Origin of the sequence: Streptomyces stoeckheimensis (assembly GCF_045822005.1) — a bacterium.
GTDB lineage: Bacteria > Actinomycetota > Actinomycetes > Streptomycetales > Streptomycetaceae > Streptomyces > Streptomyces stoeckheimensis.
On record NZ_CP169550.1, the window covers coordinates 5,259,578 to 5,315,714 of the forward strand.

At 72.4% G+C, this 56,137-nt stretch carries 47 protein-coding genes and 2 pseudogenes; 32 read left to right on the top strand and 17 right to left on the bottom strand.

Features of this window, described 5'->3' with window-relative positions:
* Positions 1 to 85: 85 nt before the first annotated feature.
* The 3 genes from ACE1OC_RS24030 to ACE1OC_RS24040 form a co-directional block, all read right to left on the bottom strand.
* Positions 86 to 565 carry a RidA family protein gene (locus tag ACE1OC_RS24030; protein WP_250737675.1) on the bottom strand — a complete coding sequence of 160 codons (480 nt, stop codon included), beginning with the start codon at positions 563 to 565 and terminating at the stop codon, positions 86 to 88.
* Positions 562 to 1,479 (bottom strand): zinc-binding dehydrogenase, encoded by a 918-nt coding sequence (locus ACE1OC_RS24035; RefSeq protein WP_407838754.1) that lies wholly within the window; start codon positions 1,477 to 1,479, stop codon positions 562 to 564. Before ACE1OC_RS24035 ends, ACE1OC_RS24030 begins: the two co-directional genes overlap by 4 nt.
* Positions 1,480 to 1,729: 250 nt before the next feature.
* Positions 1,730 to 3,010 (bottom strand): M6 family metalloprotease domain-containing protein, encoded by a 1,281-nt coding sequence (locus ACE1OC_RS24040; protein ID WP_274547984.1) that lies wholly within the window; start codon positions 3,008 to 3,010, stop codon positions 1,730 to 1,732.
* Between the two features lie 448 nt (positions 3,011 to 3,458).
* On the opposite strand from ACE1OC_RS24040, the gene ACE1OC_RS24045 reads away from it, so the two are divergent.
* From ACE1OC_RS24045 to ACE1OC_RS24060, 4 genes are all read left to right on the top strand, one after another.
* On the top strand, positions 3,459 to 4,166 hold the full coding sequence (locus ACE1OC_RS24045; protein ID WP_407841660.1) for a TetR/AcrR family transcriptional regulator: 708 nt from the start codon (positions 3,459 to 3,461) through the stop codon (positions 4,164 to 4,166).
* A gap of 85 nt (positions 4,167 to 4,251) precedes the next feature.
* Positions 4,252 to 5,781: an MFS transporter gene (locus ACE1OC_RS24050; protein ID WP_407838755.1), complete on the top strand. Its 1,530-nt coding sequence runs from the start codon at positions 4,252 to 4,254 to the stop codon at positions 5,779 to 5,781.
* A gap of 135 nt (positions 5,782 to 5,916) precedes the next feature.
* Entirely contained in the window at positions 5,917 to 6,717 is an 801-nt protein-coding gene (locus tag ACE1OC_RS24055) for a dioxygenase (RefSeq protein WP_407838756.1), read from the top strand.
* A complete protein-coding gene (locus ACE1OC_RS24060) occupies positions 6,710 to 7,165 on the top strand; it encodes a hypothetical protein (protein WP_407838757.1) in 456 nt (151 codons plus the stop codon). The genes ACE1OC_RS24055 and ACE1OC_RS24060 overlap by 8 nt, the downstream gene beginning before the upstream one ends.
* Here ACE1OC_RS24060 and ACE1OC_RS24065 read toward each other — a convergent pair.
* Complete coding sequence (locus ACE1OC_RS24065; RefSeq protein ID WP_407838758.1) at positions 7,078 to 7,722, bottom strand: Uma2 family endonuclease; 645 nt, start codon at positions 7,720 to 7,722, stop codon at positions 7,078 to 7,080. The genes ACE1OC_RS24060 and ACE1OC_RS24065 overlap by 88 nt on opposite strands.
* A 525-nt stretch (positions 7,723 to 8,247) precedes the next feature.
* Here ACE1OC_RS24065 and ACE1OC_RS24070 point away from each other — a divergent pair.
* Entirely contained in the window at positions 8,248 to 9,225 is a 978-nt protein-coding gene (locus tag ACE1OC_RS24070; RefSeq protein WP_250737663.1) for a sigma-70 family RNA polymerase sigma factor, read from the top strand.
* Between the two features lie 205 nt (positions 9,226 to 9,430).
* Here ACE1OC_RS24070 and ACE1OC_RS24075 read toward each other — a convergent pair whose 3' ends face one another.
* Positions 9,431 to 10,411: a helix-turn-helix transcriptional regulator gene (locus tag ACE1OC_RS24075; protein ID WP_407838759.1), complete on the bottom strand. Its 981-nt coding sequence runs from the start codon at positions 10,409 to 10,411 to the stop codon at positions 9,431 to 9,433.
* A gap of 62 nt (positions 10,412 to 10,473) precedes the next feature.
* On the opposite strand from ACE1OC_RS24075, the gene ACE1OC_RS24080 reads away from it, so the two are divergent.
* The 4 genes from ACE1OC_RS24080 to ACE1OC_RS24095 all read left to right on the top strand — a co-directional run bounded on the left by ACE1OC_RS24080 (position 10,474) and on the right by ACE1OC_RS24095 (position 15,935).
* Complete coding sequence (locus ACE1OC_RS24080; RefSeq protein ID WP_407838760.1) at positions 10,474 to 12,060, top strand: MFS transporter; 1,587 nt, start codon at positions 10,474 to 10,476, stop codon at positions 12,058 to 12,060.
* Between the two features lie 136 nt (positions 12,061 to 12,196).
* Positions 12,197 to 12,958 carry a DeoR/GlpR family DNA-binding transcription regulator gene (locus ACE1OC_RS24085; protein WP_407838761.1) on the top strand — a complete coding sequence of 254 codons (762 nt, stop codon included), beginning with the start codon at positions 12,197 to 12,199 and terminating at the stop codon, positions 12,956 to 12,958.
* Entirely contained in the window at positions 12,955 to 13,908 is a 954-nt protein-coding gene (gene pfkB, locus ACE1OC_RS24090) for a 1-phosphofructokinase (protein WP_407838762.1), read from the top strand. The genes ACE1OC_RS24085 and pfkB overlap by 4 nt, the downstream gene beginning before the upstream one ends.
* Positions 13,909 to 13,916: 8 nt before the next feature.
* Entirely contained in the window at positions 13,917 to 15,935 is a 2,019-nt protein-coding gene (locus tag ACE1OC_RS24095; protein ID WP_407841661.1) for a PTS fructose transporter subunit IIABC, read from the top strand.
* A gap of 15 nt (positions 15,936 to 15,950) precedes the next feature.
* Here ACE1OC_RS24095 and ACE1OC_RS24100 read toward each other — a convergent pair whose 3' ends face one another.
* Positions 15,951 to 16,721 carry a DUF6227 family protein gene (locus ACE1OC_RS24100; RefSeq protein WP_407838763.1) on the bottom strand — a complete coding sequence of 257 codons (771 nt, stop codon included), beginning with the start codon at positions 16,719 to 16,721 and terminating at the stop codon, positions 15,951 to 15,953.
* 192 nt (positions 16,722 to 16,913) lie between these two features.
* Here ACE1OC_RS24100 and ACE1OC_RS24105 point away from each other — a divergent pair, with 192 nt between their 5' ends.
* A complete protein-coding gene (locus ACE1OC_RS24105) occupies positions 16,914 to 17,555 on the top strand; it encodes a vitamin K epoxide reductase family protein (RefSeq protein WP_407838764.1) in 642 nt (213 codons plus the stop codon).
* Positions 17,556 to 17,706: 151 nt separating this feature from the next.
* Here the strand turns inward: ACE1OC_RS24105 and ACE1OC_RS24110 are convergent, their stop codons facing one another.
* On the bottom strand, positions 17,707 to 18,117 hold the full coding sequence (locus ACE1OC_RS24110; RefSeq protein ID WP_407838765.1) for a rodlin: 411 nt from the start codon (positions 18,115 to 18,117) through the stop codon (positions 17,707 to 17,709).
* Positions 18,118 to 18,397: 280 nt separating this feature from the next.
* On the opposite strand from ACE1OC_RS24110, the gene ACE1OC_RS24115 reads away from it, so the two are divergent.
* Together ACE1OC_RS24115 and ACE1OC_RS24120 are read left to right on the top strand one after the other, a co-directional pair.
* Entirely contained in the window at positions 18,398 to 18,940 is a 543-nt protein-coding gene (locus tag ACE1OC_RS24115) for a hypothetical protein (RefSeq protein ID WP_407838766.1), read from the top strand.
* 178 nt (positions 18,941 to 19,118) lie between these two features.
* Complete coding sequence (locus ACE1OC_RS24120; RefSeq protein ID WP_250737633.1) at positions 19,119 to 19,358, top strand: chaplin; 240 nt, start codon at positions 19,119 to 19,121, stop codon at positions 19,356 to 19,358.
* A gap of 86 nt (positions 19,359 to 19,444) precedes the next feature.
* Here the strand turns inward: ACE1OC_RS24120 and ACE1OC_RS24125 are convergent, their stop codons facing one another.
* The 5 genes from ACE1OC_RS24125 to ACE1OC_RS24145 form a co-directional block, all read right to left on the bottom strand.
* Complete coding sequence (locus ACE1OC_RS24125; protein ID WP_407838767.1) at positions 19,445 to 19,795, bottom strand: hypothetical protein; 351 nt, start codon at positions 19,793 to 19,795, stop codon at positions 19,445 to 19,447.
* 166 nt (positions 19,796 to 19,961) lie between these two features.
* Entirely contained in the window at positions 19,962 to 21,182 is a 1,221-nt protein-coding gene (locus tag ACE1OC_RS24130) for a chaplin (protein WP_407838768.1), read from the bottom strand.
* A gap of 121 nt (positions 21,183 to 21,303) precedes the next feature.
* Positions 21,304 to 21,537 carry a chaplin gene (locus ACE1OC_RS24135; RefSeq protein WP_407838769.1) on the bottom strand — a complete coding sequence of 78 codons (234 nt, stop codon included), beginning with the start codon at positions 21,535 to 21,537 and terminating at the stop codon, positions 21,304 to 21,306.
* Positions 21,538 to 21,797: 260 nt separating this feature from the next.
* Entirely contained in the window at positions 21,798 to 22,208 is a 411-nt protein-coding gene (locus ACE1OC_RS24140; RefSeq protein ID WP_403719850.1) for a rodlin, read from the bottom strand.
* A gap of 117 nt (positions 22,209 to 22,325) precedes the next feature.
* The gene (locus ACE1OC_RS24145; protein WP_351380786.1) at positions 22,326 to 22,580 is read right to left on the bottom strand and encodes a chaplin; all 255 of its coding nucleotides are present in this window, start codon (positions 22,578 to 22,580) and stop codon (positions 22,326 to 22,328) included.
* Positions 22,581 to 22,754: 174 nt separating this feature from the next.
* Here ACE1OC_RS24145 and ACE1OC_RS24150 point away from each other — a divergent pair, with 174 nt between their 5' ends.
* The 9 genes and pseudogenes from ACE1OC_RS24150 (at position 22,755) to ACE1OC_RS24190 (ending at position 34,363) form a co-directional block, all read left to right on the top strand.
* Entirely contained in the window at positions 22,755 to 23,885 is a 1,131-nt protein-coding gene (locus tag ACE1OC_RS24150) for a DUF3344 domain-containing protein (protein ID WP_407838770.1), read from the top strand.
* Between the two features lie 66 nt (positions 23,886 to 23,951).
* Positions 23,952 to 25,118 (top strand): annotated as a pseudogene (locus ACE1OC_RS24155) (glycosyltransferase); the annotation flags it as partial.
* Positions 25,115 to 26,692, top strand: coding sequence for an exopolysaccharide biosynthesis polyprenyl glycosylphosphotransferase (locus tag ACE1OC_RS24160; protein WP_407838771.1), 1,578 nt, complete (start codon positions 25,115 to 25,117; stop codon positions 26,690 to 26,692). The pseudogene ACE1OC_RS24155 and the gene ACE1OC_RS24160, both read left to right, overlap by 4 nt.
* 3 nt (positions 26,693 to 26,695) lie before the next feature.
* Positions 26,696 to 28,150, top strand: coding sequence for an O-antigen ligase family protein (locus tag ACE1OC_RS24165; protein ID WP_407838772.1), 1,455 nt, complete (start codon positions 26,696 to 26,698; stop codon positions 28,148 to 28,150).
* 296 nt (positions 28,151 to 28,446) lie between these two features.
* Positions 28,447 to 30,240: a murein biosynthesis integral membrane protein MurJ gene (murJ, locus tag ACE1OC_RS24170; protein ID WP_407841662.1), complete on the top strand. Its 1,794-nt coding sequence runs from the start codon at positions 28,447 to 28,449 to the stop codon at positions 30,238 to 30,240.
* Entirely contained in the window at positions 30,230 to 31,006 is a 777-nt protein-coding gene (locus ACE1OC_RS24175; protein WP_407838773.1) for a polysaccharide deacetylase family protein, read from the top strand. The genes murJ and ACE1OC_RS24175 overlap by 11 nt, the downstream gene beginning before the upstream one ends.
* A pseudogene (locus tag ACE1OC_RS24180) lies at positions 31,003 to 32,145 on the top strand (glycosyltransferase); the annotation flags it as partial. The gene ACE1OC_RS24175 and the pseudogene ACE1OC_RS24180, both read left to right, overlap by 4 nt.
* Positions 32,146 to 32,498: 353 nt before the next feature.
* A complete protein-coding gene (locus ACE1OC_RS24185; protein WP_407838774.1) occupies positions 32,499 to 33,224 on the top strand; it encodes a lipopolysaccharide biosynthesis protein in 726 nt (241 codons plus the stop codon).
* On the top strand, positions 33,221 to 34,363 hold the full coding sequence (locus tag ACE1OC_RS24190; protein WP_407838775.1) for a GNAT family N-acetyltransferase: 1,143 nt from the start codon (positions 33,221 to 33,223) through the stop codon (positions 34,361 to 34,363). The genes ACE1OC_RS24185 and ACE1OC_RS24190 overlap by 4 nt, the downstream gene beginning before the upstream one ends.
* Positions 34,364 to 34,377: 14 nt before the next feature.
* Here ACE1OC_RS24190 and ACE1OC_RS24195 read toward each other — a convergent pair whose 3' ends face one another.
* Positions 34,378 to 36,030: a glycosyl hydrolase gene (locus tag ACE1OC_RS24195; protein WP_407838776.1), complete on the bottom strand. Its 1,653-nt coding sequence runs from the start codon at positions 36,028 to 36,030 to the stop codon at positions 34,378 to 34,380.
* A gap of 294 nt (positions 36,031 to 36,324) precedes the next feature.
* Between ACE1OC_RS24195 and ACE1OC_RS24200 the strand changes: the two genes are divergently transcribed.
* The 5 genes from ACE1OC_RS24200 to ACE1OC_RS24220 all read left to right on the top strand — a co-directional run bounded on the left by ACE1OC_RS24200 (position 36,325) and on the right by ACE1OC_RS24220 (position 41,813).
* The gene (locus tag ACE1OC_RS24200) at positions 36,325 to 37,608 is read left to right on the top strand and encodes an ATP-grasp domain-containing protein (protein WP_407838777.1); all 1,284 of its coding nucleotides are present in this window, start codon (positions 36,325 to 36,327) and stop codon (positions 37,606 to 37,608) included.
* A 127-nt stretch (positions 37,609 to 37,735) separates the two neighbouring features.
* Complete coding sequence (locus ACE1OC_RS24205; protein ID WP_407841663.1) at positions 37,736 to 39,001, top strand: NAD(P)-binding domain-containing protein; 1,266 nt, start codon at positions 37,736 to 37,738, stop codon at positions 38,999 to 39,001.
* Positions 39,002 to 39,032: 31 nt separating this feature from the next.
* Complete coding sequence (locus ACE1OC_RS24210) at positions 39,033 to 39,416, top strand: hypothetical protein (RefSeq protein ID WP_407838778.1); 384 nt, start codon at positions 39,033 to 39,035, stop codon at positions 39,414 to 39,416.
* A 14-nt stretch (positions 39,417 to 39,430) separates the two neighbouring features.
* Positions 39,431 to 41,551 carry a SpoIIE family protein phosphatase gene (locus ACE1OC_RS24215; protein WP_407841664.1) on the top strand — a complete coding sequence of 707 codons (2,121 nt, stop codon included), beginning with the start codon at positions 39,431 to 39,433 and terminating at the stop codon, positions 41,549 to 41,551.
* A 94-nt stretch (positions 41,552 to 41,645) separates the two neighbouring features.
* Positions 41,646 to 41,813, top strand: coding sequence for a hypothetical protein (locus ACE1OC_RS24220; RefSeq protein ID WP_250737611.1), 168 nt, complete (start codon positions 41,646 to 41,648; stop codon positions 41,811 to 41,813).
* A 164-nt stretch (positions 41,814 to 41,977) separates the two neighbouring features.
* Here ACE1OC_RS24220 and ACE1OC_RS24225 read toward each other — a convergent pair whose 3' ends face one another.
* Positions 41,978 to 42,439, bottom strand: coding sequence for a DUF6299 family protein (locus tag ACE1OC_RS24225; RefSeq protein ID WP_407838779.1), 462 nt, complete (start codon positions 42,437 to 42,439; stop codon positions 41,978 to 41,980).
* 174 nt (positions 42,440 to 42,613) lie between these two features.
* Between ACE1OC_RS24225 and ACE1OC_RS24230 the strand changes: the two genes are divergently transcribed.
* Entirely contained in the window at positions 42,614 to 43,219 is a 606-nt protein-coding gene (locus ACE1OC_RS24230) for a DUF4352 domain-containing protein (RefSeq protein ID WP_407838780.1), read from the top strand.
* Positions 43,220 to 43,276: 57 nt separating this feature from the next.
* Complete coding sequence (locus ACE1OC_RS24235) at positions 43,277 to 43,771, top strand: DUF5949 family protein (RefSeq protein WP_407838781.1); 495 nt, start codon at positions 43,277 to 43,279, stop codon at positions 43,769 to 43,771.
* A 150-nt stretch (positions 43,772 to 43,921) separates the two neighbouring features.
* Here ACE1OC_RS24235 and ACE1OC_RS24240 read toward each other — a convergent pair whose 3' ends face one another.
* The 3 genes from ACE1OC_RS24240 to ACE1OC_RS24250 form a co-directional block, all read right to left on the bottom strand.
* Positions 43,922 to 45,181, bottom strand: coding sequence for a cytochrome P450 (locus ACE1OC_RS24240; protein ID WP_407838782.1), 1,260 nt, complete (start codon positions 45,179 to 45,181; stop codon positions 43,922 to 43,924).
* Positions 45,182 to 45,294: 113 nt separating this feature from the next.
* Entirely contained in the window at positions 45,295 to 46,479 is a 1,185-nt protein-coding gene (locus ACE1OC_RS24245; RefSeq protein WP_407838783.1) for a low temperature requirement protein A, read from the bottom strand.
* 28 nt (positions 46,480 to 46,507) lie between these two features.
* The gene (locus ACE1OC_RS24250; RefSeq protein WP_407838784.1) at positions 46,508 to 47,230 is read right to left on the bottom strand and encodes a sirohydrochlorin chelatase; all 723 of its coding nucleotides are present in this window, start codon (positions 47,228 to 47,230) and stop codon (positions 46,508 to 46,510) included.
* 272 nt (positions 47,231 to 47,502) lie between these two features.
* Between ACE1OC_RS24250 and nirB the strand changes: the two genes are divergently transcribed.
* The 4 genes from nirB (at position 47,503) to pflB (ending at position 56,061) form a co-directional block, all read left to right on the top strand.
* The gene (nirB, locus tag ACE1OC_RS24255; RefSeq protein ID WP_407838785.1) at positions 47,503 to 50,289 is read left to right on the top strand and encodes a nitrite reductase large subunit NirB; all 2,787 of its coding nucleotides are present in this window, start codon (positions 47,503 to 47,505) and stop codon (positions 50,287 to 50,289) included.
* A gap of 339 nt (positions 50,290 to 50,628) precedes the next feature.
* Positions 50,629 to 52,050, top strand: a complete 1,422-nt coding sequence (locus ACE1OC_RS24260; RefSeq protein WP_407838786.1) for a NarK family nitrate/nitrite MFS transporter — start codon at positions 50,629 to 50,631, stop codon at positions 52,048 to 52,050.
* 196 nt (positions 52,051 to 52,246) lie between these two features.
* Positions 52,247 to 53,551 carry an anaerobic C4-dicarboxylate transporter family protein gene (locus ACE1OC_RS24265; RefSeq protein WP_407838787.1) on the top strand — a complete coding sequence of 435 codons (1,305 nt, stop codon included), beginning with the start codon at positions 52,247 to 52,249 and terminating at the stop codon, positions 53,549 to 53,551.
* Between the two features lie 239 nt (positions 53,552 to 53,790).
* Positions 53,791 to 56,061, top strand: a complete 2,271-nt coding sequence (gene pflB, locus ACE1OC_RS24270) for a formate C-acetyltransferase (RefSeq protein ID WP_407838788.1) — start codon at positions 53,791 to 53,793, stop codon at positions 56,059 to 56,061.
* Positions 56,062 to 56,137 lie beyond the last annotated feature (76 nt).

The following is a 56,137-nucleotide window of genomic DNA, read 5'->3' on the forward strand; positions in this document are numbered from 1 at the left end:
GCCTTTACGTTGGGGTAATTCGACGGAAATCGGGGTGAGTTCGCGAGCCCCGGTTCGTGGGATCCGTGCCCGCGGACGACAGGCCCTAGAGGCCCATCGGGGCGTGCAGTTCGACGAGGAGTTCCACCTCGACGGGTGCGTCCAGCGGCAGCACGCTCACGCCGACCGCGCTGCGCGCGTGGATGCCCGCGTCGCCGAAGGCGGTGCCCAGCAGCTCGCTCGCGCCGTTGAGCACGCCGGGCTGTCCCGTGAAGTGCGGGTCGCTGGCCACGAAGCCGACCACCTTGACCACGCGCTTCACCGCCGAGAGGTCCCCGGCGACGGAGGCGACGGCGGCCAGCGCGTTCAGCGCGCACTGCTGCGCCAGCTCCTTGGCCTGCTCCGGGGTGACCTCGGCGCCGACCTTCCCGGTGAGGGGGAGCGCGCCGTCGACCATCGGGAGCTGCCCGGAGGTGTACACGTAGTGCCCGCTCTGTACGGCGGGCACGTAGACGGCGACCGGCGAGGGCGTCGGCGGGAGCTTCAGGCCGGCGGCGGCGAGGCGCTCTTCGGGGGTGCTGGTCATGCGCGGATCTCCTTGTGGTCGCCGGCAGGGGAGGGGCTCGGGCGCGGGAAGAGGATGACCGGCTTGATCATGCCCGGCTCCTTCGCGGCGAGCCGCCCGAAGGCCTCGCCGACCCGGTCGAACGGGAATTCGTGCGTGGTGATCACCGTCGGGTCCACCAGCCCGTCCCCGATCAGGTGCAGGGCGCGCGCGAGCCGCGCCCCGCTGCTCTGTGGCGGCCGGCAGCGGGCGTACGTGATCTTCCCGCTCTCCGAGAGCCCCCCGCGGGCGGCCCTCGCGGCGGCGGGCTCCGCCGTCGCCATGATCGCGCGGTCGGCGCCCGCGCCGCCGGTCAGCTCCATGATCCGCTCGGCGGTGTCCTCGTAGGCCGGGTCGATCACCACGTCGGCCCCGAACCGCAGGGCGAGGCGCTGGCGCTTCATCTCCGGCTCCACGGCGATGACGCGGGCCCCGCGCAGCCGGCCGGCCGCGATGGTCGCGCCGAGCCCGACCGCGCCCTGGCCGAAGACGACGACGCTGCCGCCCGGCGGAGGCCCGGACTCCTCGGCGGCGGCGAAGCCGGTGGGGAGCGCGCCCGCCGCGTAGAGGGCCTGGTGGTCGGAGATGGTGTCGGGGAGCGCGATCAGCCCGGCCCCGGCCGACGGGGCGCGGAAGAACTCGGCGAGCCGCCCGTGGCCCTCGACGCCGACGCGCCGGCCGACGTAGGACGGGCAGACCCCGGGGCCGACTTCCTCGACGACGCCGACGGCCTCGTGGCCGAGCCCGCCGGGCGCCGCGTTGGCGATGTGCCCGTCCCAGGCGCAGATGAGCGCGGCCGTGGTGCGTACGAGGACCTCGCCCGGCCCGGGTTCGGGGACGGGCCGGTCCAGTACGGCGGGCGGCTCGCCGGCACGGCGCAGCGCGAAGGCCTTCACGAGTCTCCTCACTACGTCGTTACACGGTCCGGTTTCCAACCATGCGGGTACGGATCCGGCCCGGCGGGGGGCCGTAGGTCGGGACCTGGCGGGCCTACGGTCGGCACTTCGAGTCGCTGCTCGTCCCGTCCCGGGCCCCGTACCGCCCCGTTGGGCCGTCGCGGAGGCCGGGCGCCGGGCGCCGCCCGCACCGCCGCATCCCCGTCCCGCCCGCGCCGCCGCATCCCCGTTCCACCCGGGGAGCGCACGCTCACGGCCGGGTGACCCGGACCTGGTAGCTGCCGTTGCGCAGCTCGCCGACGACCGAGACGCTGATGCCCGACTTCTCGTCGGTGAAGGTCTCGCCCGGGCGGAACGGCGCGTCCGAGAGCTCCGCGTGCACGTTGGAGCGCCGGGTGCAGCCCCCGCTCGCGCCGGAGCTGTCGGAGACGGTGACGGGCCCGCGGCCGGTGTCCACCTCGGAGTCCACCTTGTAGATGAGCACGCCGGGCTTGCAGACGGCCTCGTCGTTCCCGGCACGGGTGCGCACCTCCACGGCGTACCCGGCGCTCTCCGAGACGGGGATGAAGGCCAGCTTCGTGCCACCCTCCACGGCCAGCGGGCTCAGCACGTGGTCGCTGACCCCGGACTTCCCGGCGCAGCTGATCTGGTTGCTGTCGAGCCAGCCCAGCTTCCACTTGTGCCAGCCCAGCAGGTCGTTGTTGGCGCCCCAGTCCTCGCTCATGATGTCCCAGTGCCCCACCGTGCCGCCGCCGTCGGCGGTGTAGAGGTCGGGCAGGCCGAAGACGTGCCCGTTCTCGTGGGGGAGCACGCGGTAGCCGGTCTCCCGGTAGGTGCCGGAGCCGTCGTCCTGGCGGCTGTAGACGAAGGACGTGTTGGCGAGCGGGACGCCGTCCGCCATCGGGGCCTCGCCGTTGCCCGAGAAGGTGACGGAGAGGACGGTGTCGAGGGCGGAGGGGCCGGCGTTCGGGGTGACGAGGATGTTTATCAGGTCATACCGGGAGAAATCGACCTCGGCGTCGGAGGTCTTGATGATGTGCTCGACGAGCTGGCGGTAGCCGGGCTCGTACGCGGAACCCCGCTCGATCCCGTACGCCGCGAACGGCATCGGCATCCGCAGCCAGTTCTTTATCGGCGCCTCGGCCCGGTAGGTCAGCCGCCCGTAGGAGCTGGTGCGGAACCAGTCGGACGTCTGCGGGAAGAACTCCGCCAGCCGGTCGGCCGCCGTGCCCTCGCCCTTGGCGTCGGGGAAGTCGATCATCAGGTTCAGCGCCCGGACCTCGCCGGTCGAGCGGGAGTACCCCGGCGCCGTCGGCAGTCCCTCGGACATCTGCACGCCCATCGCGCCGGAGATCCGGCAGGGTGCGAGCAGTGCCTCGGCGCTGGTGGCGCCCACCGGCCCGGCCGCCGAATGGCTGCGGCCGGATATGCCCGCGCTCGCCGTCGCCGTGATGCCGAGTGCCAGCGCGGTGATGCCGATGAAGACGCTGGTGCGGCTTGGCTTGCGTATCCGGTGGCGCGTCTGCGACATGGAGATCGGCCTTCGGGTCCGCGGCAGCCGGCCGGGTCCGGACTGCGCTCTGTGGGCCCACCCTCCGACGGCTGGAGTGGGCCCGCGCGCCGGAAGAGGCCAAATGGGATCAAAAGGCCCGGAGTGGTGTGACCCAGGTCACACGGAAGAGTGAAATAAGCGGGGACCCTCTCCCCGTTTGAACCAGAGTCCCCATGAACCGGGGAGCTGCTCCCCGTTTCGAGGAGCGAGCAACCCGCCCGGAAGTACGCGTGACCCTGCCAGGGAGTCGTCCATGAAGAGCCCCGCCACCACCGATCCGGCGGCCCTGCCCGTACCGGGCCCGGAGGCCGACCTCGACCTCACGGCTCCGGCCGCGGGTGTCGCGGCCGGAGCCGCAGGTGCGGGCACGGGCACGGGCACGGGCACGAGCGCAGGTGCGGGCACCGGCGCGGGCGCCTGCGCGGCCGTGGGAGCGGCTGCGGGCAAGGTCAAGGCGGCGGTCAGGGCGGCGGGCAAGGTCGCGGGCAAGCGTGCCCGTACCGGCACGGACGCGGTCCCGCGCCCGCGCGCCGACGCCGTCCGCAACCGGGAGCGCATCCTGGCCGCCGCCCGCGACGTGCTCGTGGAGTTCGGCCCCGCCGCCCCCCTCGACGAGATCGCCCGCCGGGCCGGCGTGGGCAACGCCACGCTCTACCGGCACTTCCCCGACCGCCCGGCCCTGATCCACCACGTCGTGCTCTTCGGTCTGGACCGGGTGACCGCTCTGGCCGTCGACTCGCTCGCCGAGGAGCCGGACGCCTTCGCCGCACTGTGCCGGTTCACGCACGCGGCGGCGGACGAGCGGATCGGCGCCCTGTGCCCCGTGCTCGCCAGCGACTTCGACCACGACCACCCCGAACTGGTCGCCTCCCGCGAGGTCTTGGAGGAGACGATCGAGGCCCTGCTGACCGCCGGCCGCACCTCCGGGCTGGTGCGCGCGGACATCGGCGTCGGCGACCTGATGATCGCGCTGTCCCAGCTCAGCCGCCCCCTCCCGGGCACCGGCTGCTTCGATGCGAACGTGTTCGTCCACCGTCATCTGCAGCTGTTCCTCGACGGGTTGAGGGCGCCGGCGCGCTCCGAACTGCCCGGCTCGGCGACCACGCTGGCGGACTTGAGGCGGAAACCCATGTGACGCCCCCGGGTCGCGCCCTTTAGCGTCGCAGGACCGCCCTAATCGTCACTTTTCAGTCATCTCGCACCATGAAGTGGGTACCCCCATGTCAAAAACAGCCGCGAACCCGCAGCTGACCGGCGCCGACCCCAGTCGCTGGAAGGCCTTGGTCTTCATCGCGCTGGCGCAGCTGATGGTCGTCCTCGACGCCACCATCGTGAACATCGCCCTCCCGTCCGCCCAGACCGACCTCGGCATATCGGACGGCAACCGCCAGTGGGTCATCACCGCGTACGCGCTGGCCTTCGGCGGACTGCTCCTCTTCGGCGGCCGCATCGCCGACAAGTGGGGCCGCAAGAACGCCTTCATCGTCGGCCTCATCGGCTTCGCCCTGGCCTCCGCGCTGGGCGGCGCCGCACAGGGTGAGGCCATGATGCTGGGCGCCCGCGCCCTCCAGGGCGCCTTCGGCGCACTGCTCGCGCCCGCCGCGCTCTCGCTGCTGGCCGTCATGTTCACCGACGCCAAGGAGCGCGCCAAGGCCTTCGGCATCTACGGTGCGATCGCCGGTGGCGGTGGCGCCGTGGGCCTGATCCTCGGCGGCGTCCTCACCGAGTACCTGAACTGGCGCTGGACCTTCTTCGTCAACATCCCGTTCGCGATCGTCGCCGCCGTCGGCGCCTGGATGATCATCCGCGAGCCGGCCGGCGGCCGTAACCGCGCGCCGCTCGACATCCCCGGCGTCGTGCTGTCCACGACCGGTCTCGTCGCCCTCGTCTACGGGTTCACCCGCGCCGAGTCGGCCGGCTGGGCCGACGGCCTCACCGTGGGCATGTTCATCGCCTCCGCCGTGCTGCTCGCCGCGTTCGTCTACGTCGAGTCCCGTACGGCCCACCCGCTGCTCCCGCTGCGCGTCCTGCTGGAGCGCAACCGCGGCGGCGTCTACCTCTCGCTGGGCCTCGCCGTCATCTCGATGTTCGGCCTGTTCCTCTTCCTCACCTACTACCTGCAGGTCGTCAAGGGCTTCTCGCCCGTCACGACCGGCTTCGCCTTCCTCCCGATGATCGTGGGCATGATCACCGGTTCCACGCAGATCGGCGCCCGCCTCATGACGCGGGTCCCGCCGCGCCTGCTGATGGGCCCCGGCTTCATGGTCGCCGCCAGCGGCATGCTGCTGCTGACGCAGCTCGAGGTCGGCTCCTCCTACCCGGCGCTGATCCTGCCGGCGCAGCTGCTGCTGGGCCTCGGCATGGGTACGGCGTTCATGCCCGCCATGTCCCTGGCCACGTACGGGGTGAACCCGGCCGACGCCGGTGTCGCCTCCGCGATGGTCAACACCTCGCAGCAGGTGGGCGGCGCGATCGGCACCGCCCTGCTGAACACGATCGCCGCCTCCGCGACGACCGCGTACCTGACCGACCACGCGGCCGAGGCCGCGTCGGGCGGCCCGGCGGCGAAGCTGATCCAGGCCCAGGCCATGGTGGAGGGCTACTCCTCCGCGATCTGGTGGGCGGTCGGCATCCTGGTCGCCAGCTCGCTCATCGCCCTGACCCTCATCACCACCGGCAAGCCGGGCGCGGGCGACCCGGTCGCCGAGGGCGAGGACGCCGACATGAAGATCCCGGTGATCGCCCACTGACCCGAGGCTCACCAGAGGGGGGCGGACCCCGCTCCGGAGTACGGGAATGACTGATGACCCCGCGTTGTTCAAATTTGAACGACGCGGGGTTAGTCTGTGTGTGGCGGCCCGCCGTGACGATTCCTGGAGCCCCTGATGCCGACGCCCGAAGCCCTGACCCCCCACCGGACCCGGATGCCGGCGCTCTACCTGAGCCACGGAGCCCCGCCGCTCGCGGACGACCCGGTCTGGCCCGGCGAACTGGCCGCCTGGTCCGCTGACCTGCCCCACCCCCGCGCGATCCTGATGGTCTCCGCCCACTGGGAAGAGGCCCCGCTCGCCCTCGGGGCCACCGAGCCGGTCCCGCTCGTCTACGACTTCTGGGGCTTCCCCGAGCACTACTACCAGGTCCGCTACGACGCCCCGGGCGCACCCGAGCTGGCCGCGTCGGTCCGCAAACTCCTCAAGGCTCCCGGCACCCCCGTCCAGGACATCCCCGACCGCGGCCTGGACCACGGCGCGTACGTCCCGCTGGTGGAGATGTTCCCGGAGGCCGACATACCGGTGCTCCAGATATCCATGCCGACCCTCGACCCGCGCCGCCTGATGGAGATCGGCCGCAAGCTGGCCCCCCTGCGCGACGAGGGCGTCCTCATCGTCGGCAGCGGCTTCTTCACCCACAACCTGGCCGCCCTGCGCCACACCGGCCCCGGCGTCCCGTCGTGGTCCGCCGAGTTCGACGCGTGGGGCCACGAGGCCCTGGCCGCCTCCGACATCGACGCCCTGCTCGACTTCGAAGCCAAGTCCCCGGCCGGCCGCCTGGCCCACCCCCGTACGGAACACTTCGCCCCGCTGTTCGTCACCCTGGGCGCCGCCGAGGCGGACCTCGCCACCGCCTCCACCCCGGTCTCGGGCTTCTGGATGGGCCTCTCGAAGCGGTCCCTGCAATTTGGCTGACCGCGAGCGGCTCTGGTGCCCCAGCGGCTCGGCGTACGCGCCGGAGTCGCTCGTCCTCGCGGTCCGCGACGGCCTCGACGGCCCGCCGGTCTACCTCCCCGCACCCCGCCCGGCGGCCGAAGCCCTGGCCGAGCTCGCCGACGGGGTGGAACCGCGCCGCCTGCTCCGCCTGGCCTCCCACTGCGTTCCGCACTGCCTCAACCGCGAGGCCGACACCTGCACCCTGGCCACCCGCCTGACGGCGACCGCGAGCCCCCCGTCCCCCCTCCCGCCCTGCCACCTCCGCCCGGCCTGCAAGTGGTGGACCCAGTCGGGCCCACCGGCCTGCCGTGCCTGCCCCGAGGTTTCCACCCGTCCTGGTCAGGGCACGCGGGGCGGCCCCGTGATGTCCTCGCCGATGCTGAACCCCTTGGCGGGCCCGCTCGGGATGATGGCCGTGGAGCCGTAGCCCGCCCGGACCTCGTCGCCGTAGATGGCCTGGTCGGGATCGGGGGCGGTCAGCACGGTCACGATGCCGTGCTCGTCGTGGTCGTCGATGAGGACGTAGACGGGGATGCCCGCCCGCGCGTACTCGCGCCGCTTGCGGGTGCGGTCGCGCGTGACGCTGTCGCTGCCGGGGGAGACGACTTCCACGATCAATTGGACGGCGGAGGCTTTGATGCCGATCCCGTCCTCGCTGCCGTGCTCTTCGGTGTCCTCGGGCGCCACCAGGACGTCGGGGATCCAGGCTTTCCGCCCCTCGATGACATTGGTGTCCTGGAGCGCCGCGAACTCGCTCCGGTCCAGGAACCTGTCCAAGGCACGGCGAAGACGGTTGGCGATCTGGCTGTGCGACAAGCGACCCGTGGGTGACACCTCGATGAGCCCCTCGATGATCTCGGCGTGGTAGCCCTCGGGGAGTTCGATTGCTTTCCATGCCTGCCACAGGGCGTCGTCAAGGTCCGACGGGGGAGTCGCGACCTTCGGCATTACGGCCTCCAGCGTCTCGTGGGCGAGAGCGGTCATGTGCAGCACCTCCTCTGAGTGTGGGCGTCCTGGGCTGGACGGCACAAGCGACTCTCCGATGCTCGGAGAGCGGCCGGTCATGCCGCAGGAATATGCCGGACGTTCGCTCGGACGGGGAGGTCGTCGCCGGACGAGGCAACCAGAAGCCGCCGGGGCTCGTCTCCTGGGGTGGGAGTGCAGCCGGGGGTGGCGCTGCGGCAGGGGCGAAGGCGGCCGTGTCAAGTGTGACGGTGGTCTCATCGCCACCTCCCCCGGGTGGCCCGCCAGGCCTCTGGGGCCGGCCGCGATCCCCGCCCTGACCTGCGGATCTTCAGGCCCGGCGGCGTCGCCGATCCACTCGGATCGGGGGATGGCGGGGCAGGATACTGCAAGATCTCGAAAAACAGGGAGCGACGTGGGAATTCTGTCCCGATTCCAGTCGTTGTTTCCTTCGGAAGCGGGCACTCGGGAGAGTGTCCGGGCAGCCGCACCAGTGCAGCCGAACCACCGCACCACCGCGACCGAACTCATCGCAAGGGAGCACGCATGGCAACCCGCGCCGTCGCCCGTCGTCAGTCCACGAGCAGCGCTCGCGCTGTGGGCGGGGAGATCGCAGACCGCGACCTGGTCGGCATGTACCTGGACGAGATCGCACGCACCCCGCTGCTCGACGCGGCCAAGGAAGTCGAGCTCTCGCAGATCATCGAGGCGGGCGTGTACGCCCAGCAGATCCTCGACGGCGCGATAGAGCGCAAGGGCAAGAAGCCCTCCCAGGAGGAGCTCGAACTCCTGGCCGCCGAGGGCGAGCGCGCCAAGGAAGTCTTCATCCGCTCCAACCTGCGCCTGGTCGTCGCCGTGGCCCGCCGCTACCCGCGCAGCGGGCTGCCCCTCCTCGACCTCATCCAGGAGGGCAACGCCGGCCTGGTCCGCGCCGTGGAGAAGTTCGACTACGCCAAGGGCTTCAAGTTCTCCACGTACGCCACGTGGTGGATCCGCCAGGCGATCACCCGTTCCATCGCCGACCAGTCGCGCACCATCCGCCTGCCCGTCCACCTGGTGGAGGAGCTCGGCCGGATCCGCCGGGTCCAGCGCGAGTTCAACCGCGAGAACGGCCGCGACCCGGAGCACGCGGAGATCGCCGCCGAGCTGGACACGACGGAGAAGCGCGTCGGCGACGTCCTGGACTGGGCGCGCGACCCGGTCAGCCTGAACATGGGCGTGGACGAGGACGGCGACACGCAGTTCGGCGACCTGCTCGAAGACACCTCGGCCATCTCCCCGGAGCAGTCCGTCCTCTCCCTCCTCCGCAGCGAGGAGCTGGAGGACCTGCTGGGCAAGCTGGACCAGCGAACCGCGTCGATCATCAAGATGCGTTACGGCATCGACGACGGTCGAGAGCGTACGCTGACGGAAGTGGGCAAGCAGCACGGCCTGACTCGCGAGCGGATCCGCCAGATCGAGAAGCACGCGCTGCTCGAACTGAAGAAGATGGCCCGCGACACCGGCTTCGACGCGGTGGCCTGACCGGCCCCGAGAAGAAGCCCCCCGTACGAGCCCCCGGTGCCTATCCCCCCCAGGCGCCGGGGGCTCCCCTTTGCCCGCGCCCATTCCAGCCCCTCCGGCGTTTGAGGAGCGGGGTCTGGGGCGGAGCCCCAGCCCTTTACGGGTCCGGGCGCAGCCCGGGGAACGGTGGAAGGGCGGGTAGGGGACAAGCCCCGCAGGGCCCCGGCTACGGCTGCGCCCCCGCCGCCTCCACCAGCCGCGCCCCCAACGCCCGAGCCGCCTCCACCAGAGCCTCCGGCCCGTGCACGGCGAACGGCACCCCCACCAGCCCCAACCGCGCCACCAACCACTCGGGCGAGTCCGCGGACTCGAACCGCACCCGAACCCCACCCGATTCCGCCACCCCGGAACCCGGCTCCAGAACCACCCGCTCCCGCAACCACCCCGGCAGGGCATCCGCCCGCCCGCCCTCACCCGTGAAGGTGACATCCACCAGGTAGGTCCCCCCACCCCGCAGCCCCCGCCGCACGAACTCCACCGCATCCATCGGCAGCTCCCGCTTCACGAACCGGACCCCCGTCGCGTACGGCTCGCTCACCCGGTCGACGCGGAAGGTCCGCCAGTCCCCGCGCTCCATGTCGTAGGCCACGAGGTACCACCGGCTCCCGGTGCTGACCAGCCGGTACGGCTCCACCAGCCGCCGCGAGGCCACCCCGTCCCCGGCCAGGTACGCGAACCGCAGCCGCTCCGGACCCGCCACCGCCGAGGCGATCGCCGTCAGCGTCCGCGGATCCACGCGCGCCCCGTCGCCCCGCGCCACCGCGACCGTCGCCGACTGCAGCGCGCCCACCCGTCGCCGCAGCCGCCCCGGCAGGACCTGCTCCAGCTTCGCGAGGGCTCGTACGGAGGCCTCCTCCACGCCCTCGATCGCGTGCCCGGCCCCCGCCCGCAGCCCCACCGCGATCGCGACGGCCTCCTCGTCGTCCAGGACGAGCGGCGGCATCGCCGCCCCCGCCACCAGCCGGTAGCCGCCCTCCGCGCCCAGCGTGGCCTCCACCGGGTACCCGAGCTCCCGCAGCCGGTCGACATCGCGCCGGATCGTGCGGGCACTCACCCGCAGTCGCTCGGCCAGCTCGCTCCCGGGCCACTCGCGCGGGGTCTGGAGCAGGGAGAGCAGGGAGAGGAGGCGGGCCGGGGTATCCGTCATGGTTCAAAGGTGCCAGCCAATTAGGACACCAACTGACCTACATGCCGTCTAGGTTTCTCTTCATGAGCACCGAGACGACCCAGTCATCGCCCGAAGGAAAGAACGGGCCCGTACAAGAAGAGCGGACCGACCCTCCCGCAGAGACCACCTCGATCAGCAAGGCCGGCGACGGCGCCGCCATCAGCGAGCCCGGCGAGCCCGATGCCCCCGCCGACCGCCGCCGCTGGATCGCGCTCGCCATCGTGATGACCGCCGCCTTCATGGACCTGGTCGACGTCACGATCGTCAACATCGCGATACCCCGGATGCGCTCGGACCTCGGCGCCTCCACGAGCGCCATCCAGTGGATCACCGCCGGATACGCACTCGCCTTCGCCGCCGGTCTGATCACCGGCGGCCGTCTCGGTGACATCTACGGCCGCAAGCGCCTCTTCCTCATCGGCATATCCGGCTTCACCGCGGCTTCGCTGCTCTGCGGTCTCGCTCCGAACCCCGACGTGCTCGTCGCCGCCCGCATCCTCCAGGGCGGCATGGCGGCCATGATGGTCCCGCAGGTGCTCGCGATCATCCACGTCACCTTCCCGCCGCACGAGCGCGGCAAGGTCTTCGGCCTGTTCGGCGCGATCATCGGCCTCGGCGCCGTCTCGGGCCCGATGCTCGGCGCGCTGCTCACCGAGTGGAACATCGCCGGTCTCGAATGGCGCCCGATCTTCCTGATCAACCTGCCGGTCGGCATCGCCGGCGTGATCCTGGGCCGCAAGTTCATCTCCGAGTCCAAGGCCCCCAAGGCGCTGCGCCTGGACCTGGTGGGCGTGGTGCTCGCCACCCTCGCCCTGGTCATGCTGATCTTCCCGCTCACCCACGGCCGCGAGAACGACTGGCCCGTCTGGGGCTTCGTCTGCATGATCGCCTCGCCCGCGGTCTTCGGCGTCTTCATCGCCTACGAGAAGTACAAGATCCAGAAGGACGGCTCCCCGCTCGTCGAGCTGTCCCTCTTCAAGGTCAAGAGCTTCGCGGGCGGCATCGCCGTCCAGCTGACCTTCGGCATCGCGACCGGCATCTTCTTCCTGGTCTGGACGCTCTACATGCAGATGGGCCTCGGCTGGAGCGCCCTGAAGGCCGGCTCCACCGGCATCCCGTTCTCGATCGCCGTCTCGGCCGCCGCGGGCATGTCCGTACAGAAGCTCGTACCGCGCTTCGGCCGCAAGGTGCTCCAGGCCGGCGCGCTGGTCATGGCCGCGGGCGTGCTCCTCTACATCTGGGAGTCGGACCGCTACGGCATGACCATCACCTCCTGGCAGATGGCCGCCCCGCTGATCGTCATGGGCATCGGCATGGGCCTGATCATCGCGCCGCTGACCGACACCGTGCTCTCCGAAGTGCCGCGCGAGCACGCCGGCTCGGCGTCCGGGCTGATCAACACCACCGGCCAGATGGGCAACGCACTGGGCCTGGGCCTGACCTCCGTCGTCTACTTCGGCTTCATCGAGGACGACCGGGTCTTCGGACCGCCCTACGTCGACGCGTTCCACAACGCCATGTGGTGGGTCGTGGCCGTCCTGGTCGTGATCTTCTCCGTGATGTTCATGCTGCCGCGCAAGGCCGTCCCCATGGCCGAGCGCGAGGGCGGCACGGAGTTCGCCGGCTAGTACCGAGGCCTCGCCTCACTCACGGGCATGTCCGCATCTGTTGGCGGACATGCCCGTTTCTTTTGTTTTCGGGCGCAAGCGGGCGTACTCTACGAGAGAACCCACAGAGTCGGGCATCGAACGGATCTGAAACCACATGTACGCACCGGAGCGCCAGCAGGAGATCCTCCGCCTCGCCCGCGAGGCGGGCCGGGTCGACGTCCTGTCCCTGGCCGACCAGTTCCAGGTCACGGCCGAGACCGTGCGCCGCGACCTCAAGGCCCTGGACCGGGCCGGGCTCGTGCGTCGGGTGCACGGCGGTGCCATACCGGCCGGCCGCCTCGACTTCGAGCCGGACCTCACCGAGCGCGAGGCCACCGCGGCCGACGAGAAGGACCGCATCGCGGCCGCCGCCCTCGCCGAACTCCCCGACGGCGGAAGCATCGTGCTCGACGCGGGCAGTACGGTGGCCCGCCTCGCGGCGGCCATTCCCGTCGACACCGCGCTCACCGTGGTCACCCACGCGCTGCCCGTCGCCGCCCGGCTCGCCGACCACACCGGCATCGACCTCCACCTCGTCGGAGGCCGGGTCCGCCACCGCACCCGCGCCGCGGTCGACGCGTGGGCCCTGAGGGCGTACGCCGAGATCCGCGCGGACGTCCTCTTCCTCGCGACGAACGGCTTCACGGCCGAGGGCGGCCTGACCACCCCCGATCTCGCCGAGGCCGCCGTCAAGCGGGCCGCGATGGCGGCAGCCCGCCGCGTCGTCCTCCTCGCCGACTCCGCGAAGGCGGGCCAGGAGCACTTCGCGTGCTTCGGCACCTTCGCCGACGTCGACCTCCTCATCACGGACCAGGGGCTCAGCCCCGCCCACAAGGCGGCGATCGAGGCCGCCGGTACGGAAGTTGTGCTCGTATGATCCTCACCGTCACCCCCAACCCCTCCCTCGACCGGACCTACGAAGTCCCCTCGCTGGACCGCGGTGAGGTACTGCGCGCCACCACCGACCGGGTCGACCCCGGAGGCAAGGGCGTGAACGTCTCCCGCGCGGTGGCCGCCGCGGGCGTCCGTACGACGGCGGTCCTGCCGCTCGGCGGCGCACCGGGCACGATGATCGCCGAACTCCTCGGCGCCCAGGGCGTGGACGTCACGGCGGTCTCCATCGCCGGACAGACCCGCTCCAACATCTCCCTCGCCGAACCGGACGGCACGCTCACCAAGATCAACGCCACCGGCCCGGCGCTGACCGCCGAGGAATCGGCGCTCCTCCTGGAAACGGTCCGCACCTGCTCGGGCGGCGCCGCCTGGATCGCCTGCTGCGGCAGCCTCCCGCGCGGCCTGAGCCCCGAGTGGTACGCCGACATCGTGACCCGGGCCCACGCCGCGGGCGCCCGCATCGCGCTGGACACCTCCGGCCCGGCGCTGCTCGCGGCGCTGCCGGCCCGCCCCGACGTGATCAAGCCGAACGCCTCGGAGCTCGCGGAGGCGGTCGGGCGGCCCCTGGCCACCCTCGGCGACGTGCTCAAGGCCGCGGACGAGCTGCGCTCGCTGGGCGCGGGCGCGGTCCTGGCCTCCCTCGGCGCGGACGGCCAGCTCCTGGTCTCCGAGGAGGGCACCTACTACGGCACGGCGGCCGTCTCCTCGGTCCGCAGCAACGTCGGCGCGGGCGACGCGTCCCTCGCCGGCTTCCTGATCGCGGGGGGTACGGGCCCTGCGGCCCTGGCCTCCGCCCTGGCCCACGGCGCTGCCGCGGTCCAGCTTCCGGGCAGCGCCATGCCGGCCCCGTCCGACCTGCGCCCCGACGCGGTCCACATCACCCAGGACCTGCCCCTGGACCTCCCTCTGTCCGAAATGAGCGACGAGCGATGAGCGAGATGATGCAGAGCCTCCTGCGGGCCGAACTGGTCGACCTCGACCTGTCCGCCGAGTCCAAGGAGGGGGCGGCACGTGCCCTCGCCGAACGGATGGAGGCGCTCGGCCGGGTCGCCGACCTGGACGGCTTCCTGGCCGACGTGGCGGCGCGCGAGGCCCAGATGCCGACCGGCCTGGAGGGCGGCATAGGCATCCCCCACTGCCGGTCCGCCCACGTCACGACCCCCACCCTGGCCTTCGGCCGCTCCACCTCCGGCATCGACTTCGGCGCCCCGGACGGCCCCGCGGACCTGATCTTCCTGATAGCCGCCCCGGCCGGCGCCGACGACGCCCACCTGTCGATCCTCTCCACCCTGGCCCGCCGCCTGATGCGCCCGGACTTCGTCGCAGCCCTCCGCGCGGCGCGGACCCCGGCGGAAGCGGCGGCCCTGGTGGCGGGCGAGCCCAATCCAGCCCCTCCGGCGTTTGAGGAGCGGGGGTCCGGGGGCGGAGCCCCCGGTCTCGGGAAGGGGCGGGGTGGGGAAAGCCCCGCAGGGCAGCCGTTCCGAGTGGTGGCCGTCACCTCCTGCCCCACGGGCATCGCCCACACCTACATGGCGGCGGAGTCCCTCCAACAGGCCGCCGCCGAGGCCGGCATCGAGCTCACGGTCGAAACCCAGGGCTCGGCCGGCTTCACCAAGCTCACCCCCGAAACCATCGCCGCCGCCGACGCGGCCGTCTTCGCCCACGACGTCCCGGTCAGGGAAAGGGCCCGCTTCGCCGGCAAGCCCACCGTCGACGTGGGCGTCAAGGCCGGCATCAACCGCCCGGCCGAACTCCTCCAGGAGGCCCGCGACAAGGCCGCCCGAGGCGAGGTCTCCACCACCCCGACCCCGGTCGAAGAGGCCGGCGAGCCCCAGGACGGCTACGGGGCGAAGCTCCGCACCTGGCTGATGTCCGGCGTCAGTTACATGGTCCCCTTCGTCGCCGCAGGCGGCCTCCTCATCGCCCTCGCCTTCGCCATCGGCGGGTACGAGATCAACACCGCCCCCTCGGTGGCCGAGCACTTCGTCTGGACCGAGGCCGCCAGCTGGGCCGCGCTCCTCTTCCAGACCGGCGGCCTCGCCTTCGGCTTCCTGGTCCCGGTCCTCGCCGGTTACATCGCCTACGGCATGGCCGACCGCCCCGGCCTCGTCCCCGGTTTCGTCGGCGGCGCCGTGGCCCTGACCATCAACGCCGGTTTCCTCGGCGGCCTGATCGCCGGCCTCATCGCGGGCGGCACCGTCCTCGCCGTCCAGCGGCTGAAGATCCCCACCGCCCTGCGCGGGATCATGCCGGTGGTGGTCCTGCCGCTCATCGGCTCCGCCATCACCGCGTTCCTGATGTTCCTGGTCGTCGGCAAGCCCGTGGCCTCGCTCCAGCAGGCCCTCACCGACTGGCTGTCGGGCCTCTCCGGCGCCAACGCGATCATCCTCGGCGTCATCCTCGGCCTGATGATGTGCTTCGACCTCGGCGGCCCGCTCAACAAGGTGGCCTACGCCTTCGCCATCGGCGGCCTCGCCACCCCCAACGAGGGCAGCCTCAAGGTCATGGCCGCCGTGATGGCCGCCGGCATGGTGCCGCCGCTGGCGATGGCGCTGGCCACCACGGTCCGCGGCCGGCTCTTCTCCAAGACCGAGCGCGAGAACGGCAAGGCCGCCTGGTTCCTCGGCGCCTCCTTCATCAGCGAGGGCGCCATCCCGTTCGCCGCGGCCGACCCGCTGCGCGTGATCCCGGCCTCCATGGTGGGCGGCGCGGTCACCGGGGCGCTCTCGATGGCCTTCGAGTGCACCCTGCGGGCCCCGCACGGCGGCATCTTCGTGATCCCGCTGATCGGCAACCCGCTGCTCTACCTGGTCGCCATCGCCGCGGGTACGGCCACCAGCGCCGGCCTGGTCATCCTCCTCAAGGGGATGCGCAAGCAGGACGAGACCCCGCGGCAGCAGGCGGGGGCCGCCGAAGCGGCGCCCCTGCCGGAGCCGGCGCAGGTCACCGTCGCCGCCTGACCCGACCCGCCCCCGTCACCTCACCCGCGCGCGGAGCTCCATGGCTCCGCGCGCGGCCGTTTCGGTCTCGTAGACCTCGCACATGTGCCGCCCGTCCGGCGTCACCGTGTGCTCGACCTCCCACAGGCTGAACTCGCTGCCGTCCAGCAGGACGAAGGAGTGCTCGTACAGGCTGAAGCCGGCGTCCCGCCCGTCCGCCAGGCACTGCCGGGTGCCGAACACCTGGGTGATCTGGTGCGCGTAGGCCGAGCGCAGGAGCAGGGCCACCCGCTCGCCCGGCCGGTCCGGGTTCTCCGCACGGCGCAGCACCCGGCGGGCGTGGTCCGCGGACTCCTCCAGCGCGTACTCGCGGTGCCGCTGGGCCGGGGTCGGGTTGGTGAACAGCGAGCTCAGCACGGCGATGTCGCTCTCCGGCTCCTGCTCGACCGTCACCTCCACGAGCTCCCGCGCCACCTGCGAGGGGACCTCGCCGAAGAGCCGGGCAGCCGCGAGGCAGGTCTCCGCCTTGCTCGCGAAGACCTCGTACCGTATCGAGAGGTCGGCGTCCTGACGGTGCGCCAGCTCCCACAGGACCACGGAGTCGCCGTCGGACAGCAGGTAGGCGTGCCGGTGTATCTCCCGCCACGGTCCCGCCGCCGGGCTGCGCCGGGTGGTGTGGAGCGAGGACCTGTGGGCGAGCGCGGTGCCCAGCCGCTCGACCAATTCGTCAGGCAGGTCGAAGGAGTTGAGGGCGCGGCCCAGGAGTCGCTCGAGGTGCGCCTCGGTTGTCTCGTGCGGATCGCTCAAGGTGGGTCTCCAGGCCGTCGCAGCTTGTCACTTCACGGAAGCTCAACGTAGCCCCTGGGTCTGACATCACGTCCGGGGTTCGGTAAAACGTCCGGGAAGCGTCAGGGGTTCCAGCCACCCCTTCAGGTCAACCTCCATGTCGATGAGCATGGTTGGGCCGGATTGCGGACACAAGGGCGGGAGCATGACCGTATGGCAACAAATACCGTGGGCGTCCCCCGCCAGCAGGGCCGCCCCCAGAACCACAAGGACGCAGAACCGATCGCAGCTCCCCGCGCGCTGGCCTGGGTACTGCTGATCACCGGGGCCGCCGGAGTGCTGGCCGCCTGGGTCATCACCCTGGACAAGTTCCTGCTGCTGGAGAACCCGAACTTCAAGCCCGCCTGCAGTCTCAATCCGGTGGTCTCCTGCGGCAGCGTGATGAAGAGCGAGCAGGCGGCGGCCTTCGGCTTCCCGAACCCGATGCTGGGACTGGTCGCCTACGGGGCGGTCGTGTGCGTGGGCGCCGGCCTGCTGGCCGGGGCCCGCCACCGCGGCTGGTTCTGGCTCGGCCTCAACGCCGGAATGCTCTTCGGCGTCGGATTCTGCTCCTGGCTCATGGTCCAGTCGCTCTACGAGATCAACGCGCTCTGCCTGTGGTGCTGCCTGACCTGGGCGGCCACCCTGGTGATGTTCTGGGCGGTCACCGCACACACCGTCCGGACGGGGATCCTCCCCGCGCCCGCGCCCGTACGGAACTTCTTCGCCGACTTCGGCTGGGCCCCGCCCGTGCTGCACACCGGCGTGATCGGGATGCTGATCCTGACCCGGTGGTGGGACTTCTGGACCGGCTGAGGCCGCCGGACGACATGAGAGGGCCCCGGCAGCTGGACGCTGCCGGGGCCCTCGTCACTTCACGACTTCACACCGCAACTTCGAACGCGTCGCTCCACGGGCACCGAGTCTGTGGACCAGGAGGGCCCGGACCGTAGGTCGGGAGCGGAGATCAGCTGTTGGCGGAGAGGTTGCCCGAGAGGACCGGGATGTTGCTGAGGATGTGCGAGAGCGGCTCGTCGCCCTTGGCCTGGGTGGAGTTCTCGGTGCACTGCTGGTTCTGCGGGTTGGACAGGACGTTGATGTCCTGGACGCCGACGTTCACCAGGGCCACCAGCGACTGCGCGTTGATCTTGGCCGGCAGACCGATGCAGGGCTTGTTCAGGGTGCCCTGGACGACTCCGAGCTGCGGGCTCATGTCACCGTGGGTCTTCTGGTTGCCGTACGCCTGCACGGCGCCGTTCCCGTTGACGGTGTTGATCCCGTTGTCGTTGCCGATCGCCATGGCGGGGGCGGCAGCAGCAGCGCCCGCGCCGACGGCGGCGGCGGTGACCGCGGCAGCAGTCATGATCTTCTTGAGCATCTTGATCCTTTTGTCGCACGAGTGCCCGCTAGTGGAGCGCCCTGATCAACTGCCCCGCGCGAGGGTTGGTTCTGCTGCTTCACTCAAACGGCCTGTCTGCGTGCAGGTTTTCCCCGGGTGGGGTGAGCCGCCCCCGGACGCGTGCGCGAAGCCCGTACGCACCCCGCAGCGGCGTAAGGGACCCCGTGCTCGTGTTGCGCTCCGTGGAACCCCTTCGCACGGTGGGTAAGGAAGCGGATCGCTCGGGTCCGTTTCTGAGCGACCACCAGAAGGAACACCCATGCACCGCACCAAGGCCTCCCGCATCCGCGTCCTCGTCCCGTCGGCCCTGGCGGTCGTCATACTCACCGGCGCGGCAGCTCCCGCGGGCGCCGCGGAAGGTGCCGGGGCCGCCGCGAACCGAGTGGCGGCAGCCCAGGAGGAGATCAACGAGAGGGTGGCGGCGGCGGGTCCCGTCGAAGACGCCCTCGCCGCGGTCTCCAAGATCCTGGCGGACCTGACCAAGAGCTTGGGCACGCTGCTGCCGGGGATCAAGATCCCCGAGATCAAACTGCCCGCGCTCCCGTCCCTGCCGGCGATCCCCGCGCTCCCTGCCCTGCCGGAGATCCCTGCGATCCCGGGGCTCCCCGACCTGCAGCTCCCTGCAATTCCGGAGATCCCCGACGTCCCGATCCCCGAAGTCCCGATCCCCGACGTCCCGGCGCTCCCGGTCTCCGATCCCGCGGCCCCGCCCGCGAGTTCGGTGCCCGCCGCGCCTGCGGTGCCCGGGACGCCGACGGGCCTCGTCCCGCAGATCCCGTCGTTCGCCCAGTTCCTTCCCTAGGAACCGGGACGGGGCCGGAACGAGACCCGGATCCGTACACGGACCCGCACGCGGTTACGACTATTGGGCTGAACAGGTCTGATCGCGTGCGGAACCGTGTCGTCTGGGATGGTGGACCGTTTCGCTCGATGTGAGCCCCGGAATCGGGGCAGAACATCGAAGAGAAGGTGCACTTCCCATGAACACTGCCAAGAAGGCCGCCCTGGTCCTGGCCACCGCTGGTCTCGCTGCGGCCGGTGCCGCCGGCTCCGCAATGGCCGACTCCAAGGCCGAGGGCGCGGCCGTGGGTTCCCCCGGTGTCCTCTCGGGCAACCTGGGACAGGTCCCGGTCCACGTCCCGGTCAACGTCTGCGGCAACTCCGTGAACGTGATCGGCGCGCTGAACCCGGCGTTCGGCAACGTCTGCGTCAACGACTGACGTTCGACGCAACACGTGACTGTGGGCGCCACCGGCGAGGCCGGGGGCGCCCACAGTCATGTCGGCGGCAGAACGGGCCGGGCCCGTCAGTGCTTGGAGCCGCCACCGTTGAGCTTCACTCCGCCGAGCAGCGGGGAGGCCTGGGTGGCCCCGTTGGCGAGGCTCATGACCTCGGCCGGAGCATCGTTGCGGACTTCGTTGACCTTCTGGACGGTGGTCACGACCTTCTGGACGCTCTCGCCCTGCTCGGCCAGTCCGTTGCCCACGGTCTGGGGCAGCGCCGCCGATACCGGGTTGACCGAGTCGGTGACGGCCGTCAGCCCGCTCGTCAGGCTCATGGGGACGGCCGGCGCCTCGGTGACGGCGAAGGCGGGGGAGGCGGCGCCGAGGGCGGCGACGGAGCCGGCGACGACTGCGGCGACCTTCGAGAGCTTCATTGTCTGAATCCTTTTCTAGGGGTGCCCAGTGGCGACCGTCGCGCCACTTTCGACCTGGTTAACGATTACCCGGCGCCGCGGAAACGCGGAACCGAACACGGCAACGGCCGGAGAATCCGACAAGGGATTCTCCGGCCGATATTTCTTCCGATTACCGTTATTGCCGTCAGGCGGCGTTACGGGACCTGCGGTACAGAATCGCGCCGCCCAGGATCAGGGCCGAGGCCAGCGCCGCCGCGGCGCCGGGCTGGCCGGCACCGGTCGCGGCCAGTTCCTGCCGCGTGGGGCCCGCGGGGGCCGCCGCGACGGGAACGGCCTCGGGCGCGGGGGCCGGGGCCGGCGCGGGAACCGGGGCCGGGGCGGGAGCCGGGGCGGGCAGCGGTGCCGGGGGGAGCGGGACGGGCAGGTCACCGGCGGGGGCCGCCGGCGGCTGGTCGGCCGGGGGCACTACCGGAGCCGGGTGCTCGACGACCTGGCTGCCGTGCGGGGGCATCGGCGCGGGAGCCTCCTGCACGACGGGCGCCGGAGCGGGGAGCGTGTGCGGAGCCTCCTCCACTACGGGAGCGGGCCCGGGGGCCGGCGCCGGAAGCGGCTGCGGGGCCTCCTCGACCGGGGCGGGTGCCGGTGCCGGCACGGGTGCCGGTACGGGCTCGGGCTGCGGCGCGGGCGCCTGCTCTACGGGAGTGGGGTGCTCCGCCTCGGGCGCGGGCAGCGGCTTCGGCGCGGGGGGCGCGTGCTGCGGGGCCGGGGGGTGCTCGGCGTGCTGCTCCGGCGGGTGCTGCGGCCGCGGCTCGGGCTTCTCCGGGGCGGGGTGGTCGTCGCACTCCTCCTCGCCGGAGGTGCCGGAGCCACCGGAGTCTCCGTAGCCGCCCTGCGGCCCGGGTCCGTGATCCTCGTGGCCGCCCGGCTGCTGGGGCCCGTGATCCTCGTGGCCGCCCTGCTGCTCCGGTCCGTCGTCACCGTAGCCGCCCTGCTGCTCGGGTCCGCGGTCGCCGTAGCCGCCCTGCTCGTGCCGGTCCTCGCGGTCCTCGCGCCGGTCGTCCCGGTCGTGCTGGTCTACGTACCGGCGGACCTGCTCCGCCTGCTGCGGGCTGAGGTAGCGCTCGTAGTCGTGTCCGCCGTCGGAGCCGGTCGTGGTGGCGCAGTTGTTGCCCATGGCGGGGTTGAGGCCCGCTCCGGCGTCCACGGTGTTGCCGCACGCGTTCGGCGAGAAGGTGATCGGTACCGAGACGCTGTTGCCGGCCAGCACGCCCGGTGAATGGGAGGCCTCGGCCATCGCCCCGGGTTGTGCGTAGGCCGCGCCGGTCGCGATCGACAGCAGACTGGACGCGGCGGCCGCGGTGAGCACCCCCTTGCCCAGTACCTGTCGGCTCAGTACCTGTCGCATGGGTCCTTCCCTGTCTACCGGCCCTGCGGCCGGTGCTGAATCGAAGGTGGCCTCGGAGTGCACCGCCGTGCACTCCGAGGCCACCCCGAGGAGGTCTGCCCTTGCGGGCACAGGCGCTTCGTCAGGCGTTGACGCAGGTGTTGCCGAACGAGGGGTTCAGCAGCGCGATCACGTTGACGGTGTTGCCGCAGACGTTGACCGGGATGTGCACCGGGACCTGGAGCACGTTGCCGGACAGGACGCCGGGGGAGCCGACGGCCTTGCCGTCCGCCGCCGCGTCGGCCATGGCGGGGGAGGCGGCACCGGCGGCCATGAGAACGCCGGCGGCCAGCACCACTGCCTTCTTGTACGTCATTTGTTTTCGTTTCCTTCCCGCAGAGGTCTATCCGCTGCAGAAATAACAACGAGTGGGTCCGGGAAAAGAAACCGGGAATTTCGGCGCGCCTCCGGCCAATTCACTCACATGCCTGTGCGCCCTGAATTGTGGCCTGATTGTTCGGTTGCCTCGGTTCGCTTCGGGGTCCTTATTCGGGTCCCGACATGCGGCGGGGCCGCCGCGACCCGAAGGTGCGACGGCCCCACTGGTGCGGTGCTGTGTCAGCTGGCGCGGCGCGGTCAGCTGCCGGCGGAGGCGTTGCCGGACAGGATCGGGATGTTGCTGAGGATGTGCGAGAGAGCCTCGTCGCCCTTGGCCTGGGTGGAGTTCTCGGTGCACTGCTGGTTCTGCGGGCTGGACAGGACGGGGATGTCCTGGACGCCGACGTTGACCAGAGCCAGGACGGACTGCACGTTGGCCTTGGCGGGCAGGGCGATGCAGGGCTTGTTGAACGAGCCCTGGATGAGCGCCATCTGCGGGCTCATGTTGCCGTACGTGGCCTGGTTGCCGTAGATCTGCGAGGCCCCGTTGCCGTTCACGGTGTTGATGCCGTGGTCGTTGCCGATGGCCATGGCCTGCGGGGCCATGGCGGCACCCAGACCGACGAACGAGGCGGCAACCGCTGCGCCGGCCGCAAACTTCTTGATCATGATGGTCCCTTTTTTGCAGGATTGCCCGGTACTCAAGCACTCGGATCAACGGCGCTACCGCGGTTTGGGTTGCGTCTCTTCACTCGGATGCCGAAGTTTCGGACTGCACGGTTGACGTCAGGCGTTGACGCAGGTGGTGCCGAACGCGGGGTTCAGCAGGGCGATCACGTTCACGGTGTTGCCGCAGACGTTGACCGGGACGTCGACCGGGACCTGGAGCAGGTTGCCGCTCAGGACGCCGGGGGACTCGCCGGTGAAGCCGTTCGCCGTCGCGCCGTCGCCGCCGTGCGCGGAGGCGAGGCCCGCGCCGCCCATCAGCAGCGCCGCGCTCGCGACCGCCAGGGTGGTGCCGCGCACCAGCCTCTTCTTCATCTCCGTTTTTCCTTTCGGTTCGAACAACGATGCAAGCCATAACGACGCGCCCGTCTCCAGGGTGCGTGCTATCGCCCAAAAGGCCGTATGAGCGAGTCCGGCGTGATTTCCCTCCTGATTTCTGACAAAGTTCACTCCTGTTTTGTCCCCTTGATCGAAAATGGAGACAGGGTCATGGGTTCCTCCCGCAGAATCCTCGGCACGCTCGGTCTGCTGTCCTGCCTCACACTTTCGGTGAACGTGCCCTTTGCCGGTGCGGCTGCCGGGGCCGCCGCCCCGCCGGGTGCGCGGAGTCCGCTCGCTCCGCTGGTCAAGGAAGCTCCCCGGGTCCCGTTCACCCAGCGTTATCAAGCCGTGCAGCACGGCGGCCTGGTCCGGGCCTCGAACTCGTCCATCGGGTGCCGCAAGGAGGAGTCCGAGCAGGCCGAGCCGTGTGCCGCGGTCAACAAGGGTGCGGCCGGGACCAACGGCGACTACGAGATGTTCTACGACGAGGTCGACAAGGACCCGGACACCTACAACTCCACCCGGGCCGAGCTCAAGGTCCCGGCGGGCGCGAAGGTCTCGTACGCCCGGCTGTACTGGGGCGGGAACCTGCGGGTCGGCGAGCAGAAGCCGCCGGAGGACAACGGCCGGGTGCTCGTCGCCGAGCCGGGCGGCGCGTACAAGGAAGTGCTGGCCGACACGGTGATCGGGCACCGCAGCGACGCGGCCGGCGATGCCTACCAGGCCTCCGCCGACGTGACCCCGCTGGTCCGCAAGGGCGGCGCCGGGATGTGGACGGTGGCCCAGCTGAACGTCGCCATGGGGCACTCGGACATGGGCGCCTGGGGCGGCTGGACGCTGGTGGTGGCCTACGAGCACCCGCAGGAGCCGGTGCGCAGGGTCTCGGTCTGGGACGGCTTCGAAGGGCTGGCCGCGGGGGCCGGTGACGGGACGGTGGACCTCACGGGTCTGGACGCAGCGCCCGGCGCGCAGGGGCGGGTCGGGGTGGTCGCGTACGACGGGGACCGCGGAACGCTCGGGGATTCACTCACGGTGACCGCCGACAGCGGGCGCCGGATCAGTCTCAGTGACGGAGAAAATCCTTTTAATGATGTTATGAATTCCACGATCACGGAATTTGGAGATCACTCGTTCGCGCGACAGCCCGAACATATGAATAACCTCGGATATGACGCGGACGTGTTCGATCTGAGCCCCGCCCTGTCCGGTGGCGCCCGCAGCCTGACCTTCGGGTTCACGGGCGAAAAGCAGGGTCATTTCCTCGGTGTGCTCTTCGTTCAGACAGACGCGCGCCGCTGAACGCAGGAGACCACTCCACGTGCCGACGCAGCCTTCTTCACCCTCTCCTTCCCCTCCCCCTCTCCTGACCGGCCTCCGGTCGTCCTCCACCTCGTCCAGCCGGTCGAGGGAGGGGTCGCCCGCGTCGTCGTCGACCTCGTACGCGCCCAGTCCGCGGCCGGCCTGCGGACCTACGTCGGCTGCCCGCGCGGCGGACAGCTCGCGGACGCCGCCCGCGAGGCCGGGGCCGAGGTGCTCACCTGGCGTGCCGGGCGGGCTCCCGGGCCGGGCCTGGCCGCCGAAGTGCTCGGCGCGCGCCGCCTGATCGGACGCGTCCGGCCCGACCTCCTGCACGCCCACAGCGCCAAGGCCGGACTCGCCGGGCGGCTCGCCGTGCGCGGGGCCGTCCCGACCGTCTTCCAGCCGCACGCCTGGTCCTTCGACGCCGTGGGCGGGGCCACCGCCGCGCTCGCGCTGCGCTGGGAGCGCTTCGGGGCCCGTTGGGCCGACCGGGTGCTCTGCGTCAGCGAGGCCGAGCGCCGCTCCGGCGAATCCGAGGGGATCGCCGCCCGCTGGTCGGTGATCCGCAACGGCGTCGACCTCGCCCACTTCCGCCCCGGCGCCCCGGACCCCGTCCAGGACAAGGCCCGGGCCCGCGCCGAACTTCCGCTGCCCGCCGCCTTCCTGGGGGAGGGGCCGCTCGCCGTCTGCGTCGGCCGGCTCTGCCAGCAGAAGGGGCAGGACGTCCTGCTGCGTGCCTGGCCGGAGCTGCTCGGAGCCGTTCCCGGGGCCCGTCTCGTGCTCGTCGGGGACGGCCCCGACATGGAACGGCTGCGCCGCGGGGCGCCGCCCTCGGTCCACTTCGCGGGGGCCGCCTTCGACATCCGGCCGTGGCTTCGGGCCGCCGATCTCGTTGTACTGCCGTCGCGGTGGGAAGGCATGGCGCTCGCCCCGCTCGAAGCCATGGCCTGTGGCCGCCCGGTCCTGGTCTCCGACGTCAGCGGTGCCAGGGAGAGCCTCCCGCCCGGCCAGGGACGGCTGTGCCTGGTGGAACCGGAGGACCCGACGGCGCTGGCCAAGGCCCTGGGCGGGCTGCTCGCCGAGCCGCGGCTGCTCGCCGAACTCGGGGAGCAGGCGGAGCGGCACGCGCGGATGGAATTCGACGTGCGGCGCACCACGGACGCGGTCACCGGTCTGTATCACGAACTGCTGGGCAGGCCCCGGCCCTTGAACCAGGAGCGCATCAGCCGATGACGATGGACAGCGCACCCGCCCGGCACACCGGGCAGGACGGCACGGGGCCCGCCGGCGGCATCACCGGCATCACCGGTACGACCAGGACCACGCACACCAGCACGAGCGCGAGCACGACCACGAGCGCCGCCGGCGCCGCCGCCGTGCGCCGTTCCGTGACCGCCATCCACCCACCGCGCGGGCCCAAGGCCGACCGCGCCCGGGCCGCCGTACGGCCCGAGCGTGTGCGCCGCCGGGACGGGATCGTCCCGCTGCTGGCCGCCGACGCGTTCGCCGCAACGGCGACGGTGGCGGCGCTTCCCGGAGCGGAGCTGCCCCTCGGGGCGGCCGCTCCCCTCGCCCTGGCTCTGGTCGCCCTGCACGCACAGGCCGGGCTGTACCGGCCCCGGCTCGCCCCCTCCGCGCTCCTCGAACTGCCCGCGCTCGCCGGGCGGGCCGCCGCGCTGTGGTGCGGGGCCGCCGCCGTGCTGGCCGCCACCGCCCCTGGCGACGCCCTGGGCTGGAGCGCGCTGCTCGGCGCGGTCTGCGTCCAGGTCGTCATGGCGTGCGCCGGGCGCGGAGCCGTCAACCAGCTCCGCCGCCGCATCCGTGCCCGCCGCCCCGCCTCCGCCCTGGTCGTCGGACCCGGCGCCGGGGCGAGCGCGGTGGCCGCAGCCCTGCACGGGCGCCCCGAGTACGGCCTGCGCCCCGTCGGTCTCGCGGACACCGGGCCCGCCGAGGAGGCGGCGGCGGGAGTGCCCGTACTCGCCACCCACGAGGACATCCGGCGGGCCGTCATCCAGAACTCCGTCCGGCACGCCGTCTTCACCCGCCCGCCCGAGGCCGACGAACGCACCGCCTCACTGGTCCGGCTCTTCCACGACCACGGGTGCCGGCTCTGGCTCGCCGACCCGGCGGGCACCGCCAAGGTCACCGGGATGCGCGTGGCGCAGCCCGCCGACCAGCTGTGGGGGTACGCCGTCCAGCCGCTGCTGCCGCGTCCGGCCCGGCCGGTCGAGCGGTACGCGAAGCGGGTCATCGACTCCTCGCTCGCCGCGATCGCCCTGCTCGCCGCCGCCCCCGTGATGGGCGCCTGCGCGCTCGCCGTACGGATCTCCGACGGGCCGGGGGTGATCTTCCGGCAGGAGCGGGTCGGCCTCTACGGACGCCCCTTCACCCTGCTGAAGTTCCGCACCCTGCGCGCCGACGCCCACGAGTCCGCCACCCGCTGGACGGTGGCCGGCGACTGCCGGATGAGCCCGATCGGCTCCTTCCTGCGCAAGTCCTCGCTGGACGAGCTGCCGCAGCTGTGGAACGTGGTCCGGGGTGACATGAGCCTGGTGGGTCCGCGTCCCGAACGGCCCTTCTTCGTGGCCAAGTTCAGCAGCGTGCACCCGGGGTACGAGGCCCGGCACCGGATGCCCGTCGGCATCACCGGCCTCGCCCAGATCAACGGGCTGCGCGGGGACACCTCCATCGAGGACCGGGCCCGCTTCGACAACCACTACATCGACACCTGGTCGCTGTGGCAGGACCTGTGGATCCTGGCCCGCACCGCGGCCTCCTTCTTCCGCTTCCGGCTGGGGGGCAGCTAAAGCATGAGCCTTGCCGCACCGACGTCACCGACGTCGTGGTCCTGCCCGGACCCCGCCGACCTGCTGCGCCGGCACTGGCCGCTGCTGCCGCTCGCCGCGACCGTACTGGCCCTCCTGATCCCCGTCCCGGCCGGTGACGCGACCGCCTCGGGGAAGGTCGGTCCGGGCGACGCCGCCTCGCTGCTGCTCGTGTTCGTCTGCGGGATCCAGGCCCTGCGGGGCCGGGTCCGGCCGCTGAGCCCGCTGGGGGTGCTCGTCCTCGGCCTGCCGGCCGTCGGGCTCGCCGTCTCGACGGTGACCGCGGGGGACCCGTACGCGGCCCTGCCCGGCTTCGTGCGCTACCTCCAGGTGTTCGTGCTGGTCCCGGCGGCGATCGTGCTGCTGGTGCGGGACGCCTCGGAGTTCCGGCTGGCCGCGGGGTGCTTCGTGGTGCTGGCGCTGGTTCAGGGAGCGGTGGGCGTGGTGCAGTTCGCCACCCACACCGGAGCCTCGTACCAGGGCGAGGACATCCGCGCCGTGGGCACCTTCGGCCCCGGGGACGTCATGGGCATGGCCACGGTCGTGGCCTACGGCCTGGTGGTCGCGACGGCCGGTGCGCTGGCGCCGGGGCTGCCGGCGCGGGTCCGGCGGGCCTCGGGCGCGGCGGCGCTGGTCCTGGTGCTCCCGCTGGTGCTGTCCTTCAGCCGGGGCGCGTGGATCGCGACCTTCGCCGCGGCCGGGCTGGTGATGGCCATGGCCGGGATCCGGCGGGCCCTGAAGGTGCTCCTGGCGCTGGCCGCCGCCGGGGTGGTGCTCGTCGGCGGGTTCGGCGTCGGCTCCGCGATGGTCGCGGAGCGGCTGACCTCGATCACGCAGGTGTCCGACGCCCCCGACCAGTCGGTCACCGACCGCTACACGATGTGGGCCGCGGCCGGGTCGATGTGGCGCGAGCGGCCCGTGGTGGGGGTGGGGCTGAAGGGGTTCCCGGCCAACCGGGACTCGCACTCCGGGCTGGCGCTGTCCTCCGGCAGCGACACCGCGGGCGCGGGCCAGGGGTACATCCGCCAGCCGCTGCTGTCCCCGCACAACATGTACCTGCTGGTGCTGAGCGAGCAGGGGCTGACCGGCCTCATCGCCCTGGCGGGCGGCTGGCTGGCCCTGCTGGTGGCGGGCCTGCGGCGGTGTCTGGCGGGACCCTCCGCGGTGCGGGACTGCGGACTGGTCGCGGTCGGCCTGCTCGTGTGGCAGCTCACCGACTTCCTCTACGCGGACATCGGGGGCCCGTCGACCGTCCTGACCGGAGTGATCATCGGCCTGGCGGCCTGGTGGGCGCTTCCCTCCGGCGGAGGGACGGGCGAGCTCGACTCCGGCGACGCCCGTCGACGGCGCGGACGGGGGCGAGCCGCTGCGGCCGCCTCCGGTCGTGGGCCGGGCGCGCCCGCCCGGGCCGCGACCCCTGAGGGTGCGGCCGGCCGGTGACGGATACGACGCCCTGGCGGCGGCCCGCAGCCGCGGCGACCGAGGTCGCCGCGGCTGCGGGCCGTCCGCCGCACCCGCCCGTCCCGCCCCCGGCCCCCGGCTCCGCCGGCGCGCCGTCCACGGGCCCGGCCGAGGCCGCGGGCCGGGTGGCCGCCTCGGGCGGCCCGCTGTCCGCCGGGCGCGGAGCCGCGCACGTGGGCATCCCCGTCCGCTCCGGCGACGCCGGAGCGGGCCGCGTGGTGGCCACCGGCCGGTCCGGGCCGGGCCTCGACCGGGGCGCGGCCGCGCCGGGGCTGGTGCCCGCGGGGTCCGGGGCCGTCGGGCCCGGGGCCTTCGCGACCGGGCTCCCGGGGAGCGCGGCCCTGGACGTGGAACCGCTCACCACCGGAGCCGTGCGCGGGGCGGTCGGCAGCGGGCGCCGGAGCGGAGGCGGGAAGGCCCCGGGCGACGGGGCCCGGTCGGGGAGCGGCGGGGCGCTCGCCAAGGCGGCCGCCGTGACCGCCGGGCTGACCGCCGCCGGGGCGGTGTTCGGGCTGGTCCGCGACCAGACCATCGCGCACCTCTTCGGAGCCGGGCACGACAGCGACGCCTTCCTCATCGCGTGGACCGTCCCCGAGATGGCCTCGACGCTGCTCATCGAGGACGCCATGGCCCTGCTCATGGTGCCCGCCTTCAGCCACGCCCTGGCCCGTCGGGCCGCCAGCAGGGCCGGGCTCACCCGCCAGGAGGCCCGCGCGCAGGACCCCGTACGGCTGCTCGTGGGGGCCACGCTGCCCCGGCTGCTGGTGCTCCTGGCCGCCGTGGCCTCCGTGCTCATCGTCGCCGCCCCGCTCGTCGTGGGCGTGCTCGCGCCGGGGCTGCCCGACCCCGGGCTCGCCGTCGAATGCACCCGGTTGACCGCCCTGACCGTGCTGTCCTTCGGGCTCGCCGGCTACTTCAGCGCCGCCCTCAGGGCGCACCGCTCCTTCGTGCCGCCCGCCGCCATCTACGTGTCGTACAACGTCGGCATCATCGGGACCATGGTCGCCCTGCACGCCCTGTGGGGGGTGCGCGCCGCCGCCGCCGGGGTCGCCGTCGGCGGAGTTCTGATGGCCCTGGTCCAACTGCCCGCCTTCATCCGCAACGTGGGCTTCGGGCCGCCCCGCGCCAAGGGCGCCCCGCGCAGCCAGCGCGACCGGGACCGGCCGACGCTGATCGCCTTCGGGGTGATCGCCCCGGTGATCTTCTTCGCCGTGTTCCGGCAGTCCCAGGTCCTCGTCGAGCGGTTCCTCGCCGCCTCGCTTCCGCCCGGCGCCATCTCGCACCTCAACTACGCCCAAAAAGTCGCGCAGATGCCGATGGTGCTCTCCCTGATGATCTGCACCGTCACCTTCCCCGTCGTCGCCCAGGCCATGGCCGGCGGGGAGCGGGAGAAGGCCCGCAGGCGGGTCGAACAGGACCTCGCGCTCGCCTCGCTCGCCGTCCTCATGGGCACCGCACTCGTCATCGGGTACGCCCCCCAGATCATCCAAGTCCTCTTCGAACGCGGAGCGTTCACCCACGCCGACACGGAGGCCACCGCCTCCGTGATGCGGGTCTACGGCCTCGGTCTGCTCGGCCACTGCCTCGTCGGGGCGCTCTCGCGGCCCTTCTTCTCCACCTCCCGGCCCACCTGGTTCCCGGCCCTCGCCATGGGTTCCGGACTCCTCGTCAACATCGTCGCCGGAGCCTTCGCCGTCGGCTGGTGGGGGATCTACGGGATCGCCGCCGCCAACGCCGCCGGCATCTCCACCACCGCCGCACTGCTGCTCACCGGCCTCGGCTCGCGGATCATCGCCATCCAGGTCCGCCGGGTCGCCATCAGCATCGGCCGGCTCTCCGTCGCGGCCCTCGCCGCCTGCGCCACCGGCTGGATCGCCGGGCCGATGATCCCCGACCCGCTGGTCAGCGCCGCCCTCGGCTGCCTGCTGGTCCCGGCCATGTTCGGGGCCACCGGCATGGCCATACGGGCCCTGGAGGTCACCGCCCTGCCGGGCCAGCTCGCCCAGCTCACCGCTCACCTCACCGACCGGCTCACCCAGCTCACCCAGAGGTTCCGCAATGTCCGCTGACACCGAAACGGCGCGCCCCGCCGCGGCGGCCCCCGCCCGCCGCACCGGCTCGCCGTGGGTCCTGATGTACCACTCCGTCGCCGATTTCACCGATCCCGCCGAGGACCCGTACGGCATCACCGTCACCCCGTACGCGCTGGAGGCCCAGTTGCTGTGGCTGCGCTCCCGGGGACTGCGCGGGGTCTCCGTCGGCGAACTGCTGCGCGCCCGCGCAGCCGGGCACGGCGCCGGGCTGGTCGGGCTGACCTTCGACGACGGCTACACCGACTTCCTGACCCGCGCCCTGCCGCTGCTGCGCCGCTACGACTGCACCGCCACCCTCTTCGTGCTGCCCGGGCGGCTCGGCGTGGACAACGTCTGGGACCCGCTGGGCCCCCGCAAGCCCCTCCTCACCGCCGAGGGCATCCGCGAAGTCGCCGCCGCCGGACAGGAGATCGGCTCGCACGGGCTGCTCCACCAGGACCTCACCGCGGCCCCCGACGACGTACTGCAGCAGGAGCTGCGCGGCAGCCGCGAGCTGATCCGGGAGCTGACCGGGACGCTGCCCGCCGGATTCTGCTACCCGTACGGGCACCTCGACGCCCGGGTCGTCGCCGCGACCCGGGACGCCGGGTACGGCTACGCCTGCGCCATCGACCCCGGCCGCCTCGCCGGACCCCACGCGATGCCCCGTACGCACATCAGCCAGGCCGACGGCGGCCCGCGGCTGCGGATCAAGCAGGTGCGCCACCAGGTGCGGGAGCTGCGCAGGGTGGTGCACCTGTGAGCCCGGAGAAGGTGCTGCACGTCATCACGGGACTCGGCGTCGGCGGCGCCGAGCAGCAACTGCGGTTGCTGCTGCGGCACATGCCGATGCGCTGCGACGTCCTGACGCTGACCAACCCCGGCCCGGTCGCGGAGGGGCTGCGCGCGGACGGGGTCCGCGTCGTGCACCTCGGGATGCGCGGCAACCGCGACCTGGGGGCGGCGGCGAAGCTGGCCACCTTCATCCGGCGGGGCCGCTACGACCTGGTCCACACGCACCTGTACCGGGCCTGCGTGTACGGGCGGCTCGCGGCCCGGCTCGCGGGCGTGCGGGTGAGCGTGGCGACCGAACACTCCCTGGGGGCGGGCGAGATCGAGGGCCGGCCGCTCTCGGGCGGGGTACGGGCCCTGTACCTGGCGAGCGAACGGCTGGGCGCGGCGACCGTGGCCGTATCGGACACGGTGGCGTCCCGCCTGGAGGCCTGGGGGGTGCCGGCCGCGCGGGTGCACGTGGTGCCGAACGGGATCGAAGCCGTGCGGTTCCGCTTCGACGAGGGCGTACGGCGGGCCACCCGGACCCGGACCGGACTGCCCGAGCGGGCCTTCGTGGTCGGCGGCGTCGGCCGGCTCGTGCCGGGCAAGCGCTTCGACGTCCTGGTCCGGGCGGTGGCGGCGCTGCCCGGCGCGCACCTGCTGCTCGCCGGGGACGGGCCGGAGCGGGCCGCGCTGCGCCGGCTCGCCGCCGAACTGGGGGCGCAGAGCCGGATCCACCTGCTGGGGGAGCGAGACCCGCTGGGCGATTCCACCGACGGGCGGACTCCGGGGATCCCGGCGCTGCTCGCGGCGATGGACGTGTTCGTGTCCCCCTCGCGCGAGGAGGCTTTCGGGCTGGCGGTGATCGAGGCGCTGGCGGCGGGCCTGCCGGTGCTGCACGTCACCTGCCCGGCGATCGACGACCTGCCCGCGGCGCAGGCGCCGGGGGCGCGGCGGATCGGCACCGGCACGGAGGAACTCGTCGCGGCCCTGCGGGGGCACATGGAGGCCGGCGCCAAGCGGCTGCCGCCGCCCGGGGTGGTGCGGCGCTACGACATCGCCCGGAGCGCGGGGCAGCTGCTGCACGTGTACGACCACGCGATGGCCGGCTCACCGGCCGGGTCCCGGGGGGCGGTGGCGCTGCCCGGTCCCGGCCGGGGGCCTCGGGCCGCTGATCCGGCGGGTCCGGGTGCGGCGCCGTTGCCGGGGGCCGGCCCCCGGACCCCTGCTCCTCAAACGCCGGAGGGGCTGAGTTTGGCCCCGGCGGGGTCGGACCGTGCGGCGCCGTTGCCGGGGGCCAGTCCCCGGACCCCTGCTCCTCAAACGCCGGAGGGGCTGAGTTTGGCCCGAGAGGGGCTGGACGTGCCCCCGGCGGGGCTGAGTTTGCCCGCCCCCGGTGGCGACACCGGCTGATCCGAGCCCGTCGGGGCCCGCACCGGGCCCCGAAGCAAGCACCCGTCCACCAGGAAAGAGGTACGCACATGGCGGACAACGCCGACCAGAAGAAGTCCACCCACCGGCGCCGGGTACGGCTGCTGCCGCCCCCCGCGTGGTGGCCGCTGCCCGTCGCCGCGCTGCTGGGGCTCGCCGCGGGCGGGGCGTACGGGGTGCTCAAGGCGCCCGAGTACGCCGCCACCAGCTACGTGGTCGCGGTCCCCGACGACACCACCGAGCCGGCCACCGCCCTCGGCTTCGCCCAGGCCTACGCCCGCATCGCCACCAGCAGTTCGACCCTCGCGTACGCCCAGCCCCGCGCGGGCATCGGCGTGCAGAAGCTGCGGACCCAGGTCCGCGCCGAGACCTCCCCCGAGTCCCCGATGATCGCCATCACCGGGACCGCGAAGAGCGCGAGCGAGGCCGCCGACATCGCCAACGCGGTCGCCGACGCCCTGTCGCTGAGCAGCAACCAGGCCGCCAAGAACACCGGCGTGCAGCTGCTCCTCTTCAACCAGGCCGTCGCGCCCAGCGACCCCGCCTCCGCGTCCCCCACCCTCAGCGGGGCCGTCGGCCTGTGCGCCGGCGGGCTGCTGGGCGGGCTGTGGCTGCTGGCCCGGCCCACCGCCGCCCGGCGGCGCGCCGAGGGTCCCGCCGCGGCGGGCATCACGGAGACCACCGCAGAGCCCGCCGGGGAGACCGTCGAGGAGTACGCATCGCTGCCCGCGCAGGGCGAGCCCGCCGCGGCCAAGGAGAAGGAGTCGGTGCGATGACCACCGGCTCCGCCGGGCCCCTGTCGGTGACGCTGTGCCGCGATCCCCGGCAGTTCGCCGCGCTGGAGGAGCCGTGGAACCGGCTCGTCCGCGGCTGTCCCACCGCCACTCCGTTCCAGAGCCACGCCTGGCTGCACTCCTGGTGGCTGTCCTACGGCAAGGACGGCCGGCTCCGCATCGTCCTGGTGCGGCGCGGGGAGGAGCTGGTCGGCGCGGCCGCGCTGATGCTCGTACACCGGCCGCTGCCGCTGCTCGTGCCGCTCGGCGGGGGCATCACCGACTACTTCGACGTGCTCGTGGCCGCGGACCACGCCGACCAGGTCGTCCCGGCCCTGGCCAACGGTCTGCACCGGGCCGCCCGGGGCGCCGTCGTCGACCTGCGCGAGGTGCGGCCCGGGGCCGCCGCCGAGGCGGTGTTCGCGGCATGGCCCGGGATCGGCAGCAAGCTCACCGACTCCACCTGCATGGAGCTGCCGTCCATGCCCTTCGACGAGCTGGTCAAGCGGATGCCGGCCTCCGGCGCTCAGCGGGTGCGGGCCAAGCTCCGCAAGACCGACGCGGCGGGGATCGAGGAACACGAGGTCACCGAGCAGGAAGTGCCCCGAGCGGTACGGACCTTGCTGCGGCTCCACGAGAAGCAGTGGCGCGGCCGCGGGGTCACCCCCGAACACCTCAAGCCCCGCTTCGCCGAACACCTGACCCGGGCCACGCGGCGGATGGTGCGCGCCGGGGAGGGGCGGCTGGCCGAGTTCCGGCTCGACGGGAAGGTGGTGGCCGCGAACCTCACCCTGCTCTCGGGCTCGCTCAGCGGCGGATACCTCTACGGCGCCGATCCCGACCTGCGCGACCGGAAGGTGGACGTGGCCACGCTGCTGCTGCGCTACGAGACCACCCGTGCGCTCGCCGAAGGCCGCCCGGTGGTGAGCTTCCTGCGCGGCAACGAACCGTACAAGAACCACTGGCGGCCGCGGACGGTGGTCAACCAGCGCTTCCTGCTGGCCACGACCGCGCTCGCGCCCCTGCTGCGACTGCACGAGTCGCAGGTGACGGGGCGCGAGCGGGCGGTGGACGTACTGCGGGAGGCGTTGCCGGCCGCCAGGGACTGGCGGGCGCGGCTCAACGAACTGCGGGTCCGATGACCCGAACGCTCCGCCTAGAAGGGCCAGAAGCCGGTCTCCTTGCCCCAGTCGACCTTGATGCAGACCGACTGCTTGCCGACCAGCTTGGAGAGCCACTCGCCGAAGTTGATCGGCACGCACCACTCCGTGCTGTTGACGGGCGGTGTCGTCGGCTTGGGCGGCTGGGAGGGCTCGGGGTCGGGCTTCGGTACGACCGGCGAGGGCACCGGGGACGGGACCTCGGGGCTCGGCTTGGGCACGACCGGGCTCGGGCTGGCGCTCGGGGTCGGGCTCACGGGAACCTCGGGCACGACCGGGCTGACCTCGGGGGACGGGACCAGCGGGCTGGGCTCGACCGGGCTGGGGACGACCGGGCTCGGGACGGCCGGGCTGGGCTCGACCGGGATCTCCGGGCTCGGGACCACGGGCGAGGGCGTCGGTTCGACGGGGCTCGGGGCGACCGGGCTGGGCTCGACCGGGCTCGGGGCGACCGGGCTCGGGACCAGCGGGCTGGGTTCGGCCGGGCTGGGCTCGACGGGGCTCGGGGCGACCGGGCTCGGGATCTCCGGGCTGGGGAGCACGACCGGCGGGGTGACGACCGGCGTCGGGATCTCCGGCGTGGGGACCTGCGGGGTCGGAATGACCGGCGTGGGCACCACGGGGGTCGGGATGACCGGGGTCGGGACGATCGGGGTCGGGATGACCGGGTCGGGTCGCTGCGGGGTCAGCGCCTCGCGGAAGACCTTCGTCGAGGCCGGGTTCTGCTTGCACTGCCAGACGCCGTGCGGGCAGTAGTCGGTGATGGTGTGGTAGAGCGGCTTCTGCTTCTCGATCCACTGCAGCATGCGCCGCACGTACTCCGGGTTGTCCCCGTTGCGGAACAGCCCCCACTCCGGGTACGAGATCTCTTTGCCGTGTGCTCGCGCGAAGTCGACGTGCTGCTGGAGCCCGTACGGCTGGCTGATCTGGTCGTCGAAGGTCCGTCCGGGACCCTGGTCGTACGAATCCATCCCGACGATGTCGACCACGTCGTCGCCCGGGTAGCACTTGGTCCAGCCGATCGCGTCCGTGCCGCGGTTCGGGGTGAAATCGAACTTGAACTTCTGGCCGGGCACGGAGCGCATCGTGTTGACGATGCGCTTCCAGTACGCCTTCCAGTTCTCCGGGTCGGGTCCGCAGCGGTGGGTGTACGTGACCCCGTTCATCTCCCAGCCGAGCACGATCACCGTGTCCGGGACGCCCAGCGCCACCAGTCGTTCGGCGAGCTTCCTGAAGTGCCGGTCGTACTGGCCCTCCGCGCCCGCCCGGATCAGCTGGGCGACCTGGCGGTCGGGGACCCGGTCCTCGTTCCGCTCCTGCATGGGCACGTTGAGGACGAACAACCGGTCGGTCCGCTGGCGCCGCCACTGCGCCCAGTCGTCCAGGAAGCTGACGTTGCCCTCGATGCCGGCCCACTGGTCACCGGGCAGATAGGTGTGCCCGACCCGGATCTCCTTGCCGCCCAGCCAGTTCGACAGGAACGGGATGCGGGCCACGCCGGGCGGCCCGTAGTCGAGGTAGGCACCCATGGCGATGTCGGAGTGAGAGCTCTGCTCCTCGGGGGCCGCGAGGGCGGCCCCGGTGGCGAGCAGTCCGGCCGTCACCGTTCCGATGCAGGTGCTCGCCAGTCGGCGGCGTGGTCTGGGCATGGCGTCTCCCGAGCTTTCCTGAATCGGTGTGCTTACCAAAGACGTTAGGCATCACATCTGACGAATGGCCTGTCCGGTGACCTCTGCATAGGCCATTCGCACCTGCGCACCCTCCCCGCTTGGTCCGACTAGGTGAAAGACACCGTTCCCATGCACGCGCATCCCAGCCAAGTGCCCGCAGTTCTGCTCAGACTCGATCGGAATCCGTTCCACCACGGAACCCTCGGCGCCGTCAGATCCCTTGGGCGCGCGGGTGTGGAGGTCCATGCCGTCGTCGAGGCCGGGGGAGGTCCCATGGGGCGTTCGCGCTACCTGCGTGCCGTGCATCCCGGACCGTCCGGCGGACTCGACCCCGAGGCGCCCGAAGCCTTGCTGGAGTGTCTGACCGGGGTCTCCGAACAGATCGGCCGCCCGGCGGTGCTCATCGCCATGGACGACCTCAGCGCGATCGCGGTGTCGCGGGTGGCACCGATGCTGACGGACCGTTTCCGGATCCCCCATCAGCCCGACGACCTGCCGGCGCGGGTGGCCGACAAGGCCGAGCTGTCGCGGCTCTGCGCCCGGTGGGACGTACCGCACCCGGAGACCGTGATCCCGGCGAGCGGGGCCGAGGCGGCGGAGGCCGCGTGGCGGCTGGGGCTCCCGGTGATCGCCAAGTGGAGCCGGCCGTGGCTGCTGCCCCAGGGCACCGGCCTGCGCAGCACCACCCTGCTCCACGCGGCCGCCGAGGCGCGGCGGCTGTACGAGCGCTCGGACGAGGCGGGGAGCCGGCTGCTTCTCCAGCGGTTCCTGCCGGCCGGGCCGGACACCGACTGGTTCTTCCACGGCGCGTTCGCCCGGGGCGGGCGTCCGCTGATCACCGGGTCGGGGCGCAAGGAGATGTCCTGGCCGGTGCGGACGGGGCTGACGGCGGTCGGGCGGTGGCTGCCGGATCCGGCGGTGGAGGAGGCGGGTCTGCGGCTCGCCGAGCGGCTCGGCTACCAGGGGATCCTGGACCTGGACTTCCGCCGGGACGAGCAGGGCGTCTTCCGCCTGGTGGACTTCAACCCGCGTCCGGGCGCGCAGTTCAGGCTGTTCACGGACACGGGCGGCCTGGACGTGGTCCAGGCGATGTACCTGGACCTGACGGGCCAGCGGGTCCCGGAGCCGTCCGGCGGGCCGGGCCGGGTGTTCGTGGCGGAGAACTACGCCCTGCTCGCGGCGGTGCGCGGCCGCTCGCTCCCGCGCCGTCCCCCGGCTCCGCCCCCCGGGGCGGGCGCCGCGGCCGCCCCCGCGCGCCGGGGCCGGGAGCGGGGGCAGGTGGAGGCGGCGTGGTTCGCGGCCGACGACCCGATGCCGTTCCTGGCGATGCTCGCCGCCTTCCTGGGGCGGGGCGCGTTCAAGGGCTTGCGGGTGCTGCGCGGGGTCCCCGGGCAGGGCCGCCGGACGGCCCGGGCGGTGGTCCGAGCCCCGCACCAGCGGGGCGGGGAGCTGCCCCCGCCCGCCGGGGCCGGGGCCTCCGGCGGATCGGCCGGATCCGGCACCCGGTCCGCCCCGCCGGAGGCCCCGGCGGAGCCGGACGAGCTCGTGACGCGGTGACGCGGTGACGCGGTGACGTAGGGACGCGGTGACGTCGGAAGACGGTGGAGCCGCAGGGGTGCAGGGCGTCGCGGGGCGCAGGTGGCAGTGGACGAACCATGAGGCTGGAGGGACTGCGGTGACACGGATGGACGACCTCGTGGTGGTCGGAGCGGGGCCCTACGGGCTCTCGATCGCGGCCCACGCGGCCGGTGCGGGGCTCGAGGTGCGGATCCTCGGACGGCCCATGGCCTCCTGGCGGGACCACATGCCCGACGGCATGTACCTCAAGTCGGAGCCGTGGTCCTCCAACCTGTCGGCGCCCGGCGGGCGTTACACGCTGGCCGAGTACTGCGCGGGCCGCGGGATCGCCGCCGAACACGGAACTCCGCTGCCCATCGGGACGTTCAGTGCGTACGGGCTCTGGTTCGCCCGGCACGCCACACCCCCGGTGGAGGAGGCGACCGTCACCGAAGTCACCCCGCAGGGCGGGGGTTTCCTGATCCGCACCGCCGAAGGGCCGCCGCTGCTCGCGCGGACGGTCGCGCTGGCCGTGGGCGTGATGCCGTTCGTCCGGTACCCCGAGGCGCTACGGGAGCTGCCCGCGGCGCACTACTCGCACAGCAGCGGCCACCGCGACCTGACCCGCTTCGCCGGCCGCGAGGTCGCCGTGCTCGGCGCCGGGCAGGCGGCCCTGGAGACCGCGGCCCTGCTCGCGGAGAACGGGGCCCGGCCGTGCCTCGTGGCCCGGCGCTCCCGGCTCAACTGGAACACCGTCCCGCAGCCGCTGCGCCGGCCCCCGCTGCGCGCCCTGCGCGATCCGCACAGCGGCCTCGGTACGGGCTGGCGCAGCTGGGCCTGGTCGGAGCTGCCCTGGGCGGTGCGCCGGCTGCCCGCGCCCACCCGGGAGCGGATCGCGGCGACCGCGCTGGGCCCGGCCGGAGCCTGGTGGCTGCGGGAGCGCTTCGAGCGGCGGGTCCCCGTGCTGCTCGGGCACCAGTTGCAGCGTGCGGTCCCGGCGGGTGCGCGGACCCGGCTCGGGCTGTCCACCCCCGCCGGGGAGTCCGTCGTCCTCGACACCGCGCACGTGATCGCGGCGACCGGCTTCACCCCGGACCTGGCCCGGCTGGAGCTGCTCGACGCGGGGCTGCGGGCCGCGCTGGTCACCGTAGGGGAGAGCGGGACGCCGGAGCTGAGTCCGGGTTTCGAGTCCTCGTGGCCGGGGCTGTTCTTCGCGGGGCTGGTGACCGCTCCCTCATTCGGCCCTTCCATGCGATTCGTGCACGGCGCCGGCTTCACGGCGGGGAGACTGGTGTCAGGAGTCCGCAAGCGTCTGGGGGCCCGGGGCCCGCTGACGGGTTCCACCGGTGCGCCCCGGGCCGACCGGGCTCCCGCTGCCGGGCACAGAGCGTGAGAGCCAGTCACCACACGTGAGAGGTGTCGCGATGAGCGATGAGCGCGCACAGGGCCGGGGCTGGGTGAGGATCCCGGCCAGCCGTGCGGAGCAGCCCGGCACGACGAGGGCGGCGCCCCCGCAGCCGTACGGGCAGTCTCCGTACGCGCAGTCCCCGTACGCGCAGTCTCCGTACGGGCAGTCTCCGTACGGGCAGTCCTCCGGGCAGGACGCGTCTTCGCAGGACCCGGACCCGCACGCTCCGTACGCGCACGGCCGGCACGCGCAGGCCCCGTATCCGCAGACCCCGTACGACCCCTCGATGATCTACCTCTCCCTCGTCAAGCGCTGGCAGGAGGCCGGACGCACCCTTCCGGGGCATCCTGACGAGGAGTGGGAGCGGCTCATTTCCCAGCCGTGCTGGCCCGGCCGTTAGGTGGTGTGAGTCTCGTGGCAGCGGCGGAGCGACGCGACAAGAGACCGGACGCCCCCGGGAGCCCGGGTAGCGCCGGGAACGACGGGCGCCCCCTCATCGGCCCGGGCGAGCGGCTCGCGCTCAACGGCATGGGCAGCTTCGAGTGGGACCTCGGCGCGGGGACCCTGGACATGGACGAGGCCGGAATGGCGGTCTTCGACCTGGAGGGGGAGGAGTACGACCGCACCCCCGACAGCCTGGGGCTGCGGATCCCGGTCGACGACGCCGCGCGGCTCCGGGACACCGTCCAGGGCGTCCTGGACAGCGGGGAGGAGACGTACGGCCAGTACTTCACGGTGCAGCGGCGCGACGGCCGGGACCAGTGGACGCACACCCAGGGCCGGGTCCTGCGGGACGCGGAGGGGCGCCCGGTGCGCATCGTCGGCATCGTCCGGGACGCGACGGCCGAGCTCGCCCACCTCACGGTGCTGCGCAAGCTGGAGTCGGCGCGCGCCCAGCAGGCGACCATCGTGCAGCGGACCACCGAGGCCCTGTCGCGGGCGGTGACGGTCGACGACGTGACGGCCATGCTGACGGGCGCGGGGGCGCTGGAACGGCTCGGCGTCGACGGAATGGCGCTGGGGCTGGTCGAGGGCGGCCACATCAAGATCATCGCGCTCAGCGGGGAGACCCTGGAGATCCTCAGCGAGCGCAAGTTCACCCGGCTGGACGGCTCGCTGCCGCTCTCGCAGGCGGTGCTCAGCCGGAAGGCACGTTTCGTCACCTCGCTGGCGGAGCTGGCGGAAGAGTTCCCGCTGCTCTCCGACTACCTGAACCGCATCCAGTACGACGCGGCTGCCTACCTCCCGCTCATCGCGCAGGCCGAGGCCATCGGCGGACTGGTGCTCTTCTACCGGCGCCGCACCGACTTCAGCCCCGAGGAGCGCAACCTCTGCCTGGGCCTGGCGGGCATCGTCGCCCAGTCGCTCCAGCGGGCGCTCCTCTTCGACCAGGAGCGCGAGTTCGCCACCATGCTGCAGGCCGCCATGCTGCCGCGGCGGATCCCCGAGATCACCGGCGGGGAGATCGCGGTGCGCTACCACTCGGCCTGGAGCGGGCGCGAGGTCGGCGGGGACTGGTACGACGTCATCGCCCTGCCCCGCGACCGCGTCGGCATCGTCGTGGGCGACGTGCAGGGCCACGACACCCACGCCGCCGCCATCATGGGCCAGCTCCGCATCGCACTGCGGGCCTACGCGGGCGAGGGCCATCCGCCCTCCACCGTGCTGGCCCGCGCGTCCCGCTTCCTGGCCGAGCTGGACACCGAACGGTTCGCGACCTGCATGTACGCGCAGGTCGACCTGGAGACCGGAGGCGTACGAGCGGTCCGCGCGGGCCACCTCGGACCGCTGATCCGGCACACGGACGGGCGAACGGGCTGGCCCAACGTGCGCGGCGGCCTGCCGCTCGGGCTGGCCACCGTCTTCGAGCAGGAGGAGTTCCCCGAGACCCGGCTCGACCTGGTCCCCGGCGAGACCCTCGTGCTGTGCACCGACGGGCTCGTGGAGGAGCCCGGTACCGCCATCACCCAGGGCATGGAGGCCCTCGCCCACGCGGTCCGCAGCGGCCCGCAGGCGGCCGGGGCGCTCGCCGACCACCTCTCGGACCGGCTGTGGGAGCGCTGGGGCTCCGGCGACGACGTGGCCCTGCTGGTGCTGCGCCGGGCTCCCGACCCGGGCACGCACCGGGCACCGCGCATCCACCAGTACGTCCACCAGGCGGACCCGGAGGGGCTCTCGGAGGCCCGCTACGCGCTGCGGCAGGCGCTGCGCGACTGGGGCATGCCGGAGCTCGCCGACGACGTGGAGCTGGCGGCGGGAGAGCTGCTGGTCAACGCCCTGCTGCACACCGACGGCGGAGCGGTGCTGACGATGGAGGTGCTGCCGGAGCCGGTCCGGCGGATCCGGCTGTGGGTCAAGGACCGCTCCAGCGTGTGGCCGCGGCGGCGGACGCCCGGAGAGTCGGCGACCACGGGGCGCGGGCTGCTGCTGGTGGACGCGCTGGCCACGCACTGGGGGGTGGAGTCCCGGGGCGACGGCAAGGCGGTGTGGTGCGAGTTCTCCGCGGCGGGCAGCGCGGCGCGGAGCGCCCCGTGACCGCGCGCCCCGTGACCGCTCGCTCACGTCGAGTTGTGGGGTGGTGGGGGCGGGGCGATGATGCCGCCATGGAACGGTTTCTGTGGAACCTCCCGTGCGCCGGCTGAGCAAGCGCGCGGTGACGGGCGTCCTGGCCCTGCTGCTGTGCGCGGCCGGGGCGGCGACGGCGGTGGACTGGTCGACCGGGCGTCCGGACACGGACCCGGGGTGTCAGACGGTGGCCTTCATGTCGATGACGGGCGAGGCGCCCGCGTGCCGGTGACGGGCCGGTCCCGCTGAGGGGCCCGGCCTCGGCCGACACGTGGCTGCGGCCGGTGCCCGGCTTCGGCTGACACCCGTTCGCGGCCGACACGCGGCTGCGGCCGACGCCCGGGTCCCGGTAGCGGCGGCTACCGGAGGGGCGTACGCGCGCGCCGCGGGCGGTGGCTACCGGTGGTCGATCACCCGGACCGGGCGGGCGTCCTGCGCGACCGTGTCGATCGACCGGGGCAGCAGTCCGCCGCCGAAGCGGATCTCCTGCAGCTCGGCCTTGGCCAGCGCCTCGCCGGCGTGCACCGTCGGGGTGAGGCGGAGGGTGCCGTGCGCCGACCAGTCGTGCACCTCGCCGTCGCACTGCGCGTCGCCGCCGCCGATGCTGAGGCGGACGTCCTCCTGCTCGATGGTCGCCTTGATCTGAACCGTTCCCGAGGGTGACGGCTTGGAGCAGTGGTACTCACCGAAAAGGTGGATCGTGCCGTCGGGGGCGATGCGGGCTTCCGAAGATACGTAAATGTCATTTCCGTAAGGGGCGCTGCCGTGCGGCGCGCCATTCGCCGGGGCGGTGAATACCGCCGTGGCGCCCAGTGCGGCGAGTGCGGCCAAGGCCATGCGGGGGCCGGTCGTGGCCATCGTTCCTCCTGTTGGACGAGGGGTGCAGGGGTTTGCGGAATTCCGCCGGAACGCATTGTGCTGGCATATGGAGGTCAATGCGTTCCGCGGACTCGTGTCGGTGTGTGCAATTGCCCGCTCGGGCGCGTGAGACTGACCGGAATACGTCCCCGAAGATCCCCGAAGGGATCCCGCATGCGTCAGCCCGCTCTTGTCACGGCCGCCCTCCTCCCGATCCTGCTGTTCGGTGCCACGGCCTGCTCCGGCGCCCCCGAAGGGGCCGCGCTCGCCCCGGCCGCGGTGCCCGCCGTGCCGGTCGACGACGGCGCGCCGGGTGCCGGGGACGATCCCGCGGCCGAGCGGGACGGGGTGGCGCGGGCCGCTGCGAAGGACGCCCGTGTGGGTGACTCCGTACGGGTCAGGGGCCGGGAGGTGGGCCGCCACCTCCAGGTGGTGCTGGGCGCCTACGTCGACCCGGCGGTCAGTGTCGAGAAGAACTTCGCCCCGGCGGCGGGCAAGCGCTGGGTGGCGGCCTCGATGTCCTTCGTCAACGTCGGCGGGGCCTCGTACGGGGCTCTCGGGCGCATGTGGGCGCTCGACGGCGCGGGGCAGCGCCATCCGGTGGTGCCCACGGGGGAGCTCACGACCGGCAAACCACTCGTCTTCGATTCGCTCGCGGTCGGTGAGCGGGCCGAAGGATGGGTGGTGTTCGAAATTCCGGAAAACGCGCGCATCGTGCGGCTCCAGTACCAGGACGCGAACATGGTGGCGAATTCCGGAGGTGGATTCTGGGCGGTCTAGCCCGCCCGGGTGAAACGGCGTCAAAGGGCCGGGTCGGCGACCACTAAGGTGCGGCGCATGACTTCTACCCAGGCCGAACTCGACCGATCCAAGCTCGGCACCCTTTCGGTGCTCGCGTGGATCGGCGACCCCGAAGAGGCCCACGACATTCCCTATCTCCTCGCCTACATCCTCGGGGACGGTCCCGACGGTCCCGCGGCGAGCGAGGCGGCCGCCCGCGGGCTCCTGGAGGAGATCGGCCTGCCCATCGGCGACGTGGTGATGGACGGCGTCCGCAACCCGTCCTCCTTCCCGGTGCAGATCCTCCTGGAGGGCAACCAGATCGCGCTGACCCTGCCGGGCATGAACGCGAAGTGCATCGCCCCGCCGGAGTGGGTCAAGGCCGCGGCCGACAGCGGGCAGGCGTACTTCCTCTTCGCCACCCGCGCCTGGCCCGAGGCGGTGCCCGGACAGCCGGTCTCGGCCGAGACGCTGCAGGCGTTCGCGGGCGACACCGAGGTGCTCAACCACAGCGCCCACGCCGTCCTCGCGGTGCGGCGCCTGCAGCGCTAGGCATCCTTCGCGCGCACGGCGTGCGTCGGCCTCCGCTCCGGCCGCCGGGCTCCCAGCCTGCCCGGTGGCCGGTCCGCCCGTTCCGGGCCACGCTCCCGGGTGGGCTCCGGGCCATGCTCCGGCCGGCCTACGGGTCATGCTCCGGTCGGCCTACGGCTGTTCGAAGGCGAAGCGCAGCGAGCGGACCCGGTTGTCGAAGCTGGACCCGGCCAGGTCCGGGAGTCCGACCGCGCGCAGTCCCACCGGGCGGGTCAGCAGCTCGCGGAAGAGCGCCTTCATCTCCACCCGGGCCAGGTGGGCGCCCAGGCAGAAGTGCGGTCCGCCGCCGCCGAACCCCAGGTGGGGATTGGGGGAGCGGGTGATGTCGAAGGCGTCCGGATCGGGGAAGACCTCCTCGTCCCGGTTGGCGGAGGCGTAGTACAGCACCACCTTGTCGCCGGGGACGAACGCGTGGCCGCGCAGGGTGTGTTCGGCGGCGACGGTCCTGCGGAACTGGATGATCGGCGTGGAGTGGCGGATCATCTCGTCCACCGCGCCGTCCGCGTGCGCCTCGAAGTCCTCGACCAGCAGGTCGCGTTGGTCCGGGTGGTCGGTCAGCAGGGTCAGGCCGTGGGTGATGGCATTGCGGGTGGTCTCCACCCCGGCCACCATCAGCAGGGAGAAGAACGCGCCGAGCTGGCGGGCGCCGAGCGCCTCACCGTCCACGTTCGCGCAGACCAGGGCCGAGATCAGGTCGTCGGTCGGGTTCTCGCGCCGCTCCCGCCCGATCCCCGCCACCATCCGCTGCATCCGGGCCAGGGCCCGCAGTCCGCGCCCGGGCATCCGCAGCCGGGCCGTCAGGCCCCGTTCGACGCCGATGTTCTCGGAGGCGTGGTTGACGCGGTCGGCGATCTCGGCGCGGTAGCGCTCCGGGATGCCCATCATGTTGCAGATGACCTCCAGGGGCAGCTTCGAGGCCACCGCCTCGACGAACTCGTCCGGCCGCCGGTCCAGTACGTCGTCCACGATGCGGGCCGCCACCGCGTGGATGTCCTCCTCGGCGGCCGCCAGCAGCCGGGGGGTGAAGGCCCGCTGCACGATCTTGCGCAGCTGCGCGTGCTCGGCGCCGTCCAGGTTGACCATCGAGTCCCCGAACAGCGCCCGCACCCAGCGGGCCGGCTCGGGCGTCGTCACCCCGGGCGCGCTGGCGAACACCTTGGGCAGCCGGCTCGCCTCCTGCACGTCCGCGTGCCGTACGAGGGCCCAGTGCCCGCTGCCTTCGGGGACGAACACGGGGGAGTCCAGGGCCCGCAGGCGGGCGAAGGCGGCCAGCCGGTGGGCGGGGGGAGCCTGCCAGAAGGCCGGGTCGGCCAATTCCCTGCCGGGGTCTTGGCCGGGGGCCGGGCCGGGGCGTTGTGCGGGGAGTGTCATGGCCTGAAAACGGCGCCGGGGGCGCGGGGGTGACGGGCCCGTGCGGCGCCGTTGCCGGGGGCTCCGCCCCCGGACCCCCGCGCCTCAAACGCCGGCGGGGCTGGAGAGTCGCCTCAAACGCCGGCGGGGCTGGATTGGGCGGGATCGGATGGCGCGTGGTTGGCCAGGGTCAGGCCGACCACCACCGTGGCCGTCGCGACCAGGCCCGCGTAGAGGACGGCGTACGGGCCCGTCCAGGTGCAGGCCAGCACCGCGAGGGCGGAGACCGGCAGGGTCAACTGTTGGGCCAGGCCCCTCTTGAAGTGGCGGGAGTGCAGCAGCCAGACCATCAGCAGGAAGAGCGCGGTCGGGACGGTGACGGCGGCGTTCGCGGAGAGCTGCGAGACGTGCGCCTTGCCGACCGCGTGCTCCACCGCGACCTCGATGCCCGCGCCGATCGCCGCGCCCGAAGCGAAGATCAACAGGTGGCCGTACCCCCACGGGATCGCCTCCCGGTTGGAGGTCAGGTGCTCGTGCATCGGCACCGCGAAGTAGATCCACCAGGCGGCGAAGACGATGAGCAGCCCGCCGGCCGCGATCGGCAGCAGCTCGCCCAGGGCCTCGTGCTCGTCGAGCGCCGACTTCACGGCCACGGTGCTCGCCGCGATCGTCTCGCCGAGCACGATGATCGTGAACAGGCCGTAGCGCTCCACGATGTGGTGGGCGTGCCACGGCGTCTGGTGGCCGCGCTCGGCCACCACCGGAACCATCAGCTCCGCGACGACCAGGATCAGGAACAGCCAGCGCTTGGCGCCGTCCGGGACGAACAGCAGGGCCACCCAGCCGGCCTGGCAGAGGACCAGCCCGGCCGCGTACTTCAGGGCCGCCGCGCGGGCCTCGCCGCGTTCGCCGGAGGCGGCGCGCAGCCATTGGGCGGTGAGCGCGACGCGCATGATCAGGTAGCCGATGACGGCCACCGTCCAGTCGTTCTGGTCGAACGCCCGGCTCACGCCGGCCGCGTAGACGAGAACGCCGGAGATCTGGACGAGCGTCGCGATCCGGTAGGGCACGTCGTCGCAGTCGTAGGCGGAGGCGAACCAGGTGAAGTTCATCCACGCCCACCACACGCCGAAGAACACGAACATGTAGCTGATCACCCCGCTGCCGGGGTGGCCCTCGGCCAGCGCGTGCACGAGCTGGGCGCCCGCCTGCGCGATGGCGACGACGAAACACAGGTCGAAGAACAGCTCCAGCGGGGTCGCGGCGCGGTGGCCCTCGTCCCGGCTGCGGGCGGTCATGGGTACGTAAGCCAGAGCCATACCGTCCAGGACAGCAGCCCTACGGGGCTCAGCAGGCGAGGCGCGCTGCCCTCAGGGCCCGTGTGCCCCGGGCGGACTCGTAGCGGCGCAGGACGAGCCGGGCCAGCCGCGGGTGGTCGGCCAGCGGCTCCGAGACCGTCCAGGCGGCCGAGGCGTTCAGGGCGCGCGTGAAGCGGCCCGGGGCCAGCAGGTGCGTCGCCACCGCGATCCGGCGGTATCCGGCGGCCTGGAAGGAGTCCAGGGCCTCGGCGACGGTCGGCCCGGCGGAGGTGAGGTAGGCGGGTACCGCGGGGACGGGGGCGGCGCCGTCGTCGTACTCCAGCAGGGCGGACAGCTGGGCCGCGCAGGCCTCCGTACCGGCATTGCCGCCGGGGCGGGAGGAGCCGGCGCCGGCCACCACCACCGCGTCGGCCCGGGTGTACGGGCCGCGGCGGCGCTCGGCCTCGCGCAGGCGGCCGTGCAGAGCGCGGGCGATGTCGCGCTCGCCGCTGAGGCCCCCGGTGAGCACGCAGCCGGTGCCCTCCAGGACGGCGGGTATGTCGACGCGGCGGTGGAAACCGTCGCCGAGCAGCAGGGGGACGACCACGGCGGACGGATGCTCCCGTACGACCTCGGCGAGCGAGGGGCGCTGCACGTCGAGGTGCCCGACCAGCGCGTGCACCCCGCTGATGGCCTCGACGGCGGCGACGAGCCGCTCGATGGTAGCGGCGGCCTCCGGAACCGCGCTGCCGTGGACGGCGATGACGAGCATGTGGTCTGCCTCCCTGATCCGGCCCCGGGTCCCCCCTCCCACGCTAGGCGCGGCGCGGGCCCGGGGGAGCCTGGCCAAGGGCCCGTGAGAGGGGCCGGAGGTCCTGTGCGGAAAGGGTCGTTTCCCCGTCCCCAGGGGTCCTTTTCGGGCGTTCGGGGCCGCGGTGCGGACCTACCGTCGAAGGGTCGGAACGCTTGCACGCACGAGGTCCCCGCCCGGCCGCCTTGGCCTCCCGGGGACCGCGCGGCACAGGGACACACGGAGTGAGATCGATGGGGCAGACGCTGGTTGTCATCGGCCACGGCATGGTGGGGCACCGCCTGCTGGAGGCGCTCGCCGAGCGTGACGCGCTCGCCGACCCGACCCGCCCCGAGCGCGGCGGCTGGCAGGTCACCGTCCTCGCGGAGGAGGAGCGCCCGGCCTACGACCGCGTGCACCTGTCCGCGGCCTTCACCGGCTCCACCGGCGAGGATCTGTCCCTGGTGGCGCCCGGCTTCCTGGAGAAGTACGGCATCGACCTGCGCCTCGGCGACCCGGCGGAGCTGATCGACACCACCGCCCGTACGGTCACCGCCCGCTCCGGCGACGTGATCGGCTACGACGCGCTCGTGCTGGCGACCGGCTCCTACCCCTTCGTGCCGCCGATCGAGGGCGCCGACGCGGAGGGCTGCTTCACGTACCGCACGCTCGAGGACGTCGAGGCCCTGACCGCGTACGCCGCGGCCGCCGACGTCCGGACCGGTGTGGTCATCGGCGGCGGGCTCCTCGGCCTGGAGGCGGCGGGCGCGCTGCGCACGCTCGGACTGGCCACGCACGTCGTGGAGTTCGCGCCCCGGCTGATGCCGCTGCAGGTGGACGACGGCGGCGCGGCCGCCCTGCGGGCCACCATCGAGTCCATGGGCGTCGCCGTGCACACGGGCGTGGGCGCGGCCGGCGTGCAGATCCACCCCGACGGGCGGGCGCAGGCGCTCCGGCTGACCAGCGGCGAGGAGATCGGCTCCGACGTCGTGGTCTTCTCGGCCGGTGTGCGGCCGCGCGACCGCCTGGCCCGCGAGTGCGGGCTCGCGGTGGGCGACCGCGGCGGGGTCGTCGTGGACGGCCACTGCCGCACCAGCGACCCGTACGTCTATGCGATCGGCGAGTGCGCGCAGACCGTCGACGGCAAGGTCTACGGGCTGGTCGCGCCCGGCTACCAGATGGCCGAGACCGTCGCCGAAGCCCTCGCGGGCGCCGGCGAGCTGACCTTCACCGGGGCCGACACCTCCACCAAGCTCAAGCTGATGGGCGCCGACGTGGCCTCCTTCGGCGACCCCTTCGCCCCCGAGGGCCGTGACGGGGCCGTCTCGGTGGTCTTCTCCGACGCCCGCGAGGGCGTCTACAAGAAGCTGCTGCTGGGCCCCGACGGCGCGCTGCTCGGCGGCATTCTGGTCGGCGACGCGGAGGCGTACGGCTCGCTGAAGCCGCACGCCGGCCGGCAGCTGCCGGCTCCGCCGGAGGCCTTCATCCTGCCGTCGAGCGAGGGCGTGGCGCTGCCCGGCGCGGACGCGCTGCCCGATGACGCCGTGGTGTGCAGCTGCCACAACATCACCAAGGGCCGCGTGCGCGAGGCGGTGGTCGCGGAGTCCCTCACCGACATCGGCGGCATCAAGAAGTGCACCAAGGCCGGCACGGGCTGCGGCGGCTGCATCGGCACGCTGCAAGCGGTCCTGGACGCCGAACTGGCCGCGGCGGGCATCGAGAAGCCGCGCGGGCTGTGCGAGCACTTCACCCTGACCCGGGCCGAGATCTACGAGAAGATCCGCACCGAGCGCATCCGCAGCTTCAGTGAACTGCTGGAGTCCTACGGCGAGGGCGGCGAGGGCTGCGCCGTCTGCAAGCCGGTCGTCGCGAACGTCCTGGGCACCCTCGCCCCCGACCTCGGCCTCGGACACATCCTGGCGGGCGAGCAGGCGGCCCTGCAGGACTCGAACGACCTCTTCCTCGCCAACCTCCAGAAGGACGGCACCTACTCGGTCATCCCGCGCGTGGCCGGCGGCGAGATCACGGCTGAGCAGGTCATCGCCCTCGGCGAGGTGGCCAGGGACTACGGCCTCTACACGAAGATCACCGGAGCTCAGCGCATCGGCCTCTTCGGGGTCCGCAAGGAGCAGCTGCCCGACATCTGGCGGCGGCTCGGCGGCGCCGGATTCGAGTCCGGGCAGGCGTACGGGAAGTCCCTGCGCGCGGTGAAGTCGTGCGTGGGAGCCCGCTTCTGCCGTTTCGGGCAGGGCGACTCCATCCAGCTCGCGATCGACCTGGAGCTGCGCTACCGGGGTCTGCGCACCCCGCACAAGTTCAAGGGCGGCGTCTCGGGCTGCCTGCGCGAGTGCGCGGAGGCGCGGGGCAAGGACATCGGCGTCATCGCCACCGCCAACGGCTGGAACCTGTACGTCAGCGGGAACGGCGGCGCGACCCCGCGCCACGCCGACCTGCTGGCCTCGGACCTGAACACCGCCGAACTCTTCGCGCTGATCGACCGGTTCCTCATGTACTACATCCGCACCGGCGAGCGCCTGGAGCGGACGGCGGCCTGGCTGGAGCGGCTCGGCGGCAGCACCGCGGGCCTGGACCACCTGAAGGCGGTCCTGATCGAGGACTCGCTCGGCATCTGCGCGGAACTGGAGGCGCAGATGGAGCGCCACGTGACGGCGTACGAGGACGAGTGGTCCGCGGTCCTGGAGGACCCGGCGGCGCTGGAGCGCTTCGGGACCGTGGACTTCGGTGCGGCCGAAGGCGCCGAAGACGCCGCGCAGGCGCTGGAGCCGGGCCGCGGGCGGACCGCGGTGCTGCCGGACGGCACCGAGGCCGCGGTCTTCAAGGACCGCGCGGGCGAGGTCTACGCGGTCGGCAACCGGGACCCCTTCTCGGGAGCCGACGTCATCGCCAACGGCATCATGGGCTCGCGCGACGGGGTGCCGGTCGTGGCCTCGCCGATGCACAAGCAGGTCTTCGACCTGCGGACCGGCATCTGTCTGGACGACCCCGAGGTGTCCCTGCCGCTGGTGGAGCTCAAGCCCTAGGGGGTGTCCGCAATGTCCCGCCGGCCGCCCGAAGGGCGGCCCCGCGGGGTCTGGTGCGTGCTCTCGGTGTGCCGGGCGGAAGCCTGCGTACTGGACGTACTCGGGATTTCGCCCGGTGCGCCGAGAGCGCGTGCCAGGCGCCGCGGGGCAGGCGGGACTTTGCGGACACCCCCTAGGGCTCCGCGGCCGCCGTACCAACGCACTGTGGGCGAGGGGACCTTGTCCCGTCGCCCACGCGACGTTCTCCCCTGATGCCGGGCGCCCCTGTCGGCGGACCCTAAGAAGGTCAGGGCATTCAGCTTCATTTTTCTCAACACCTTCGAACGTTCAGGACATGCCATGAGTTCCGCCAAGCAGGACGCGCGCGCGGCGACCGGCCGAGTGCAGGCGCCCGATCCGGCGCAGTACCGCCCCGGTCGCACGATCACGGAGTGGACGCCGGAGGACCCGTCCTTCTGGCAGACCACGGGCAAGAAGGTCGCCACCCGCAACCTGTGGATCGCGGTACCGGCCCTGCTGGTGGCCTTCGTGGTCTGGCAGGTCTGGAGCATCACGGCGACCAACCTCAAGGACGTGGGCTTCGGCTTCTCCCAGTCCCAGCTGTTCTGGCTGACCGCCGTTCCCGGCATCACGGGCGGCACCGCCCGCATCCTGTACACCTTCATCGGCCCGATGATCGGCCAGCGCCGCTTCACGGCGATCTCCACCGTCGTGCTGATCGTGCCGCTGCTGTGGCTGGGCTTCGCGGTGCAGGACCCCACCACCTCCTACACCACGCTGGTCGCCATCGCCGCGCTCTGCGGCATCGGCGGCGCCAACTTCTCCTCCTCCCTGGCCAACATCGGCTTCTTCTACCCGAAGCAGGAGAAGGGCAACGCGACCGGAATCAACGGCGGCCTGGGCAACCTGGGCGTCTCCGTGGTCCAGCTGCTCACCCCGATCCTGATCACCACCTCGGTCCTGGCGATCGGCTCGGGCCAGAAGAAGGCGGACGGCTCGGAGATCTACCTCCAGAACGCCGCGTTCGTCTGGGTGCCGGTCCTGATCGTCCTGGCGGCCGTCGCCTGGTTCGGCCAGAACGACCTGAAGGTGGCCTCCACCCCCTTCAGCCAGCAGAAGATCATCTTCAAGCGCAAGCACAACTGGCTGATGACCTGGCTCTACGTCGGCACCTTCGGCTCCTTCATCGGTTTCGCGGCGGCGCTTCCGCTGCTCATCAAGACGACCTTCCCGGCGTACTCCGTGGCCACCTACGCCTGGATGGGCCCGGCGCTCGGCGCGCTGGCCCGCTGGGCCGGCGGCTGGATCGCCGACAAGTTCGGCGGCGCACGGGTGACGATCCTGTCCTTCGTGGGCATGGGCGCGTCGATCATCGGCGTGATCACCTTCCTGCCGGCCGGCTCCGACACCGGCTCGTTCTACGGCTTCTTCTTCTGCTTCCTGTCGGCGTTCTTCTTCTCGGGCATCGGCAACGGCTCGACCTTCCGCCAGATCCCGGTCATCTTCCGCGGCCAGCACCTCGCGGGCCTGAAGGAGGGCACCCCGCAGTACGCGAAGGCGCTCAAGCAGGCCGAGATCGAGTCGGGCGCGGTGACCGGATTCACCGCGGCCATCGCCGCCTACGGCTTCTTCTTCATCCCGGCGATGTTCGCCAACTTCGCCGTGACCAGCGCGATGTGGGGCTTCGTCGGCTTCTACGCCAGCTGCGTCGTCGTGGCCTGGTGGTTCTACGCCCGCAAGGGCGCGGAGGCGCCCAGCTAACCGGGAGCCCCCGGCTGGTCAGCCCGGGTGCGGGGTCGCTGCGCGAGCAGCACCCGGCTGCGCCCGGGCTTCCTGGGGCTCCGCCCCAGACCCCGTGCCTCAAACGCCGGCGGGGCTGGATTGGGCTGCGCCCGGCCCCTTCGCGCCTCGCCCCTCCGCGCTTCCGTAGAGACTGAAAGGCCACGCAGTGATCGGCATGTTCCTGCAACTCGCCGTCATGGTGGCGGCCATCGCTCTCGGGTCCCGCAAGGGCGGGGTGGCCATGGGGCTCTGGGGAGCCGTCGGGGTCTTCGTGCTCGCGACGTTCTTCGGGGTCACCCCCGCCGACACCTCCGGCATCGTCGACGTCATGCTGATCATCCTCGCGGTGATCATGGCCGCCGCCGCGATGGAGGCGGCCGGGGGCATCGACTACCTCGTCGGACTGGCCGAGAAGGCGATCCGCCGCAAGCCCAGCCGGGTGGTCTACGTGGCTCCCCTCGTGTCCTGGGCCTTCACCCTGGGCGCCGGCACCGCCCACGTCTTCTACCCCCTGCTCCCCGTGATCCACGACGTGGCCCGCGAAGGCGGCGTCCGGCCCGAGCGGCCCATCGCGGTCGCCTCCATCGCGGCCACCTTCGGTATCACCGCCTCGCCCGTCTCCGCGGCCATGGCCGCCATGATCGTGATGTTCGACGGGGACGGCTGGAACCTGCCCCGGATCATGGCCGTCGCCGTGCCGTCCACGCTGCTCGGCGTGCTCGTCGCGGCCACCGTGCAGTCCCGGATCGGCAGGGAGCTCGGCCAGGACGCCGAGTACCTGCGCCGGCTGGCCGCCGGTGAGATCGAGGCTCCTGCGCCGGCCGAGGCCGCCCCGCCGCTGCGGCCTCGGGCGCGCTGGTCCGCGTACCTCTTCCTCGGCGGGACCATCGCCGTCGTCCTCAGCGGACTCTTCCCGGCCCTGCGCCCCGAGACGGCCAAGGGCCCGCTCTCGATGCCCGCCACCATCGAGATCCTGATGATGGCCGTGGCCGCGCTGATCCTGCTGCTGTGCAAGGTCGACGCCAAGCGGATACCCGGCACGGACGTGGCCAAGTCCGGGCTCGTCGCCGTCATCGGCGTCTTCGGGCTGTCGTGGCTGGGGCTGTCCTTCATCGGCGCCAACGAGGCCCGGATCACCGGTGCGCTCGGCGGGGTCGCACAGGACCACCCGTGGTTCTTCGCGATCATGCTGCTGCTCCTCTCCGCGCTGCTGTTCAGCCAGGCCACGACCACCAAGGCACTGATGCCCCTCGGGCTCGCCCTCGGTATCCCGGCCCCCCTCCTCATCGCGATGTGGCCCGCCGTGAACGGCTACTTCCTGCTCCCCACCTACGGCACCTTCATCGCGGCGATCAACTTCGACAGGACCGGCACCACCCGCGTCGGCCGCTTCGTCGTCAACCACTCCTTCATGCTGCCCGGCCTGATCACCACGTGCGTCGCGGTATCCACAGGCTTCGCTCTGGTTCGGATTGTCTGACCGGTTCCGCCCCTTTCCGGCCTGCTCCGGTACACCCCACAGAATCTTGTGAAAGTTTTCACAAGCGCACGATGGACCTTTGGCCTGCTCAAAGTGCCAGGTCAGGCGTGATGGGAGACCCTTGGGGTCGGGGATCAGGGGACTTTCGGGCCCCAGCTCGGGACCAACGCGGCGCCAAATGATCGATCAAAAGGCGTGCAATGGATACAAGCAATGAGGCGACTCGGAAGGTGCGGGCGATGACTGCCACCCCTGCGGAAACCACGAAGAACGGCGAGGCCTGGAACGGCTTCAAGGGCGGTCTGTGGCGCGACGCCATCGACGTCCGCGACTTCATCCAGCAGAACTACACGCCGTACGAGGGTGACGACACCTTCCTCGCCGGCCCCACCGAGCGCACCACCGCCGTGTGGAAGGCGATCACGGACAAGTTCCCGGAGGAGCGCGAGAAGGGCGTCTACGACGTCGCGTACGACATCCCGTCGTCGATCACCGCGCACGCCCCCGGATACATCGACCGCGACAAGGACCTGATCGTCGGCCTCCAGACGGACGCCCCGCTCAAGCGCGCGATCATGCCCTACGGCGGCTGGCGCATGGTCGCCGGCGCCCTGGAGACCTACGGCTACCCCGTCTCCGACGACCTGGAGAAGGTCTTCACGGAGTACCGCAAGACCCACAACGCCGGTGTCTTCGACGCGTACACCCCCGACATCCGCGCCGCCCGCAAGGCCGGCATCGTGACCGGCCTGCCGGACGCCTACGGCCGCGGCCGCATCATCGGCGACTACCGCCGCGTGTCGCTCTACGGTGTCGACCGCCTCATCGCCGTCAAGAAGGAGGAGAAGGAGGAGATCAACTCCCTCCCCGCGGGCAACCGCTCGCTGGAGGAGACGATCCGCCTGCGCGAGGAGCTCTCCGAGCAGATCCGCGCCCTCGCCGAGCTCAAGGCGATGGCCGCCTCCTACGGCTACGACATCTCCGGCCCGGCCGCCACCGGCCGCGAGGCCATCCAGTGGCTGTACTTCGCGTACCTGGCCGCCGTGAAGGAGCAGAACGGCGCGGCCATGTCGCTCGGCCGCACCTCCACCTTCATCGACGTCTACCTCCAGCGCGACATCGAGGCCGGCATCCTCACCGAGGAGCAGGCCCAGGAGCTGGTCGACGACTTCATCATCAAGCTCCGCATCGTCCGTTTCCTGCGCACCCCGGAGTACGACGAGCTCTTCTCCGGCGACCCCACCTGGGTCACCGAGTCGATCGCCGGAATGGGCGAGGACGGCCGTCCGCTGGTCACCAAGACCTCGTTCCGCTACCTCCACACCCTCTACAACCTCGGTCCGGCCCCCGAGCCGAACATGACCGTCTTCTGGTCGCCCCAGCTCCCGCAGGGCTTCAAGGAGTTCTGCGCCAGGGTCTCGATCGACACCTCCTCGGTGCAGTACGAGTCCGACGAGCTGATGCGCCCGCGCTTCGGCGACGACACCGCCATCGCCTGCTGCGTCTCGGCCATGCCGGTCGGCAAGCAGATGCAGTTCTTCGGCGCCCGCGTGAACCTCGCCAAGACCCTGCTCTACGCGATCAACGGCGGCCGCGACGAGAAGTCCGGAGCCCAGGTCGGCCCGTCCACCGGCGCCCTCACCTCCGAGGTGCTGGACTACGACGAGGTCATGGCGAAGTTCGACGAGCAGATGGAGTGGCTCGCCGACACCTACGTGCACGCCCTGAACGTCATCCACTACATGCACGACAAGTACGCCTACGAGCGCATCGAGATGGCGCTCCACGACCGCGACGTGCGCCGCACCATGGCCTGCGGCATCGCCGGTCTCTCGGTCGCCGCCGACTCGCTGGCCGCCATCAAGTACGCCAAGGTCACCGCCGTGCGCGACGAGACCGGTCTCGCCACCGACTACACCATCGAGGGCGACTACCCGGCCTACGGCAACAACGACGACCGTGTCGACTCGATCGCCGTCTGGCTGGTCGAGGAGTTCATGAAGAAGATCCGCAAGCACCCGACGTACCGCGGTGCCGAGCACACCCAGTCGGTGCTGACCATCACCTCGAACGTGGTCTACGGCAAGAAGACCGGCAACACGCCGGACGGACGCCGCGCCGGCGAGCCCTTCTCCCCGGGCGCCAACCCGATGAACGGCCGCGACACCCACGGCTACGTCACCTCGGCGCTGTCGGTCGCGAAGCTCCCGTACGAGGACGCCGAGGACGGCATCTCGCTGACCAACACCGTCACCCCCGACGGCCTGGGCCGCACCCCCGAGGAGCGGATCAAGAACCTGGCGGGCGTCCTCGACGGCTACATGGCGGTCGACGGCTTCCACATGAACGTGAACGTGCTCAACCGCGACACGCTCATGGACGCCATGGAGCACCCGGAGAACTACCCGCAGCTCACCATCCGCGTCAGCGGATACGCGGTGAACTTCGTCCGCCTCACGCGCGCTCAGCAGCTCGACGTGCTGAACCGCACCTTCCACGGTTCTCTCTGACCTTCGAGAGATCCACGAGCACGCGCGGCCCGGGGCCGGCCGTCACCCGGCCCCGGGACCGCGCGTCACCAGATCA

Bases quoted from the DNA above. Each gene is read 5' to 3' on its own strand.
- ACE1OC_RS24030 (WP_250737675.1), bottom strand. From the start codon at position 565: ATGACCAGCACCCCCGAAGAGCGCCTCGCCGCCGCCGGCCTGAAGCTC.
- ACE1OC_RS24040 (WP_274547984.1), bottom strand. From the start codon at position 3,010: ATGTCGCAGACGCGCCACCGGATACGCAAGCCAAGCCGCACCAGCGTC.
- ACE1OC_RS24050 (WP_407838755.1), top strand. From the start codon at position 4,252: ATGTCAAAAACAGCCGCGAACCCGCAGCTGACCGGCGCCGACCCCAGT.
- ACE1OC_RS24055 (WP_407838756.1), top strand. From the start codon at position 5,917: ATGCCGACGCCCGAAGCCCTGACCCCCCACCGGACCCGGATGCCGGCG.
- ACE1OC_RS24065 (WP_407838758.1), bottom strand. From the start codon at position 7,722: ATGACCGCTCTCGCCCACGAGACGCTGGAGGCCGTAATGCCGAAGGTC.
- ACE1OC_RS24070 (WP_250737663.1), top strand. From the start codon at position 8,248: ATGGCAACCCGCGCCGTCGCCCGTCGTCAGTCCACGAGCAGCGCTCGC.
- ACE1OC_RS24075 (WP_407838759.1), bottom strand. From the start codon at position 10,411: ATGACGGATACCCCGGCCCGCCTCCTCTCCCTGCTCTCCCTGCTCCAG.
- ACE1OC_RS24080 (WP_407838760.1), top strand. From the start codon at position 10,474: ATGAGCACCGAGACGACCCAGTCATCGCCCGAAGGAAAGAACGGGCCC.
- ACE1OC_RS24085 (WP_407838761.1), top strand. From the start codon at position 12,197: ATGTACGCACCGGAGCGCCAGCAGGAGATCCTCCGCCTCGCCCGCGAG.
- pfkB (WP_407838762.1), top strand. From the start codon at position 12,955: ATGATCCTCACCGTCACCCCCAACCCCTCCCTCGACCGGACCTACGAA.
- ACE1OC_RS24095 (WP_407841661.1), top strand. From the start codon at position 13,917: ATGCAGAGCCTCCTGCGGGCCGAACTGGTCGACCTCGACCTGTCCGCC.
- ACE1OC_RS24105 (WP_407838764.1), top strand. From the start codon at position 16,914: ATGGCAACAAATACCGTGGGCGTCCCCCGCCAGCAGGGCCGCCCCCAG.
- ACE1OC_RS24110 (WP_407838765.1), bottom strand. From the start codon at position 18,117: ATGCTCAAGAAGATCATGACTGCTGCCGCGGTCACCGCCGCCGCCGTC.
- ACE1OC_RS24115 (WP_407838766.1), top strand. From the start codon at position 18,398: ATGCACCGCACCAAGGCCTCCCGCATCCGCGTCCTCGTCCCGTCGGCC.
- ACE1OC_RS24120 (WP_250737633.1), top strand. From the start codon at position 19,119: ATGAACACTGCCAAGAAGGCCGCCCTGGTCCTGGCCACCGCTGGTCTC.
- ACE1OC_RS24125 (WP_407838767.1), bottom strand. From the start codon at position 19,795: ATGAAGCTCTCGAAGGTCGCCGCAGTCGTCGCCGGCTCCGTCGCCGCC.
- ACE1OC_RS24130 (WP_407838768.1), bottom strand. From the start codon at position 21,182: ATGCGACAGGTACTGAGCCGACAGGTACTGGGCAAGGGGGTGCTCACC.
- ACE1OC_RS24135 (WP_407838769.1), bottom strand. From the start codon at position 21,537: ATGACGTACAAGAAGGCAGTGGTGCTGGCCGCCGGCGTTCTCATGGCC.
- ACE1OC_RS24140 (WP_403719850.1), bottom strand. From the start codon at position 22,208: ATGATCAAGAAGTTTGCGGCCGGCGCAGCGGTTGCCGCCTCGTTCGTC.
- ACE1OC_RS24145 (WP_351380786.1), bottom strand. From the start codon at position 22,580: ATGAAGAAGAGGCTGGTGCGCGGCACCACCCTGGCGGTCGCGAGCGCG.
- ACE1OC_RS24150 (WP_407838770.1), top strand. From the start codon at position 22,755: ATGGGTTCCTCCCGCAGAATCCTCGGCACGCTCGGTCTGCTGTCCTGC.
- ACE1OC_RS24160 (WP_407838771.1), top strand. From the start codon at position 25,115: ATGACGATGGACAGCGCACCCGCCCGGCACACCGGGCAGGACGGCACG.
- ACE1OC_RS24165 (WP_407838772.1), top strand. From the start codon at position 26,696: ATGAGCCTTGCCGCACCGACGTCACCGACGTCGTGGTCCTGCCCGGAC.
- ACE1OC_RS24175 (WP_407838773.1), top strand. From the start codon at position 30,230: ATGTCCGCTGACACCGAAACGGCGCGCCCCGCCGCGGCGGCCCCCGCC.
- ACE1OC_RS24185 (WP_407838774.1), top strand. From the start codon at position 32,499: ATGGCGGACAACGCCGACCAGAAGAAGTCCACCCACCGGCGCCGGGTA.
- ACE1OC_RS24190 (WP_407838775.1), top strand. From the start codon at position 33,221: ATGACCACCGGCTCCGCCGGGCCCCTGTCGGTGACGCTGTGCCGCGAT.
- ACE1OC_RS24195 (WP_407838776.1), bottom strand. From the start codon at position 36,030: ATGCCCAGACCACGCCGCCGACTGGCGAGCACCTGCATCGGAACGGTG.
- ACE1OC_RS24200 (WP_407838777.1), top strand. From the start codon at position 36,325: ATGGGGCGTTCGCGCTACCTGCGTGCCGTGCATCCCGGACCGTCCGGC.
- ACE1OC_RS24205 (WP_407841663.1), top strand. From the start codon at position 37,736: ATGGACGACCTCGTGGTGGTCGGAGCGGGGCCCTACGGGCTCTCGATC.
- ACE1OC_RS24210 (WP_407838778.1), top strand. From the start codon at position 39,033: ATGAGCGATGAGCGCGCACAGGGCCGGGGCTGGGTGAGGATCCCGGCC.
- ACE1OC_RS24225 (WP_407838779.1), bottom strand. From the start codon at position 42,439: ATGGCCACGACCGGCCCCCGCATGGCCTTGGCCGCACTCGCCGCACTG.
- ACE1OC_RS24230 (WP_407838780.1), top strand. From the start codon at position 42,614: ATGCGTCAGCCCGCTCTTGTCACGGCCGCCCTCCTCCCGATCCTGCTG.
- ACE1OC_RS24235 (WP_407838781.1), top strand. From the start codon at position 43,277: ATGACTTCTACCCAGGCCGAACTCGACCGATCCAAGCTCGGCACCCTT.
- ACE1OC_RS24240 (WP_407838782.1), bottom strand. From the start codon at position 45,181: ATGACACTCCCCGCACAACGCCCCGGCCCGGCCCCCGGCCAAGACCCC.
- ACE1OC_RS24245 (WP_407838783.1), bottom strand. From the start codon at position 46,479: ATGGCTCTGGCTTACGTACCCATGACCGCCCGCAGCCGGGACGAGGGC.
- ACE1OC_RS24250 (WP_407838784.1), bottom strand. From the start codon at position 47,230: ATGCTCGTCATCGCCGTCCACGGCAGCGCGGTTCCGGAGGCCGCCGCT.
- nirB (WP_407838785.1), top strand. From the start codon at position 47,503: ATGGGGCAGACGCTGGTTGTCATCGGCCACGGCATGGTGGGGCACCGC.
- ACE1OC_RS24260 (WP_407838786.1), top strand. From the start codon at position 50,629: ATGAGTTCCGCCAAGCAGGACGCGCGCGCGGCGACCGGCCGAGTGCAG.
- ACE1OC_RS24265 (WP_407838787.1), top strand. From the start codon at position 52,247: ATGTTCCTGCAACTCGCCGTCATGGTGGCGGCCATCGCTCTCGGGTCC.
- pflB (WP_407838788.1), top strand. From the start codon at position 53,791: ATGACTGCCACCCCTGCGGAAACCACGAAGAACGGCGAGGCCTGGAAC.